The organism is Odoribacter sp. AF15-53 (assembly GCF_003479425.1).
Lineage (GTDB): Bacteria > Bacteroidota > Bacteroidia > Bacteroidales > Marinifilaceae > Butyricimonas.
Window position 1 is genome coordinate 403,700 of record NZ_QUHC01000002.1, and the last position, 57,671, is coordinate 461,370.

56 protein-coding genes and 1 pseudogene (2 of these 57 running past the window's edge) are annotated in these 57,671 nt (G+C 41.5%); 22 read left to right on the top strand and 35 right to left on the bottom strand.

Annotated elements, in window-relative coordinates:
- The 6 genes from DWW52_RS06205 to DWW52_RS06230 all read left to right on the top strand — a co-directional run.
- Window positions 1-533: the 3' portion of an AMP nucleosidase gene (locus DWW52_RS06205; protein WP_118714975.1), read on the top strand. The gene continues 238 nt to the left of window position 1, outside the view; only the last 533 of its 771 coding nucleotides appear in the window; its start codon lies beyond the left edge, outside the window; its stop codon occupies window positions 531-533.
- A 37-nt stretch (window positions 534-570) separates the two neighbouring features.
- Window positions 571-1,008, top strand: coding sequence for a DUF1573 domain-containing protein (locus DWW52_RS06210; RefSeq protein WP_118714603.1), 438 nt, complete (start codon window positions 571-573; stop codon window positions 1,006-1,008).
- A 68-nt stretch (window positions 1,009-1,076) separates the two neighbouring features.
- Window positions 1,077-1,340, top strand: a complete 264-nt coding sequence (gene yajC / locus DWW52_RS06215) for a preprotein translocase subunit YajC (protein WP_370449492.1) — start codon at window positions 1,077-1,079, stop codon at window positions 1,338-1,340.
- A gap of 89 nt (window positions 1,341-1,429) precedes the next feature.
- Window positions 1,430-2,419: a CdaR family protein gene (locus tag DWW52_RS06220; RefSeq protein ID WP_118714604.1), complete on the top strand. Its 990-nt coding sequence runs from the start codon at window positions 1,430-1,432 to the stop codon at window positions 2,417-2,419.
- Between the two features lie 4 nt (window positions 2,420-2,423).
- Window positions 2,424-3,023, top strand: a complete 600-nt coding sequence (gene coaE, locus DWW52_RS06225) for a dephospho-CoA kinase (RefSeq protein ID WP_118714605.1) — start codon at window positions 2,424-2,426, stop codon at window positions 3,021-3,023.
- 3 nt (window positions 3,024-3,026) lie between these two features.
- On the top strand, window positions 3,027-3,761 hold the full coding sequence (locus DWW52_RS06230; RefSeq protein WP_118714606.1) for a TerB family tellurite resistance protein: 735 nt from the start codon (window positions 3,027-3,029) through the stop codon (window positions 3,759-3,761).
- 95 nt (window positions 3,762-3,856) lie between these two features.
- Here the strand turns inward: DWW52_RS06230 and DWW52_RS06235 are convergent.
- From DWW52_RS06235 to DWW52_RS21220, 3 genes and pseudogenes are all read right to left on the bottom strand, one after another.
- A pseudogene (locus tag DWW52_RS06235) lies at window positions 3,857-4,098 on the bottom strand (SPASM domain-containing protein); the annotation flags it as partial.
- 162 nt (window positions 4,099-4,260) lie between these two features.
- Entirely contained in the window at window positions 4,261-4,560 is a 300-nt protein-coding gene (locus DWW52_RS21215; protein WP_233556728.1) for an RNA polymerase sigma factor, read from the bottom strand.
- Window positions 4,505-4,693, bottom strand: coding sequence for an RNA polymerase sigma factor (locus tag DWW52_RS21220; RefSeq protein WP_233556730.1), 189 nt, complete (start codon window positions 4,691-4,693; stop codon window positions 4,505-4,507). The genes DWW52_RS21215 and DWW52_RS21220 overlap by 56 nt, the downstream gene beginning before the upstream one ends.
- A gap of 299 nt (window positions 4,694-4,992) precedes the next feature.
- Here DWW52_RS21220 and DWW52_RS06245 point away from each other — a divergent pair, with 299 nt between their 5' ends.
- From DWW52_RS06245 to DWW52_RS06270, 6 genes are all read left to right on the top strand, one after another.
- Complete coding sequence (locus DWW52_RS06245) at window positions 4,993-5,418, top strand: DUF5606 domain-containing protein (RefSeq protein WP_118714977.1); 426 nt, start codon at window positions 4,993-4,995, stop codon at window positions 5,416-5,418.
- Window positions 5,419-5,471: 53 nt separating this feature from the next.
- Complete coding sequence (locus DWW52_RS06250; protein WP_118714607.1) at window positions 5,472-6,179, top strand: tRNA1(Val) (adenine(37)-N6)-methyltransferase; 708 nt, start codon at window positions 5,472-5,474, stop codon at window positions 6,177-6,179.
- A 275-nt stretch (window positions 6,180-6,454) separates the two neighbouring features.
- Window positions 6,455-7,408 (top strand): ROK family protein, encoded by a 954-nt coding sequence (locus tag DWW52_RS06255; RefSeq protein WP_118714608.1) that lies wholly within the window; start codon window positions 6,455-6,457, stop codon window positions 7,406-7,408.
- A gap of 5 nt (window positions 7,409-7,413) precedes the next feature.
- Window positions 7,414-9,624 (top strand): GH92 family glycosyl hydrolase, encoded by a 2,211-nt coding sequence (locus tag DWW52_RS06260; RefSeq protein ID WP_118714609.1) that lies wholly within the window; start codon window positions 7,414-7,416, stop codon window positions 9,622-9,624.
- 143 nt (window positions 9,625-9,767) lie between these two features.
- On the top strand, window positions 9,768-10,514 hold the full coding sequence (locus tag DWW52_RS06265; protein WP_118714610.1) for a 2-C-methyl-D-erythritol 4-phosphate cytidylyltransferase: 747 nt from the start codon (window positions 9,768-9,770) through the stop codon (window positions 10,512-10,514).
- Between the two features lie 29 nt (window positions 10,515-10,543).
- The gene (locus DWW52_RS06270; protein WP_233556732.1) at window positions 10,544-11,971 is read left to right on the top strand and encodes a capsule assembly Wzi family protein; all 1,428 of its coding nucleotides are present in this window, start codon (window positions 10,544-10,546) and stop codon (window positions 11,969-11,971) included.
- On the opposite strand, the gene DWW52_RS06275 is transcribed toward DWW52_RS06270, so the two are convergent.
- From DWW52_RS06275 to DWW52_RS06290, 4 genes are all read right to left on the bottom strand, one after another.
- Window positions 11,961-13,265: an O-antigen ligase gene (locus tag DWW52_RS06275; RefSeq protein WP_233556734.1), complete on the bottom strand. Its 1,305-nt coding sequence runs from the start codon at window positions 13,263-13,265 to the stop codon at window positions 11,961-11,963. The genes DWW52_RS06270 and DWW52_RS06275 overlap by 11 nt on opposite strands.
- 90 nt (window positions 13,266-13,355) lie before the next feature.
- On the bottom strand, window positions 13,356-14,633 hold the full coding sequence (locus DWW52_RS06280; RefSeq protein ID WP_118714612.1) for an O-antigen ligase: 1,278 nt from the start codon (window positions 14,631-14,633) through the stop codon (window positions 13,356-13,358).
- Window positions 14,634-14,667: 34 nt separating this feature from the next.
- A complete protein-coding gene (locus tag DWW52_RS06285; protein ID WP_158582505.1) occupies window positions 14,668-15,498 on the bottom strand; it encodes an SP_1767 family glycosyltransferase in 831 nt (276 codons plus the stop codon).
- 62 nt (window positions 15,499-15,560) lie between these two features.
- The gene (locus DWW52_RS06290) at window positions 15,561-16,373 is read right to left on the bottom strand and encodes a glycosyltransferase family 2 protein (protein ID WP_118714614.1); all 813 of its coding nucleotides are present in this window, start codon (window positions 16,371-16,373) and stop codon (window positions 15,561-15,563) included.
- Between the two features lie 288 nt (window positions 16,374-16,661).
- Here DWW52_RS06290 and DWW52_RS06295 point away from each other — a divergent pair, with 288 nt between their 5' ends.
- Window positions 16,662-17,753: a CDP-glycerol glycerophosphotransferase family protein gene (locus tag DWW52_RS06295; protein WP_118714615.1), complete on the top strand. Its 1,092-nt coding sequence runs from the start codon at window positions 16,662-16,664 to the stop codon at window positions 17,751-17,753.
- Between the two features lie 203 nt (window positions 17,754-17,956).
- Here DWW52_RS06295 and DWW52_RS06300 read toward each other — a convergent pair whose 3' ends face one another.
- From DWW52_RS06300 to DWW52_RS06315, 4 genes are all read right to left on the bottom strand, one after another.
- A complete protein-coding gene (locus DWW52_RS06300) occupies window positions 17,957-18,949 on the bottom strand; it encodes an iron-containing alcohol dehydrogenase (protein WP_118714616.1) in 993 nt (330 codons plus the stop codon).
- Window positions 18,949-19,368 carry an adenylyltransferase/cytidyltransferase family protein gene (locus DWW52_RS06305; protein WP_118714979.1) on the bottom strand — a complete coding sequence of 140 codons (420 nt, stop codon included), beginning with the start codon at window positions 19,366-19,368 and terminating at the stop codon, window positions 18,949-18,951. Before DWW52_RS06305 ends, DWW52_RS06300 begins: the two co-directional genes overlap by 1 nt.
- A 110-nt stretch (window positions 19,369-19,478) precedes the next feature.
- On the bottom strand, window positions 19,479-20,543 hold the full coding sequence (locus DWW52_RS06310; RefSeq protein ID WP_118714617.1) for a glycosyltransferase family 9 protein: 1,065 nt from the start codon (window positions 20,541-20,543) through the stop codon (window positions 19,479-19,481).
- A complete protein-coding gene (locus DWW52_RS06315; protein ID WP_118714618.1) occupies window positions 20,540-21,154 on the bottom strand; it encodes a DUF4254 domain-containing protein in 615 nt (204 codons plus the stop codon). The genes DWW52_RS06310 and DWW52_RS06315 overlap by 4 nt, the downstream gene beginning before the upstream one ends.
- A gap of 230 nt (window positions 21,155-21,384) precedes the next feature.
- Here DWW52_RS06315 and DWW52_RS06320 point away from each other — a divergent pair, with 230 nt between their 5' ends.
- The 4 genes from DWW52_RS06320 (at window position 21,385) to DWW52_RS06335 (ending at window position 25,130) form a co-directional block, all read left to right on the top strand.
- Window positions 21,385-21,834 carry a UDP-N-acetylglucosamine 2-epimerase gene (locus tag DWW52_RS06320; RefSeq protein WP_118714619.1) on the top strand — a complete coding sequence of 150 codons (450 nt, stop codon included), beginning with the start codon at window positions 21,385-21,387 and terminating at the stop codon, window positions 21,832-21,834.
- A gap of 301 nt (window positions 21,835-22,135) precedes the next feature.
- The gene (locus DWW52_RS06325; RefSeq protein ID WP_118714980.1) at window positions 22,136-23,185 is read left to right on the top strand and encodes a histidinol-phosphate transaminase; all 1,050 of its coding nucleotides are present in this window, start codon (window positions 22,136-22,138) and stop codon (window positions 23,183-23,185) included.
- Between the two features lie 164 nt (window positions 23,186-23,349).
- A complete protein-coding gene (locus DWW52_RS06330; RefSeq protein ID WP_118714620.1) occupies window positions 23,350-24,084 on the top strand; it encodes a sugar phosphate nucleotidyltransferase in 735 nt (244 codons plus the stop codon).
- On the top strand, window positions 24,084-25,130 hold the full coding sequence (locus tag DWW52_RS06335; RefSeq protein WP_118714621.1) for a CDP-glycerol glycerophosphotransferase family protein: 1,047 nt from the start codon (window positions 24,084-24,086) through the stop codon (window positions 25,128-25,130). Before DWW52_RS06330 ends, DWW52_RS06335 begins: the two co-directional genes overlap by 1 nt.
- A gap of 32 nt (window positions 25,131-25,162) precedes the next feature.
- On the opposite strand, the gene DWW52_RS06340 is transcribed toward DWW52_RS06335, so the two are convergent.
- The 15 genes from DWW52_RS06340 to DWW52_RS06410 form a co-directional block, all read right to left on the bottom strand.
- Window positions 25,163-25,906, bottom strand: a complete 744-nt coding sequence (locus tag DWW52_RS06340) for a Kdo domain containing protein (protein ID WP_148315338.1) — start codon at window positions 25,904-25,906, stop codon at window positions 25,163-25,165.
- On the bottom strand, window positions 25,903-26,391 hold the full coding sequence (locus DWW52_RS06345; RefSeq protein WP_118714623.1) for a dihydrofolate reductase: 489 nt from the start codon (window positions 26,389-26,391) through the stop codon (window positions 25,903-25,905). Before DWW52_RS06345 ends, DWW52_RS06340 begins: the two co-directional genes overlap by 4 nt.
- Window positions 26,392-26,562: 171 nt before the next feature.
- Complete coding sequence (locus DWW52_RS06350) at window positions 26,563-27,357, bottom strand: thymidylate synthase (protein WP_118714624.1); 795 nt, start codon at window positions 27,355-27,357, stop codon at window positions 26,563-26,565.
- Window positions 27,358-27,524: 167 nt separating this feature from the next.
- On the bottom strand, window positions 27,525-29,381 hold the full coding sequence (locus DWW52_RS06355; protein ID WP_118714625.1) for a hypothetical protein: 1,857 nt from the start codon (window positions 29,379-29,381) through the stop codon (window positions 27,525-27,527).
- Window positions 29,382-29,406: 25 nt separating this feature from the next.
- On the bottom strand, window positions 29,407-31,131 hold the full coding sequence (locus tag DWW52_RS06360) for an O-antigen ligase family protein (protein ID WP_118714626.1): 1,725 nt from the start codon (window positions 31,129-31,131) through the stop codon (window positions 29,407-29,409).
- Between the two features lie 114 nt (window positions 31,132-31,245).
- A complete protein-coding gene (locus DWW52_RS06365; protein WP_118714627.1) occupies window positions 31,246-31,794 on the bottom strand; it encodes a hypothetical protein in 549 nt (182 codons plus the stop codon).
- A gap of 11 nt (window positions 31,795-31,805) precedes the next feature.
- On the bottom strand, window positions 31,806-31,994 hold the full coding sequence (locus DWW52_RS06370) for a hypothetical protein (protein ID WP_118714628.1): 189 nt from the start codon (window positions 31,992-31,994) through the stop codon (window positions 31,806-31,808).
- Between the two features lie 54 nt (window positions 31,995-32,048).
- A complete protein-coding gene (locus DWW52_RS06375; RefSeq protein ID WP_118714629.1) occupies window positions 32,049-33,308 on the bottom strand; it encodes a hypothetical protein in 1,260 nt (419 codons plus the stop codon).
- Window positions 33,309-33,929: 621 nt separating this feature from the next.
- A complete protein-coding gene (locus tag DWW52_RS06380; protein WP_118714630.1) occupies window positions 33,930-34,571 on the bottom strand; it encodes an O-methyltransferase in 642 nt (213 codons plus the stop codon).
- A gap of 9 nt (window positions 34,572-34,580) precedes the next feature.
- Window positions 34,581-35,798: a pitrilysin family protein gene (locus tag DWW52_RS06385; protein ID WP_118714631.1), complete on the bottom strand. Its 1,218-nt coding sequence runs from the start codon at window positions 35,796-35,798 to the stop codon at window positions 34,581-34,583.
- A gap of 1 nt (window position 35,799) precedes the next feature.
- Window positions 35,800-36,840, bottom strand: a complete 1,041-nt coding sequence (locus DWW52_RS06390) for a hypothetical protein (RefSeq protein ID WP_118714632.1) — start codon at window positions 36,838-36,840, stop codon at window positions 35,800-35,802.
- Between the two features lie 49 nt (window positions 36,841-36,889).
- Window positions 36,890-37,435: a DUF4924 family protein gene (locus DWW52_RS06395; RefSeq protein ID WP_118714633.1), complete on the bottom strand. Its 546-nt coding sequence runs from the start codon at window positions 37,433-37,435 to the stop codon at window positions 36,890-36,892.
- A gap of 110 nt (window positions 37,436-37,545) precedes the next feature.
- Complete coding sequence (locus DWW52_RS06400; protein ID WP_118714634.1) at window positions 37,546-37,917, bottom strand: RNA-binding S4 domain-containing protein; 372 nt, start codon at window positions 37,915-37,917, stop codon at window positions 37,546-37,548.
- A gap of 222 nt (window positions 37,918-38,139) precedes the next feature.
- Entirely contained in the window at window positions 38,140-38,709 is a 570-nt protein-coding gene (gene pth / locus DWW52_RS06405) for an aminoacyl-tRNA hydrolase (protein WP_118714635.1), read from the bottom strand.
- Between the two features lie 20 nt (window positions 38,710-38,729).
- The gene (locus tag DWW52_RS06410; RefSeq protein WP_118714636.1) at window positions 38,730-39,299 is read right to left on the bottom strand and encodes a 50S ribosomal protein L25/general stress protein Ctc; all 570 of its coding nucleotides are present in this window, start codon (window positions 39,297-39,299) and stop codon (window positions 38,730-38,732) included.
- 371 nt (window positions 39,300-39,670) lie between these two features.
- Between DWW52_RS06410 and DWW52_RS06415 the strand changes: the two genes are divergently transcribed.
- The gene (locus DWW52_RS06415) at window positions 39,671-39,841 is read left to right on the top strand and encodes a DUF362 domain-containing protein (protein ID WP_071595998.1); all 171 of its coding nucleotides are present in this window, start codon (window positions 39,671-39,673) and stop codon (window positions 39,839-39,841) included.
- Between the two features lie 51 nt (window positions 39,842-39,892).
- Here the strand turns inward: DWW52_RS06415 and DWW52_RS06420 are convergent, their stop codons facing one another.
- Window positions 39,893-40,429 (bottom strand): 5-formyltetrahydrofolate cyclo-ligase, encoded by a 537-nt coding sequence (locus tag DWW52_RS06420; protein ID WP_118714637.1) that lies wholly within the window; start codon window positions 40,427-40,429, stop codon window positions 39,893-39,895.
- 151 nt (window positions 40,430-40,580) lie between these two features.
- Here DWW52_RS06420 and DWW52_RS06425 point away from each other — a divergent pair, with 151 nt between their 5' ends.
- Window positions 40,581-42,161: an NAD+ synthase gene (locus tag DWW52_RS06425; RefSeq protein ID WP_118714638.1), complete on the top strand. Its 1,581-nt coding sequence runs from the start codon at window positions 40,581-40,583 to the stop codon at window positions 42,159-42,161.
- A 23-nt stretch (window positions 42,162-42,184) separates the two neighbouring features.
- A complete protein-coding gene (locus DWW52_RS06430) occupies window positions 42,185-42,904 on the top strand; it encodes a Crp/Fnr family transcriptional regulator (RefSeq protein WP_118714639.1) in 720 nt (239 codons plus the stop codon).
- 2 nt (window positions 42,905-42,906) lie between these two features.
- Here DWW52_RS06430 and DWW52_RS06435 read toward each other — a convergent pair whose 3' ends face one another.
- Window positions 42,907-43,362 (bottom strand): regulatory protein RecX, encoded by a 456-nt coding sequence (locus DWW52_RS06435; RefSeq protein WP_118714640.1) that lies wholly within the window; start codon window positions 43,360-43,362, stop codon window positions 42,907-42,909.
- A 111-nt stretch (window positions 43,363-43,473) separates the two neighbouring features.
- Window positions 43,474-44,328, bottom strand: a complete 855-nt coding sequence (prmC, locus tag DWW52_RS06440; RefSeq protein ID WP_118714641.1) for a peptide chain release factor N(5)-glutamine methyltransferase — start codon at window positions 44,326-44,328, stop codon at window positions 43,474-43,476.
- A gap of 167 nt (window positions 44,329-44,495) precedes the next feature.
- Between prmC and cls the strand changes: the two genes are divergently transcribed.
- A complete protein-coding gene (gene cls, locus DWW52_RS06445) occupies window positions 44,496-45,950 on the top strand; it encodes a cardiolipin synthase (protein WP_118714642.1) in 1,455 nt (484 codons plus the stop codon).
- 41 nt (window positions 45,951-45,991) lie between these two features.
- Here cls and DWW52_RS06450 read toward each other — a convergent pair whose 3' ends face one another.
- Both DWW52_RS06450 and DWW52_RS06455 read right to left on the bottom strand, forming a co-directional pair.
- On the bottom strand, window positions 45,992-49,360 hold the full coding sequence (locus DWW52_RS06450) for a hypothetical protein (RefSeq protein WP_118714643.1): 3,369 nt from the start codon (window positions 49,358-49,360) through the stop codon (window positions 45,992-45,994).
- Between the two features lie 17 nt (window positions 49,361-49,377).
- Window positions 49,378-49,842 (bottom strand): hypothetical protein, encoded by a 465-nt coding sequence (locus DWW52_RS06455; protein ID WP_118714644.1) that lies wholly within the window; start codon window positions 49,840-49,842, stop codon window positions 49,378-49,380.
- Window positions 49,843-50,417: 575 nt separating this feature from the next.
- Between DWW52_RS06455 and DWW52_RS06460 the strand changes: the two genes are divergently transcribed.
- A complete protein-coding gene (locus DWW52_RS06460; protein ID WP_118714645.1) occupies window positions 50,418-52,850 on the top strand; it encodes a bifunctional UDP-N-acetylmuramoyl-tripeptide:D-alanyl-D-alanine ligase/alanine racemase in 2,433 nt (810 codons plus the stop codon).
- Between the two features lie 71 nt (window positions 52,851-52,921).
- Here DWW52_RS06460 and DWW52_RS06465 read toward each other — a convergent pair whose 3' ends face one another.
- The 4 genes from DWW52_RS06465 to DWW52_RS06480 all read right to left on the bottom strand — a co-directional run.
- Window positions 52,922-54,115 (bottom strand): TlpA disulfide reductase family protein, encoded by a 1,194-nt coding sequence (locus tag DWW52_RS06465; protein WP_118714646.1) that lies wholly within the window; start codon window positions 54,113-54,115, stop codon window positions 52,922-52,924.
- 122 nt (window positions 54,116-54,237) lie between these two features.
- The gene (locus DWW52_RS06470) at window positions 54,238-55,218 is read right to left on the bottom strand and encodes a hypothetical protein (protein ID WP_148315339.1); all 981 of its coding nucleotides are present in this window, start codon (window positions 55,216-55,218) and stop codon (window positions 54,238-54,240) included.
- A 12-nt stretch (window positions 55,219-55,230) separates the two neighbouring features.
- Window positions 55,231-56,742 (bottom strand): RagB/SusD family nutrient uptake outer membrane protein, encoded by a 1,512-nt coding sequence (locus DWW52_RS06475; protein WP_118714648.1) that lies wholly within the window; start codon window positions 56,740-56,742, stop codon window positions 55,231-55,233.
- Window positions 56,743-56,752: 10 nt separating this feature from the next.
- Window positions 56,753-57,671 carry the end of a SusC/RagA family TonB-linked outer membrane protein gene (locus tag DWW52_RS06480; protein ID WP_158582507.1) on the bottom strand. 2,609 nt of this gene lie beyond the right edge of the window, so the window shows 919 of its 3,528 coding nt (coding positions 2,610-3,528); the start codon falls outside the window, past its right edge; it ends in the stop codon at window positions 56,753-56,755.

Sequence of the window (57,671 nt, forward strand, 5' to 3'; positions counted from 1 at the left end):
TACTTTCCGCCATTGAACCGGAAGCCGTTCTGTTCGTCGGGAAATGTGGGGGACTAAAAGCCAAGCATCACGTGGGTGAATACATTCTTCCGATTGCCGCCATAAAAGGAGAAGGCACTTCCAACGACTATGTGCCCAAAGAAGTTCCCTCACTACCGGCTTTCAGTATCCAGAAAGCTTGTTCAAAAGCGATCACGAACAAGGGAAGGCAATATTACACGGGAGTTGTCTACACCACGAATAGGCGGGTATGGGAATTTGACGAGAATTTTAAGGAATACCTGGTAAGGACCAGGGCTCTAGCCGTTGACATGGAAACGGCCACGATCTTCACCGTGGGATTTGCCAATCGTATCCCGACAGGAGCTTTGCTGTTGATATCAGACCGCCCCATGATCTCGGACGGCATCAAGACCTCGGCCTCGGATAAGATCGTTACTCAAAATTTTGTCCGTGAACATCTTGACATTGCCATAGAGACCATGCAAGATATCACTGATAAAAATTATTCGATGCGGCATCTTATTTTTTAAATATTATGTCGTATTTTCGTTGGCTAAATAAAAAAATATGCTCAAGGGACTATTTTACATGTTTTTAGGGATCGTTTTGATCTGTTCATGCGAGAGCAAGCAAAAGAAACAAATCGAACAGCAAACACCCGCCCCGACCAGCGTGAACGACTCAAACGTTTTCGCCAAATTCGAAGCCGAGGAAAAATCTTTCAATTTCGGTGATATGCAAGAGGGTGAGATCGTTGTTCACACGTTTCATTTCAAGAACACGGGCAAGAAAAGCCTCGTGATTCTTAACGTGGAATCAAGCTGTGGCTGCACGATTCCCAAGTATGACAAGAAACCGATTCCACCCGGAGGAGAAGGAAAAATAGAGGTTGAATTTAACTCTTCGGGCAGATTTGGCAAACAATACAAAGTAATTAATATCTTTGCAAACATTCCTGAGAAGGTTGTTGAACTTAAGATAATCGCAAATATCAAGAATAAATAAAAAAGTAAATTATGAACACAATTTTCATGTTGACACTACAACAAACCGCTACACAAGGTAACGCATTCATGCAATTCTTACCCCTTATTCTTATCGTTGTCGTATTCTGGTTCTTTATGATCAGACCACAAATGAAGAGACAAAAAGAATTGAAAAAGTACCGGGAAGAATTGAAAAAAGGTGATAAGGTGATGACAACCGGAGGTATTTTCGGTAAAATTGTCGAGATCAACGATTTCACTGTTATCATCGAGGTAGAAAGTCAAGCCAGATTAAAAGTAAGCAAGGAAGCCATCGTGAAAGACATGACAGACGTTCCGGCTAGCAAATAAATTAGTTGCAGGTTACAGGTTGCAAGTTACTAGTTCGCTTATCCTGTAACTTGTAATTTGTAACCTGTAACTTGTAACATTTTTATCGTATGCGTGGTTTTATCGGCAAGATATTAGGTTATTTCGGTGCATCTCATGAATTGCACATCAAACGTAATGTGGTCACATACGGGGTATGTGTTATCATTGCAACCATATTGTGGTTTCTGAATGCTTTGAACAAAGAATACACGACCGAAATCACTTACCCGGTAAAATACACGGACTTTCCCAAGGGAAAACTACTCGTTTCTGAGCCCCCGAAAGAAATGACGCTGACAATAAAAGCCCACGGATTTGCCTTGCTTCGTTACAGTATTAGCACATCTTTTTTACCCATAGTACTCAATGTCAACTCGTTGATTGACAAAAAAGACTTATTGGAATATAACGTGATCACATCCGAATTAAAAGATCGTATCGGGGCGCAACTCAACTCGGATATCCAGTTATCAACGATTAAACCGGAAGTTATCACGTTTAAATTCTCCCGGTTCGAAAGTAAAAAAGTCCCGGTAATCCCACAGGTTGACTACACGTTGAAACGGCAATATATGTTGAAAAACGATATTTCCGTCACACCGGATAGCGTGGAAATCAGCGGTCCGGCATCTATTCTTGACACATTGAAGGCCGTGTACACCACCCCGATCAAATTAAAAGATTTATCCAAAGATGTGACTAAAACGGTTTCCTTCGAAGAAATATTCGGGACACAATTCGATGAAAGTGACGCCAAAGTTAAGATCGAAGTGGAACGATTCACAGAATCGAAGAAAACGGTACCTCTCGTCATCAAGAACTTACCGGATTCACTTTTGATCCGCTTATTCCCTCATTCCATTGATGTCACTTTTGACGTGGGATTGAGTCGTTACGAGGTAGTTTCCGATACAAGTTTTTCTTTCTCCGTGGATTATGAGCAAATCAAAGATAACCCGGCCTCTCTGAAAATCATGTTGGACAAACAACCCAGTCATATCAAGGATCTCATATTCACTCCTGAAACAGTTGAATATCTCATCGAAAAGAAAAAATAATTCCATGCTAAAAATCGGATTGACAGGGGGTATAGGAAGTGGAAAATCCACGATTGCCCAAATCATCGAAACATTGGGTTATCCCGTATACATCAGTGATTTGAGAGCCTCGGAATTGATCAACCAGCATGAAGAGATCAGAACACGATTAACCGTACTATTCGGGAATAACATTTATCTATCCAACGGATTACTCGATAAAAAACGCTTGGCAACGATCATCTTCAATGACAAAGAAGCAATCAAACAGGTAAATGGAATTGTTCACCCGATCGTGACCCGTGATTTCACGGCATGGTGCGCCGCACAACAAGCCCCGTTGGTATTCTTTGAATCCGCTATCCTGTTCGAGGCAAAACTGGAACACCTTTTTGATGCGATCATTTTGATTTCAACGAATATGGAAACCCGAATCCAAAGGGTCATGTCAAGAGATATCGTCTGTCGAGAAAAAGTGATTGAACGCATCAATAATCAAATGTCCGACGAAATAAAACAATCGAAATCGAATTTCGTAATTTACAATAACGATGATGACAAAGTGGTAAAACAAATACTTTCAATCATTCGGCAATTAAACAACACACATTCAAAACAAGTATAAAATATGGCAAAATACGGAAAATGGATAGGCGCAGGTTTAGGTTTTGTCATGGGAGGTCCCATCGGTGCCCTGTTCGGTTTTTTTATCGGTTCCACGTTCGACTCTACAACGGTTATTACATCCCAGCAAATGAACGATCCGGGATCCCGTCCCACGGGGAGAGGTGATTTCTTGCTAAGCCTCGTGGTTCTGGCCACCGCTCTCATGAAAGCCGACGGGAAAGTTACCCGCAACGAACTGGATTTCGTGAAAAAGTTCTTCCGGGATAACTTCGGACCGGAAGGCGAACGGGAAGCTTTAGCCATCGTCAAAGATTTACTGAATAAAGAAATAGAAGTGGATCAGGTGTGTAACCAGATTCGCATGAACATGAACGTGTATTCCCGTACGCAACTGTTGTACTTCTTGTTCGGACTTGCAAAAGCTGACGGCACGGTATGTAAACTCGAAATTTCCTTACTCGACCGGATTTCCAACTTGCTGGGTATCGACACGACAACTTACCAGTCTATAAAAGCCATGTATTACGACGATCTGGAATCCGCTTACAGCGTTCTGGGCATCAGTTCATCAGCAACAGATGACGAGATAAAAAAAGCCTATCGGAAAATGGCGATTGAAAACCACCCCGACAAAGTAGGTTACATGGGCGAGGACATCCGGAAAGCTGCCGAAAAGAAATTCATGGCCATCAACGAGGCTTACGAGAAAATCAAGAAACAACGGGGAATAGGATAAAAGCGTTTTGACACTCTTACCTAGTTTATAAAGTCCATAAAGTCGAGCTTGTGGCTCTTAAAGTTTATAATCTTTATAAACCTATAGACTTTCGACTAAACTATTCGGTGATAATGACACACTAGAAGCTTTCCCGATTCATCATGAAGATGCATCCCGTTATCCAAACAGTAACGGAACATGGAACACTCGCACAAACGCCCTGACGGGCCCATATCCGATCCCGAAAGAGTTTAAAACGTTCATTCCATACTTGCATAAAATCATCCCGATAGATATTCCCCTGATCGTAATTCGCCCGAATACTAGGACAACCGGAAATCGTCCCGTCCACACGAATGGAAAAATCAAGGCCACAATAACAGCAATTCGCCCGCTCCACTCGTAAAACCGATGACGACGAGAAAGCCGGGAAGAAATTTCAATCCATCCGGTATCATCCAAGTTGTATTCAAAATCGTACAACCGCTCACGAAATATCTTTTCTATCCGGTTCTCCTTATCCATATGAATACATTCTTTTAATTATCTCTTGTAATCTTTGTCGTGCCCTCGCATATTGCGAACGGGAAGTTCCTTCCGTAATATGAAGCATCTCTCCGATTTCTTTGTGAGAGAAACCCTCGATCGCGAATAGATTGAATATCGTACGAAACCCCTCCGGTAGCTGTTGAATAATCTGTAATAACTCCATACTCGTCAATTTCTCCAACACGGAAGGCGTCATATCCTCTTTCTCCACCTCAACATCCGCTACCGAAGAAAAAAAACTTGTCCTGACGAATCTTCTCCAAAGCACAATTAATAAATATCTTACGCATCCATCCTTCAAAACTTCCCACAGCCGTATATTCATCCAAACGGGTAAAAATCTTTATAAAACCATCCTGCAACAAATCCTTCGCCGCGTCCGGATTTCCGGCATAACGCACACACCCCCATCATTTTGGGTGCGAAATATTTATATAGAGCCTCTTGCGCTTTGGGATTGTTTTTCCGACACTCCCGAATTACCCACGCTCCGTCTAACATTCTCCTGTTTAAATTATCCTTTCTCTAGCAAGATGCAATTTTTATCCAAAACGTTGCATACAAAACTGAAATATTTTACTATAAAACGATATCTAAAATTTTTAAAGGATTTTCTCGTATTAAATATCCCTTTTGTTTTAGGTTTTAAAATTGATTCGTATTTTTGCCGATCAATTACAAAACACAAAAAGAAAGCAATATGTTGAAAGAAATTTTATCTATATCAGGAAAACCGGGATTGTACAAATTAATCAGCAATACGGCAAATGCCTTAATCGTAGAATCATTGCTTGATGGGAAACGTTTTCCCGCTTACTCGAATGCCAAAATTATTGCCCTCGAAGATATTTCTATTTACACGGAAGATGAAGATATGCCTTTAAAAACCGTTTTCAAACGCATTTTCGATAAAGAAGAAGGGAAACCGGCAATCAATCATAAAGAATCAGCAGCCGTTATCACGAATTATATCGAATCTGTTGTTCCCGAATATGATGCAGACCGGGTTTACGTGTCCGATATGCGAAAAATGATCCAATGGTACAATTTATTATTGGAGAAAAATCTTTTAAACTTCGACGAGCCGGAAGAAGAAAAGAAAGAAGAAACGACAGAAGAAAAATAACAACCTAGAGTGTAGCAAAAGTTTGGAAGACTTTTGCTACATCTCCTCTCTATATGGCAAACGATTATTTCCAATTCAAAAAGTTCACGATCCGACAGGATAAATGTGCTATGAAAGTCGGCACAGACGGTGTACTTTTGGGAGCATGGGCCAATTTAGATCATGCGAAACGTTTGCTTGACATTGGTACCGGTACGGGACTTATCGCGATCATGGCCGCACAACGGAACTCTGAATTACTCGCCGATGCGATAGAAATAGACCCGACCGCTTTCGGGCAAGCCTTAGAAAACGTCAATAACACCCCGTGGCAAGAACGAATTCAATTATTTCAAGGACAAGTACAGACATTTACACCTGAATATCAATACGATGTAATCGTTTGTAATCCTCCTTTCTTTATCAATTCGACCAAGACTCCGGAACGAAACCGGACATTAGCCCGACATTGCGAAACTCTTTCTCACGCGGATATACTCCAAGTCTGTGATCATTTACTCGATCCCGAAGGCAAACTTTGCGTCATATTACCCATCATTGAAGCTGATCATTTTATAGAATTGGCCTTAACAAAAAAATGGTTTATTAACAAATTAACAAACGTTTGTCCCACCCCGACGAAGCCCCCCAAACGAAAACTGATTGAACTTTCGAAAGCTGAAGACACCCATGTAGAAGATAGTATAATCATTGAAATAGAACGACATATATACCACGACACGTATATAGAACTAACGAAAGATTTCTATTTGAAACTCTAATTCCCCAAAGTTTAATTTATTTTATTTCATTTGCCGGATTTAAATCTATATACAGAAAAGATTAACGATCTATTAACTATTAAATCCTGAAAGACCCCCTATCTTTGTAATGTAGAAAACAGATAGAAGACACAGTTTTTTTTCATAAGTTTGTATGTTTAGGTTAGTAGTTAGTAATTAAATAAGAGACCGCCCCATCGGTCTCTTATTTTTTTTTATTACTTTTAACCACGCATTAGGTTGCAATTGTTTTGTTGTCAAATTTATATATTATTATGCAAACATCAGTCTCACTAGGCATTGATATTGGTGGTACCAATATCGCTTTCGGTATTATTGACAAAAATGGTAACTGTCTGGCAAGTGGGTCTTTACCCACAATAGCATACAACACTCCGCCGGACTTTGTCCGAGCTTTGCACCAAGAAGTCCAAAAGGAATTATCCAAACTTGATGTAGAGTTGGTAGGTATAGGCGTTGGTGCCCCCAATGGGAATTATTTCAACGGTACAATTGAAAATGCGGCTAACCTAGCTTGGAAAGGGACCATTCCCATGGTCGAACTTCTCGTCAAGCAATTTAACGTTCCCTCTTTTATAACCAACGATGCGAAAGCTGCCGCTATCGGTGAAATGGTTTACGGCGGTGCAAAAGGGATGAAAGATTTCGTTATCATCACGTTAGGAACCGGACTTGGAAGCGGCATCGTTGTTAACGGGAAATTAGTTTACGGCCATGATGGCCTGGCGGGAGAAGTCGGTCACACACTCGTTTGCGGTGGAGACAGGTACTGCAATTGCGGGCGCAGAGGTTGTCTGGAAACCTACGCTTCGGCTACCGGAATAAAACGGACAGCCTGCGAATTACTAGCCTTGGAAAATACACCCAGCGCATTAAGAGATATTCCTTACTCGGAAATTACAGCTAAAAAAGTATACGATGCCGCCCAGAAAGGAGATCCCATCGCGTTGGAAGCTTTCCGGATCACGGGAGAACAACTAGGCAAAGCGCTTGCCAACCTGGTTGCAATCATTAGTCCGGAAGCCATATTCCTTCAAGGGGGAGTTGCAAACGCCGGGGAATGGCTTTTCAAAACGACCCAAGAACAAATGGAAGCCAACATGCTGTACGTATTCAAACAAAAAGTAAAAATACTTCGTTCTTCTCTTCCCACGAATGCTGCCATTTACGGGGCATCCGCACTTGTATGGAATGAATTAAATAATTAGATACCATGAGAACACAACTCCTTATACTCCTGCTTTGCTTTATCGGAAGTTTGACATCTTGCCAAAGAGAAAAAGAAACCAGAGTAACGGACTTTGTTGATCCATTTATCGGTACCGGGGGGCAAGGCCATTGTTTTCCCGGTGCTGCAATCCCGTTTGGGGGGATTCAACTTAGTCCAGATAATCCAAGAAGTGGTTGGGAGTGGTGTTCCGGTTATCATTACAGCGACAGCATAATCTCCTCGTTTTCCCACTCGCACTTAAGCGGTACGGGAATCGGAGATTTACAGGATATCCGTCTGTTACCTGTCACGACTCGTCCGCAACCCGGTGAAAGGGCTATTGACTTTATCACGAAAGGGTACGCCAAGTTCTCCCACGCTAATGAATTCGCAGAACCGGGATATTATAGCGTGACTTTCGACAATGGGATAAAAACCGAACTATCAGTTACCCCACGTTGCGGGATGCATGCTTATCAATTCCCGGATAACTCGGTATACGGATTAACACTAGATCTGACAACAGCCCGCAATTGGGACCGGACAATCATGACATCAATCAAAAAGATTAATAACCGGACAATACAAGGCTATCGCAAATCCACGGGTTGGGCCAAGGAACATAATGTCTATTTCTTCATGGAATTTTCCCAGGACATAGATATTTGGGCCGGGAACGACACGTTAAGACAATTAAAAAACGGGCAGAAATTAGTTTCCAACCAAGGATATGCTTTCATTGATTTTGGAACCACGACAAATAAAGTACTGGTTAAAGTCAGCCTTTCGTCAGCAAACAGCGAAGGAGCCGCCGCGAACATAGACAAAGAGCTATCCCATTGGAGCTTTGATAAAGTACGCCGCGAAGCCAAACAACAATGGAAACGAATCTTGTCCCGTATAAAGGTTGAAGGGGCAAGCAAAGAAGAAAACCGGGTATTCTACACGGCCCTGTATCATGCTTACCTGGCTCCCTACATTTTTTCCGACATACACGGGAATTACAAAGGGCCGGACGGGGAAATTCATAGCGTGGGTAAGGAAAATCAGTACACGGTATTCTCTCTATGGGATACTTTCCGGGCTTCACATCCCCTGTTCACGATCACCCAGAAAAACAGGGTAAACGACATGATTAACTCATTTATCCGACATTACGAGACTTATGGCTTGTTACCCAACTGGGAATTAATGGGCAATGAAAGTCATTGCATGATAGGCAATCACGCAATTCCGGTCATCACAGAAGCCTATTTAAAAGGTATCCGGGGATTTGACGTGGAAAAAGCCTATGAAGCAATGAAAGAAACCTCCATGTCACGGGGACACGGCCTCGGACTTTTCAGAGATTATCACTATATCCCTTGTGATCTCGAAAAAGAATCGGTTTCCAAAACACTTGAATACGCTTACGATGATTGGTGTATCGCCCAAATGGCAAAAGCACTAAATAAAGAAGACGACTACCTGTATTTCATGGAATCCTCCAAGAACTACAAGAATCTGTTCGATCCCTCAACCGGACTCATGCGGGCCAAGCTTGTCGATGGAAGTTGGAAAACCCCGTTCTCTCCATTTGCATCAACCCATAGGGACGATGATTATACTGAAGGGAACGCATGGCAATACTCTTGGTTTGTTCCCCATGACATTGAAGGCCTAATTGCCCTCCACGGGGGAAAGAACGCTTTTCTCGACAAACTGGACAGCTTGTTCACCCTGCCATCAATTATCGAAGGTGATAACGCATCTCCCGATATCAGTGGATTAATCGGACAATACGCCCAAGGTAACGAGCCTTCGCATCACGTGGTATACTTGTTTAACTATACCGATGAACCTTACAAAACACAGTACTACGTGGATAAGATTCGCCGGGAACTCTACACGGATCGCCCAAACGGTCTTTGCGGAAATGAGGATTGCGGACAGATGTCCGCCTGGTACGTGTTCTCTGCCATGGGATTCTACCCTGTAAATCCATGTGACGGGAAATACCAATTGGGTACACCAATGTTCACAAAGGTTACGATAAAACTTGGACAGGATCGCAAATTTGTTATCAAAGCGAACCGGGAAAATGACAAATACATTTACGTACATGAGGTCCTGTTAAATGGCGACCCGCTCGACCGGACCTGGATAACCCATGACGAGATCATGAACGGAGGGGAATTAGAATTCGTGTTAAGCCCGGAACCCCAGAAAAACTAAAAGATAAAAGATAAAAACTAAAAGTTGAATTCAGTTTAGAGTAAACAAAGCCTCGGTCGGAGTGTGGGGAATTAACCTATAACTCGCCAAAGGCGATTCATGGTGTGCTGAAATCTAAAATCATAAATCAAGAAATTAATCGGATGAATAAACCTGTAACCTGTAACTCGCAAACCTGTAACTCGCCGAAGGCGAAAAAAAACATCGGTGTTATTCTGGCCGGCGGCTCCGGACGCCGATTAGGAGGAGAACTCCCGAAACAATTCATCGTCATTGCGGGAAAAACAGTATTGGCTCACACGCTTAGTACATTCGAAAATCACGAACATATTGATGAAATCGTCATCGTGGTGCACAAGGATTATATCCACGAAACGGAACAAATCGTACAACTCGAAGGATTTCAAAAAGTAAAACATATCGTACCCGGAGGTAAAGAACGTTACGATTCGACTCTCGCCGCGTTAAACATCTATCAAGATGAAAAATGCAATCTTATTATCCATGATGCAGTTCGCTTGTTAGTTACCACCCAGATCATCGACGGCGTAATTAAAGCTCTTCAGGATTACCAAGCCTGCACGACAGCAATACCCTCGACCGACACGATTCTGCAAAGCGACCCGTCCCGCCAATTCGTAAATCATATTCCCGACCGCTCCACGCTCTTTCAAGTCCAGACCCCGCAAGGCTTTCATTCCGATATCTTGGCAGAAGCCTACAGGAGAGCGTTGACCGATCCCATTTTTTTCAGCACGGACGACTGTGGTGTTGTAAAACGCTACATGCCGGAGATAATCATTAAAATAACACAAGGTTTGCCATTTAACATTAAATTGACGTATAAAGAGGATATTTCTATCATAGAAAAGCTACTTTTGTCCAAGTAAAGAAGTAAGGACGTGCGTAAATTGGCAAAATGAAAGGTGCAATTTTATTTATTTTTGCATCCCTAGTATTTCATTATACTCAGGGACAAGAACGGAGTATAGATTATAAAACTTCACTCACGGGATTCGTTGCCTATCAGAATACATTACCATTCTGGACAACAAGTAATAAACACGGCTTAATACCTAATGGAAACGGAACCCTTCTTGAGATAGGAGCTTTTTCCGATTTCACGAATCGCCACAAAATTCAATTCGCATACGGGGTTTCCGCTGCAGGATTTCTATCACGCCCCGAAAATAAGGTTATACTGGATGAGCTATATGCAAGTGCACGTTGGCGTAATCTTCGATTGGACCTTGGAATGATTCATCCGGCAGAAAAATTCAATGGAGTTTCTTCCACGAACGGGGATTTCGTACGCTCTGGTAATTCTCGCACGTTTCCCGGCTACAATTTAAACAGTGATTTCATGAAAATTCCTTGTACAAAAGGCATTGTATCCATTAAATTCAATTGGGCCGACTACATGATGATTGACGACTGCTACGTGGAAGACACCCGCTTACATAACAAATCGGCTTACCTGAAAATCCAACCGCTTCAACGTTTGGAAATCATTGTCGGACTGGAACATTGGGCTCAATGGGCGGGGACTTCTCCTTCCGGGGAGAAACAACCCTCTTCTTTCAACGACTATATCCGCATCGTCTGTGCTGAAGCCGGAGGCTCCGGATCAACGGTTAGCGATTCGCTCAATGCCCTCGGAAATCACTTGGGAAGAGAACACTTAACGATCAGTTACTTGGCTGATAACTACACGTTATCATTCTATCATGATATTCCCTTTGAAGATGGTTCCGGTACAGATTTCCGTTCCTTCCCGGACGGCACCTATTGCCTCTACTATGGTTCTAAAAAAAGAGATCTATGGATCACGGATGTTATCTACGAGTTTTATTACACGAAATATCAATCCGGTTCTCGCCACGATCGTCCCGCCACACCGGAAGAAATAGCAAAACAAGACCCGAACAGTCATTTCTATGGCAGAAAAGTACTTGGCGGATGCGACAATTACTTTAATAATGGAGAATATGCCAGCGGTTGGACGCTATACGAGAGAACAATCGGTAGCCCGTTCATGACGGCCGGCCTTTCCGGAGGTATCATCAGAATAATCAATAACCGAGTAGTCGCCCATCATATCGGAATGAAAGGTATGGCTTGGCAAACAACGCCTTATAAACTCATGCTATCATATTCCAAGAACTATGGAACATACGGGAATCCCATGAAAAAAGATCAGTTTTCGGGAGCGTTAGAAGTCACCTTACCATTCCGTAAATTACCCTTTTCAGTGGAAACAGGCATTTATTGCGATCTTGGAGATTTGTTCAAAGACAACTTCGGATTCACGATAAAATTAAGCCGCAAGGGAAAACTTATAAAGTAGTTGATTTATCGGGAAAGCATTCCAGCTTGGCAAACATCTCGCCATAAAAATAAAACATAGCGAGAAACAACAATATTAATAAGCGGGAATTCGCCCAGGATAGAGTGACACATGTATTACTCACCACGAAAAATACAATTAGTATCACGAAAATCAAAACGGAAAAGTTTCTTTTCCGGATCATCCGATAAACCGGAGCACCAAACAAAAAAAGTACCAGGCCAAGCCCGAATATTCCCCCAGTAATCCAGTATTGCAGGAAAGCATTATTTACATTATTATAAATTGCAATATTCATCTCCGAAGCTTCGTACCAAGCTTTAATCCGGTGTTTGGTACAAACCCCTAATCCCCACAAAGAGAACTCGTCCACATGCCGGAAACTTTCCCGGATAAACGCAACACGAGGAACGATTGTTGCACCCTTGTATTCCCCGCTCCGAACACTTTGAATCTCTTCTTCAATTTCTTGAATCCGCTTTTCATACATAGCTATATCCGTCAACAAAGTGAAAGCACATGCACACACTAATAATCCGGCAATAAATCCAAACCTCATTTGAAGGGTAAATTTCCGAAACAAATACACGTTCAAAATCAAGAATCCAAGTAAAAAACCAATAATCGAAGACTTCGTAACCGTAAACGAAAGAAAGATCAGCAAAAGAAAAAACATCATGAAACAAACCATTTTCATCACCGGACGTCTCTCCTTTATGGCCAACAAATAAGAGGCTAAAGATGCCATTGCAAGAATCATGGCTTGAACTTCCAACCAAAATTTACTTCCCAACACCACCCGATTCTCCCCGAAACGCACATTATAAATCCCGTTCAACGTATCCAACGGGGCAGAAAACAAATTCGTCCCCGTTAACGAAAAAAAGATATATACATTCAACAATAAACACCCCAGACAGAAATAAAAAAGAAATTGTTTTAATAATTCAGGAGTAAGCCAATTTCTAAAAGTAGATACATATATCGGCACAAGAATGAAATTCAATATTAAAACTTCAAAAGTTCCGTAACTTGGAGGGGCAATAGGATCACCTTTCAAAAGCACGATCAATGTATGCAACGAAAAGTAAATTAAAAAGGCAACATTCACTAAAATATATACCCGCTCTTGCCGTATATTCCGCATTACTTCTTTCCGGTTAACTCCTAACAATACCAGCACGAAGACAAGCAATAAAAAATTGAAAACGTTACCGTACAAAGGTGCCAGGCTCCCCAATAAGAAAGCAACCAAGAGGAAGAAATACCTTTGAAACTTTACCATCCGATTCATAACATTCATTTACAATACAAATATATATGATTTGCTTTGCATATCGCACCCAAGTACATAAAAAACGTATGAATTATTATTTCAATAAAATTAAATTGATTCCTCTAAATGCTCGAAAATATCTCCATAAAAATAAAACATGGAGAGTAATAACACGATGATTAATCTCGAATTATTCAGATCTAACAAGATACTCGTGTTACTTGTAACAAAAATCACAAGAATAAGGGAAGCCTCGAAATAAGAAAATCTTTTTCTTTTTACCATATTATAAAATGGAGCTCCCAAAAGGAACAAAACAACCCCTAAACCGAAAATTCCACCTTGTATCCAATAATGTAAAAATGTATTGTGTACGTTTGTAAATACACCTAACCCAGCATCAGAATTCCGTAGCCAATCCTTTACTCTATCTTTAGCATAAACCCCCATTCCCCAAACGGCAAATTCATTAAAATGCACGTAAGCTTCCCGCACAAAACCGATCCTAGGAGCTATCGTACCCCCGGTATATATTCCTTGTTTCACGCTCTCTAACTCAACAATCATCTCATCTGTTCTTTCTTTGTACTTCTCGCTAAAATTAGCCAACACAAATATTCCAAAAATAAACATAGAGATCCAAATTAATAATGCCAAACGTATTCGCCTAAGATTTTGCCTGAAAACATAAATATTCATAAATACAAAACCTGTCAAAAATGCCAACACCCCGGCCTTCGTCACGGTAAACGACAGGAAACACAGAAGCAAAAGAAATATCACACCATACAAGACTTTCATCCTCCACCGGGAATTAATAAAAATCATTACGTACGAAATCAGTGCAGCCAATGCAAGATGAAAAGCCTGTGGCTCCAACAGCAAACTCCCCCCTAAAAGAGATGTCTTATTCTCCCCGAAACGACTTGCATATAAATCTTCTATTGTTGTATGCACATCAACAAAAGTTCTTTCTGTCACAAGGTCAAACACGATATAAGTATTCAGTAATACACATCCGATACAAAACAAAAAAAGAAACCGTTTCAATAACTGGGAAGTTAACCACCCTTTCAAAGTTACAACATAGACCGGAACCAATATAAAATTAAGCAATATATCCTCAAATATCCCGTAATGAGCCTTATCACCAATTCTAGAATCCAAGAATACTGTTTGTAGACATATATACAACAAATAGGCAACAAAGCATAACAAATAATTCTTCCCTGCATTCAATTTCTTCACAAACAAATTCCAATTTGTCAATGCATAAAATAAAACCATTAAAAGAAGAAAATAATGAAACGTCTTTCCATACAGGATTCCAACACTTCCCAGCAAGAAACCTACCCATAGAAAGAAATTTTCTTGTACTTTTTCCATAATTCATCCTTATAGCTAGTTTCTATGTGACAAACTAAATACGCACTATGATTGATCGCTCATAATTTTCATTTTGAATCTCTACCGCAAAAGATGTATTATCTTTAGCCTCATTAACATATTTTCCTTCTATCTGAATTTTATCCTTCGCTCCCCGCAAAAACCATTCGTATTCAACATCAACATGCCCGATATCAATCGCCCAATAACCAGCTTTTGCCAAATCATAGCTTAATACAGTTGCAGTTTGTCCTAAAGCAACAAGAATCAATTTATCTTGCCCATACTTTACGGCTGCATTAAAAATATCATCATATTTTTCATAGGCGTTTTTTGCAGGACACAATACCCGTTGTAGTGAACATACATCACGAAAAAGATCATTATTTACCCCTAAACGGCTATATTCGCCCTCAATTAAAAGGACATTCCTCCCGCCCCATATACCCTTGATCTTCTTCAAATAACCCTTACACACGTTTTTATTTTTATATGCAAAATAAAAACGCGTAAATGATGCATCATAATATACCCACTCCGGTTTTATATAGCGGGCAAAAACATCATACGCTTTCGTAAAATAGGCCATCCAAAAAACTTTTGTCCGCAAATTCAAGTTCTCTTGTGAAACAAGAGCTTGAGGCAAACAGACAATATGATTGGGAAGTTTTGAAATCAACACTTCTTGCAATCTTTCCGATAACGAAGAATTATAATGACAGAAACCATTTCCTTTTTTTCGAATAAGATTAAGCTCCCCATCACCATATCGACTTACCGAACAATGCTCCAGAAGTATTTTATCCAAAGTTTCATCTGTTGACTTTATATCAGGGATAAAACCTAATGCTCGTTGCTTTTTCAAAAAACGCCGCCGATACTTTAAGAAACGAAATCTTAACTCCAAATAATAAAAAACATTTTTCATCACAATTCTTCCGGCATACGATCTTTTAAATATTGATCAATTCCACGCTCGCACCAAATGGCTTTTTCTGCCACCTTCTCGTGATAATAGTTAAAATTCTTTTCCCTATTTTGCATATATCTATCTTCATGCCACAAATGAAATCCTATTGCTGCAAATTTTATCGCCAATTTTTTACACCCCAAATTCAACAAACGTACACTCAAATCGTAATCTTCCCCTCCCCAGCCAACATAGTATTCATCATATCCGTTTATTTTCAACAGGTCTTCTCTCCAAAAAGACGTATTACACCCTAATCCCGGACGGGTACTCCGATGTGGAGCGAGATATCTTGCAAGCGGCAGGCAACGAATGGCATTCTCTCTCCTAGTCAATCCTAAAGTAAAAAAACTCAACGGTCTGTATATTCCATTTCTACACAACCTTTCTGTTTGAGATTTTGTAGTATTTACTCGTCCTCCTTTTATATAACATCCTTTGCGGGCGAACAGGAGATGATCTGTAACAAAATACGGATGCAAAACCATATCACCATCTATTTGTATAACATATTCATATCTAGCTTTTACGATACATTTATTTCGAATTTTTGCAACACGAAATCCCTTATCTTCTTGCCACACGTGAAACAGGGGTACTGGAAAATCTTTTTGATAGCTGGCAATTAAAGATCTTGTATCATCATTTGACCCATCATCACCAATAATAACTTCATCCGGAAGCTGTATTAACCTTTTGACACTTTCCAAGCACAACTTAAGAGCACAAGGTCTATTATAAGTAGAGATTATAAGTGAAGTTTTAATCATTAATTATCGCTTAAATTAGTAACAACTATGCCCTTTACGGCTATTCATGCATCTTCAATAAACGTTCATTCATTGATATTAATATTAAATATTTTCATTTTTTTTGCAAAACGCACAAACAACTGATTATTAGAAAGAAAAAAATACTCGCATTCTATTTGTACTACACAAAAATTTTGTATATTTGACAATCAATAAACGAACGTTTATTGATATTGCATACAATTTCATTAAGCACTAAATATCAAATAACTATATTCCGTTTTAAGGCGTTTCTAAACATTACACATGAAAAATTACACGATCGGTTTTTATCTCGAAAAACTATATTATTCCCCTCAATTCGAACCAGTCATTAGAGAAATAATCAAGCGTAACATCTCGTATGTAGTCATCATCCCGAAAAATCTGGATCGAGACGAGTTAAATCAACGGGAGGAATCCATCAAATATTGTAAAGAAGAAAATTTTACTTATTGCCTTGAAGAGGATGATTGTGCATGCAACGTGATGGTCTTCGGGAATACCCCCCATCCAACTCATACCCGATTCAAAAAATCGGCTCTCATCATGCACGGAGTATGGGGAGGTAAAACGGTAAACGCGGCCCCTTCTCTTAACAATGTCGACCTACGTTTCTTAGACGGGAAGTTTTTAGAAAACAGCCTGAGTGAACTTTTCCCGGAAAAAAAATCCATATATTACGTGTCCGGCTACTCGAAACTGGATAGCTATTTCAAACTGACCGACGAGGATCGGATTAAATTCCTACAACACTGTAATCTGGACGTCAACAAGAAAACGATTCTGTACGCACCCACGTTCTACCCCTCATCCGTGCTGAACATGGGAAAGAAATTCCCTGAAGACCTTGCGGAGTATAACATCATACTTAAACCTCACTCGCACTTGTTTTTGCGGAAAAAATACCGGAAAGATTTACATCGCCTGGAATCGTGGACCAAATACCCGAACGTCTATCTCGCCAAATTCAACGAGACAAACATTCTTCCTTTTTTACATGCCGCCGATCTGATGATCTCCGACATGTCAAGTGCCGTGTTCGAATTTTCGGGCGTGGGGAAACCAGCCATTGTCAACATGTTCCTGAGATATCGTTTGCTCCATCGCATATTCCCGCACAAAGTAACCAAACGACTGGATACGGCCAATTTTTACCTTTGGGAAGTAGGCGATACACCGAAAAACTACCAAGAGATGCTGCAAAATGCGAAAGAAAATCTAAGCAACCCGGATAAAAACAAAACGAAACGAGAGGAAATGAGTCGCCTCGTCGTAGGAATTGTTGACGGAAAAGTTTCTGAAAGAATCGTGAACAAACTATTAGAACTGAATGACAGTATCAGGGCAAACGCGTGAAAACGCTTTTAGCCCTTTGAGTCAAAAGTTTATAAAGTCTATAAAGTTCATAAAGTCCGTGGACCCTGCGGGTGTTTTGTCCACGGCAGCCAAGCTGCCGGTAAGCCTCGTCCGAAAGACACCCGTGACGTTATAAACTTTAGGAACTTTAAAAGCTGGAAGCTCAACTTTATGAACTGGGCAAACGCGTGAAACCACCACGCCTAAACCTTGGATAATATCGTGTACCTGTCTCGGATCGTTTTGGCCCGGAGAATGATTTGCTCAACTTCTTCTTTTGAAAAAGTAATATCCCGTTCTATCTCATCCAACATCTTCATTCGCTCAAAAAAGACAAGCAATTTCTCGTAATCACTCTCCGGTTGACGGAACTCCCGTTCTACCAACAAATGCCCCCAAGCCACTTGCAAACCGTGCAAAGTAGCCCGCTCCGGGAAAAGATCATCAATAGCATGACTAATCAAATGTTCGGCTCCACTGGCCGGGCGAGAACTATTAGCAAGCACCATCGCCAAACCGGAAATTACCAAACCATTCGCCAGATCACCGATAAAACGAGGCGTTCGGATATCATCAATCGTATAAGGGATCACCGAATTCCCGCTCAACGAAGCCAGCGCCAATGCAAAATTGTTGATACTCTCGCCTCTATCCGCATGCGCCAGCAGCCAGTCTTTCACAGCACTCGCGTTCGAAACAAGGTCTCCCACCCCGGCAAGTATCAACTTCTTGGGTGATCCTTTAATAATATTCACGTCGGCAATAATACCCAACGGGGCCTTTACTCCGAAACTCTGCTTTTTCCCATCTTTCACCAAACGGGCTATCGGAGAATAAATTGCGTCATTCGACAAAGTTGAGGGGACTGTTATATACGTCAAGTCCAACGTGTTCGCCACCAACTTAACTGCATCAATAATACTCCCCCCCCCGAAAGCCACGAAAAGGGCATCTCTGTTCGTGATCGACTTCATCACTTCTTGCGCCTCCTCGTAAGAACCACCTTTAATAAAAATAATATCATCGAACGACAACTTATCCACGCTCGTCTTGTACAAATCTTTCAATTCCAAAGAAGTAATCAATATTTTCTCCTTGAAATAAATATGGTTCTTCTTCAAAATATCATCCAAATGGACAAAAATATTCTCCCCGATTTCCAGAACGATAGGAATATTGATCGTCTTGTAATACATTATTTCGATGCTTTTATTTTTTCGACTAATTCCGAGGTACTAATTCCTTTCGTGTAGGGCAAGTATACCATCGAAACCTGGTGCTCTTCCAAAAATTCAGGAGTCACACGAATCTGCTTTAGATAGCCCTCACCATCCCAATCATCCCCATGCACGATTACATTAATATTGTATTTTTTGATATACTCCTTGTTATCATACCCGTGAATAACAAAAGCCTCATCCACGTAGCGACAGGCTTTCACCACCTCTAAGCGATCCCGCTCGGACAAAAAAGGTCTGCGTTTATACGAGGCCACCATCTCATCTCCATTAATTGCCACGATCAAGCGATCGCCTAACTCTTTGGCACGTCTCAACAACTCCACGTGCCCGAAATGAAAAAGATCAAAAACTCCTATAACATATACATTTTTCATACTTTCCAATTTATTCGTCACATCCGTTTCATTCTCATCCGCACCTGTACCCACACCGGAAACACGCCTCCAAAGGTAGTAAATATAGTTTAAAGTTCAGAGTTTAAGATTCAAAGTTTAGTTTTTCGGATAAAGACCTCATCCAGCATAGGTTCCAACCGTTCCCACACGTGTTCCACTGTAAGTTTATCAAACAATTCGTTTTCTGGCAATGCTTCATTTTCCAATTCGGGAAACAAGTCACGAGGAGTTATTCCCTGGTAACGGGGATCTCTTGAAGGCAACCACCTGCGCATATTCACCCGCGGCGGGTAAATAGCCAGACTCGGTACCCGACACGATTGGGCTATATGTCGCGGTCCCCCCTCGTTCCCGAAAAAGAAATCCGATAATTCAAGCATGGAGACCAATTTCCGTAACGAATCGGCTTCCACGTTAATAAAAACGTGTTCATCATTTCCCATCTCGTCAAACAACGCCAACGCTTCCGCTTTTTCCTCTTTCGAGTAATTAAAAATCAACTGGGCGTCATATCGTTGGATCATCCTAAACAACACCTGCTTCATTTTCTCCCGATCCCATGCCTTTCCCTTTACTCGCGTGAAAGGGGTACACACCACGATAACACGGGAAAAATCAATCCCTCTCCGTCCCATGTAATTTCTAAACTCCGCGGTCTCTTGCTTTGTCACGTAAAGCCGAAAAGTTGTATCCCAAAGAAGTTCTCCTTCCGATTTTAAAGGCAGCAACAACATCAAAGCACCCTCGACCTCGTTCCACTCGTCGTTGGCGTAATTGTTAATTCGATAATTATGAACAAGATGACTATAATATTTCGTTGTCCCGATCCTATATTTTGTTCTTAACGAAAACAAACTGAACCATAATGTTTTCAACGTCGAGCGGGAATCTATAATCACGTCATAGCGTTCGGTTTTCATCAATTGCCTGACTTTCCGCACATACTTGAAAAAATGACTATTCTCGTCATTCGAAAACGTGATTACCCGATCTATATCCGGATGATTTTCAAACAAGGGAGCAATCGACTCGTTAAGCACGTAATGAATCTCCGCTTCCGGGAAACTCTTGCGAATAGTACTGCAGATCACGACAGACACCACCGCATCTCCTATTCTCCGAAAACGGATCACCAGAACTTTCTTCACGCTCATAAGCCTTGTCCTTTTCTATACAACACGGGATTCAACTCCGGGTCATTATACATCTTCATCTGCTTATAAACCTTCATGTATTTACGTCCCGCCTCGATATCCGCTAAAAGCTGATCTATCGCGAGAATCAAATCACGTTTCTGTTCCAACAAAATACTTAATTTATCATCGCACTCCTTCACGTGAATCTGAACCACCTCCCGGCGTTGCACCTCTTGTTCCATATGATATATTTTCAGACACAAGATCGACAACCGGTCAATTGCCCAAGCCGGACTTTCCGTGTTCACGGTTGCCCTAGCCTGAAGTTTCACGTTCTTATATTTATCCCAGAAATAACCGTCCAACAACTCAACCAAGTCCGTTCTTTTCTGGTTCAACTGATCTATACGACGCTTAACCCTTAAAGCCTCCACGGGTTCTATGTCCGGATCCCGAATCACATCCTCCAAATGCCACTGAACCGCATCCACCCAATTCTTTAAAAATAAATAATACTCGATAGATTTATACTCGTACGGGTTATCCATTTCAGCATCCACGTCATCCCGCAAATGATAGCATGACGTACTCTCCTCAAAGATCTGATAACATAATTCCGCAAATAACATAGTACCCATTTTACAAGTCCAACTTATTTTCTAAGTAAGCAAAAAGTATTCCAAAAGTAACATTTTTTCAACATAAAATCCAACCTAAGATATTATATATCCACACGTTACCCGTAATACTCTATCTTACAATTAACAACAAATCACACTCTTCCCGGCTATACAGCCATACAGAAATAACATTCCCAGGCAGTTTGTCCCTGATATTTTTTATCCTTGTCACAAAATAAATCGGCTGTCATGAAAATGTCGAATTGTTACAAAAAGCCAACGTGCTTTTATATGACAGCTCCTCCATCATCATCGAATTCCTATTCTTTGACAAACCCGTTGTTACCTACCAAAACACCACTCCGGGAGATTACCTTATTGACGTGAATTCGTCCGAATTAATCGGTCCCGCAATAGAGAAAGTATTGAATCGTCCACAAGAACTCATGGATAATATTCGAAAATTCTCTGATAATCATCAACATTACAGAGATGGCAAGTCTTTCGCCCGCATATTGGATGCCGTCGATGATTTCATAGCAAATTACAAGGGAAAAATTAAGAGAAAACCGCTGAATCTTTTCCGAAAATTACAGACCCGTTGGCAAATCAAATACTTTCCTTTTGGCCCCCACTATACAGCCGGAAAGCGAACAAATACAATTCACAAATATCTATTCAACAAATAGATAAGATCATATTTTAAAGTTTTTAGTCAACAGACTCTCGTTATAAATTGGAGAAAATTTTTACCTTTAAGAAGGTAATTACTAATAATTGTATTACATCTTATCAACCCAAGATACAATCATCTTGTTAATATCAATAAACGATCGTTTAATAATATTTAAACAAAGCGACGTTTGTACGTATTTCTCATAGGATTGGAAATTAAAGATAATTGATTATGAGAATATAATAGATATCGTCTATTCAAAATATAAAATTTATTATATACTTTTGCTCATCGAATTAAATGATCAATTTATGATAGAGAAGAAGATTGCATACCTTGACCGTAATGAATATAACTATGGTCCCGCTCCCGAAATCGGGGAAGTTTTAAGAAATTTCGATCCGGATAAATTATGTTTTTACACCCGGATTTACGACGAAGGTAAAAAAAGTATTTTATCCGACTATATTGCTGAATTATACAATATTCCGGAGAAACAAGTTATATTAGGTTACGGTGGGGAAGATATATTAAAACAAGTAGTTCATCACTTCCTAGCCGGAGGAGAAAAACAAAAAACCTTGTTAATCCCGAAATTTTCATGGTGGTATTACAAATCTATCGCTGACGAGGTAAACGGAAGAACAATATTCTACCCGTTATATGAAGAAGGCAACACCTTCAAATATGACATCAACAGTATCCGGGAAGCCGTTGAACGGGAAAAACCGGAGATCGTCCTGATGGCATCACCTAATAACCCGACAGGCAACTCCCTGACGAAGGACGAATTACACGAAATACTTTCATTCATCCCGAAAGAAACCGTTATCGTGATTGACGAAGCTTACGCCTCTTTTGCCAACAAAGACACATCCTATATAAAACCGCTTATTGAAGAGTTCCCGAATCTGTTAATCATTCGCACGCTTTCCAAGTTTTACGGCCTTCCCGGCCTGCGCCTTGGCTTCGCGTTCATGGGAGCCAATCTATCTTCCTTCCTGAATTATAGCACGAAATACTTGGGTTATAACCGGATCACCGAAGAGATTGGAATTGCCGTGTTTAAAGCGAATGCTTACTACCAGAACATCGCCGATCTGATGGCCCAAGATCGTGAAACTTACATGAAAGAACTTGGACAACTAGAAGGATTTAAAGTTTATAAATCCGATGCCAACTTCATTCTGGTAAAATACCCGATTGTTCTGAAAGCAAAATTACAGGAAGCTCTCAAAGCAAAAGGCTTGATCGTCAAATTTATGAACGAGGAAGATATCAACACTCACATGCGTATCACCCTCGGAACTCAGAAACAGAATCGTCTGGTGATTGACACGATCAAGGAAGTGGTTCTAAAATAACAATTAAACAATTTTTCACTCCCTAGAAAGTGGAACAAGAGTCATTATGAAAAAACACTACCCCCTCCATCTCCCTCTTACACAGGGGGAGAGTTGATTACCAAACGATTTTCCCTCCTGTGTAAGGAGGGGCTAGGGGTGGTAGTACAAACCCTACACATAGTATGAAAGCCATCATCCTCGCGGCGGGAATTGCATCCCGATTACGTCCGCTCACGAACGATCGCCCGAAATGTCTACTCGAAATCGGTAATCGCTCCTTACTGGAAAGAGCCATTGACGCCCTAAAAGCCAACAACATCCACGAGATCATTATCGTCACGGGATACCTGCATGACATGTTGAAATCTTTCGTGCAAACCCGATACCCGAATCTCTCCGTGAAATTCATCTATAACGAACTCTACGCCTCCACGAATAACATCTACTCGTTGTGGCTAGCCAAAAGTGAAGTACTAAATGAAAAGGAGATCATTCTGCTCGACAGTGACATCCTGTTTGATCCTCAAATGCTCAAAGCGTTACAAGAATCATCTCATGCCAATTGCCTAGCCCTCGACAGCCACAAATTGGGAGAAGAGGAAATAAAGGTCATCGTGGATGAAAACAAGCGGATCATCGAGATCAGCAAGACTTGTTCCATTCAAAAAGCAATCGGGGAATCCATCGGTATCGAAAAAATATCCAACTCCTATCTCACGGCATTATACAAAGAACTGGATCAAATGATCGTGAACGAGCAACTCGACAATGTTTTTTACGAACTGGCATTTGAACGCCTGATCAAGCAAGGACACTATTTCTACCCAGTCGATACAAGTGATTTTTTCTCCATGGAACTTGACACGGTTGAAGATTTCCATGACGCGATAAACCGAATCCCTAAACATTTACAATAATGAAAATCGTTCTATTCTGCGAGCAAAAATACGCGATTAACATCCTGCAACCCCTTGAAGTGGAAGCCGTCAAAGAAGGCGGGCATAACGTGTTGTGGTACGTGCAATCCAAGAACATTCCCGACTTCCCGCTGAAAGACGAGGTAAAATGGACCGACAGCATACAGGAAATCTATGATTTCTCCCCGGAAGTCATTTTCGTACCCTGCAACATTGTACCATACTATCTGCCCGGCGTGAAAATTCAAATCTTTCACGGCTACGCAGCCGAGAAAAAAGATCACTGGGTCATCCGTCGTTATTTCGACACCTACTTCACACAAGGCCCCTTTTTCACACGAGGATTCAACGCTCTCGCCAAGAAATACAAAGACTTCGAGGTCGTGGAAACGGGATGGCCCCGGCAGGATTGGATATACGCCAACCTGCATACATTCGACCCGGAGAAAGAGGCCCTGCTCCAAAAACACGGTAAAAGCAAGCTAGCACTGTATGCCCCGACTTTTTCCCCTTCCCTGACCTCACTCCCTTTTATCAAAGAAGGACTGATCAAGCTGGTTGAGGAAAAGGATGTTCTACTGATCTTGAAATTCCACCCGTTGACCCGCATCGAATGGATGAACGAGTACAAGGAACTGGCAGAAAAACACGAGCACATCCTTTGGGTAGAAGATCACAACATCACCAAATATCAAATCATGGCCGACGTGATGATCAGCGATACTTCTTCCACCGTGTACGAATTCCTGTTACTGGATAAACCGGTTATCACGTACAAAACCATTGCCAAGGATATCTATTGGCTGGATATACAACAACCGGAAGAACTACCCGAAGCGTTTGACCGGGTATTACATGATGAAGCGTATATATCCAAACGGAAATGGATCATCGACAACTATGATCCTTATCTTGACGGCCAAGTATGCCACCGGATGCTGGATGCCGCTAGAGACTATATCGCCCGTCACGGTGTCCCCCAAAAACGAAAACTAAATCTTTGGAGAAAATACACCAGTATCAAGAAATTCGGGAAGATAAAATAGAAAAAACTGCAAAGTCATAAGATTCATGAATCTTATGACTTTGCAGTTTTTTTCGCTTTCCGCCTGCGCACTTGTTCGTCATGAGCGTGAGTCCACTCTTTCAGTAAACGGGTCATTTCCACCGCATCCGAATGCGTCAACCGGGCATACTCATCCGCGATAACATCAATCATATCATCCGTGGCATTCAGGCGATAGAAATTCTTTAACCCTACAAACGGTGAAATATTCATAAATTTTATCCGGTTCAAATCAACCAACATAAATTTCACACCTTCATCCTCCCTACGTATCAACGTGTTCCCCGGAGAATGATCAATAAAATAGATTGATTGTGAATGAAAATGATAGGTAAATTTTGTAAATTCCCGCAAGATAAATTCCAGATCCGCGGGACGTTCTATCCGAAGATCACGAAAAGTATAATCATACTCCTCCTGCCGGGAAATATAAAAACTCCGGGTTACCCCCCAGATATTACGATACACGATATAAGCTACCGGCTCCGGAGTATCAACACCCCGTTCCAACAACATATTCGCGTATTCAAACGAGCGCACAGCCTTTCCTTTCCGAAGATAAGCGTATGCGAATTGATTAACAATATTAGGCTTCTTGAAAGACTTCACGTTAAAACGCTGCCCTTCAACCTCCAGAATTTTAATCACGTTCCGATTATTTTCAATCACCTCCCCTTCCTCGTCAAAACGACGGGGAATATCCAGAATAACCTTCTCCAGTGATTTATATTTCGGATTAATACGGCAATCCATCATTTCACCCGCTCGTAATTTATAAACGTGTAATCACATTCGTTTTTCTCGTCCGCCTGACAAGCTTCACGAGAAACTTCCTTCCACACTTCCGGGTCAACCGATGGGATCACCGTATCCCCTTCACACACCTGATGCACCACGGTCAGGTACAAACGATCGGCTTTATCCCATAATTTCTTGTAAATCATCCCACCCCCGGTCACAAATACCTCATCTTCATCCTTCGTCAATTCCAACGCTTCCTCCACGCTATGAACCACCTCACACCCCACGGCTTGAAACTCCGGATTTCGCGAAATCACGATATTTCTCCTGTTTGGCAAAGCCCGACCTATCGACTCGAAAGTCTTTCGTCCCATTAATATCGTATGCCCTGTCGTCAATGACTTGAAACGCTTCAAATCAGCCGACAACCTCCATATCAACCCGTTATCTCTCCCGATAACATTATTCTCTGCCGTCGCTACTATTATTGATAAAACCATGTACTAATTTTAAATTTAATGATTTTAGATTTTAGATTCGACCAATTCCGTGATTTCAAGATTTCAAATTAAGTGATTCCTACTCTCAGTTCTCACACCTTTTTTATAATCACCCAATCATTGAAACAACAATCTCTGAATCTATTCATCTTTTATTTTTTAGCTTTTAACTTACACGGATATCGCCCCCTTTATATGCGGATGGGGGGTATAATCACACAAGGTGAAATCTTCATACTTGAAATCGAAAATACTCTTCACCTCCGGGTTAATCTCCATCCGGGGTAGAGGACGAGGTTCTCGTGATAATTGCAACTTCACCTGTTCCATGTGATTCAAATAAATATGCGTATCCCCCAACGTGTGTACAAACTCTCCGGGTTTCAACCCGCACACTTGGGCCATCATCAGGGTCAACAAGGCATACGAGGCGATATTAAACGGAACCCCCAAGAAAGTATCGGCACTACGCTGGTAAAGCTGGCAAGACAACTTCCCGTTTGCCACATAAAATTGAAATAACGCGTGGCATGGAGGCAAAGCCATGTTTTCAATATCTCCGGCATTCCACGCACTCACGATCAATCGACGGGAATTCGGACTATGCTTGATATCATGCTCGACCTGTGAAATCTGATCCAGAAACGTCCCGTCCGCCTTGGGCCATGAACGCCACTGATAACCATAGATATGTCCCAGATCACCTGCCTCATCCGCCCACTCGTTCCAGATACTCACGCCATGATCCTGCAAATATTTCACGTTCGTATCCCCGTTCAGGAACCACAACAATTCATATATAATTGATTTCAAATGCAATTTCTTCGTGGTCAACAAGGGAAATCCCTCTTCCAGATTAAACCGCATCTGATGCCCGAACACGCTAATCGTGCCCGTCCCCGTGCGATCCTCTTTCACGGTTCCCTCTTTCATTATCCTATCCAGTAAATCCAAATATTGCCTCATAACAATTGAAAATTGAAAATTGAAAATTGAAAATGATTCAACGCTCAATTTGTTTATAGGACAAAGATACCGTTTTAATTTTAGATTTTAGAAGCTGTTTTGAATTCATTCCATGATTTTTTTAAGCATAATTGGGCTTCAAGGAAATCATTTCAAGATTTCCTCGATTACCAAAATTTCTGTACACCATTTTGATAAGTGAATATCCGTTCTTCAACACCTGTCGTCCAATTTCTAAGCCAGTATAATGCATTAGACGAAACATTATCATATTCCAGGTAAAAATCATTAGACATTTTCATCCCCAATGATTTCCAGCCATCCAGATCAAAGTAAAATAATTCATAAGTATTATCCGGGTAAATTCCATTACCATCAGACCTGGGCAAACAAACTAACTTAGACAACTTTACGGGATGCCCAAAGTTTATAACCAAAGGGTTAAATTCATTAAGAACGGTAAAAGTTAACGGATCATCATCAAGCAACATGCTATATTGTTCATCGACCTTAGCTTGTAGTAGGTTTCCGTTTTCATCATAGAAATAAATCTCGGCAATATGACTTTGTTCCGGAGAATATATTTTATACCATTGATATGTTTTATCTTTTAGATTGTTGACCGAAATAATCTCTTGCAAAGGTGTTTGTGCAAATTGAAAAACAGTATCGGCATCATTAAACGCTTGGGTAGAAGAGCCTTTAACAAAACATTTTTTCAACCTCTTGAAATAGAAAACCACGCTATTATAATTCTGAGGGTTCTTTCTAAACAAACGTATTTTTTGTATTTTCCCGGTATCCGGAATCAAATATTCTTTTTCTCCTTTAAAATTTAGAATAAACGGGTAATTATATGCCTGTATGTTATCTTTAGTCCTGTAATAAATTGGCAAATACACCGTATTGCGTGTCATTTTTGGGAAACACGCATTTTCATTCTTAACTTCTCCTATAGCTATGGATTTCCATGATAGATTGTTGAATACGCTTAAATAAACATGCACAGGAGAATCACGAATCATTTTGTTTGCCTCCACTTCTAAATCCACGGTCGGGCAGTACAAATCAGTAACATCTTTTTTAAAAGGATCGCAAAAGAATTCAGGAATATACTCATCGCCCTTGGGCTTGATAATCTTATTTTTTAAAAATGTTTTCCGATATATTTTACCAGGTTTTCGATCAAAAACAAGTTCTAAATGATTTTTATTGAATAGAACAGATGGTTCATTACACCAATAATGATAACCATTCCTGTTCGCATAACATGGGATGTAATCGATCATGGCAGGAATACCTAACGACCGTTGTTCAAACAAATTATTTTGCGCATTCAAATAGCAATCACCAAGAGAATTGATATCCAATAAAGTACGTCTTATTTGGAGATTCATTTGTGTCGACTCTTTCAACTTGAATTTAGCTATCAATCCGGATAAAGAATTGGTAAAATAGTCTCCTACCTTTTCCGATGGCATGTTAGAAGCGTAAACGTGCAGGGAATCTCGCCAAAGATCCAGTCGTTCATTCTCAAAACGGTATGGCAAAACATACTCCAAGAATTCATCAAAAGCGATCATGTCGAGCCACGAATATTTATATAGTAACTCGAATGACAAATCTATATGACGGATTAGAAAATCCGACGTGATATAGCGTAAATCTTCTTGAATCTGGGAATCTTCACCCGAAGATACAAAATGAGATAAACTAATATCCAATATTTTTTTATAGTAATAAGAACTGATAGAATCTTTATCAATTATTTCTCGATAATGATCTATAGTTTTACCTCTTAACGTGTAATGTCCCGGCATATTCTCGATAAGGAATTCCGCGGCTTTCAATTTTAAACTATCATCACATGCTGAATAGTGCTTTAGTACTTTTTCCAGTTCACACCTGTTCTCCCCGCTCAACACAAGAGCTTCTTCCAATTTGGATGGGGTAAATGTACAACAATTCATTATCGTGATAAGTATATAACAAAAGAGAATTTCATGCAAATAATATCGTTTCATAGCTCTCGTTTTTCAAAACTTGTTATTATTGTTTTTGTATATATTCTCGTGCTTCCTTTCTAGCTTTTAGAACCACGTTATTGACAACACGCACGGGCATAGAAATAATCTCTTTGCTCAATCTTGTACATTCTTCCCTATTTCCTTCTGCTTTATTCACGAGCAACAACCCGTACGTTGGAGATATATGATTAGGAGTCATTTTTTTAGCATACAAAAAACAATCACGAGCCGAATCAAGCTCTTGCTTGTACAGGTAAATCATTCCTAAATCACATAAAAGAGAAGAAGTCGGGGCAATATTTAATAACAATTTTTTAGCTTGCAGGGATGCGTTTATTTGATCGTGTTTTAAATATTGCTCACTTAATAGATAAAGAAAGTTTTTGTTATGCCTCATAAATGAATAATCTTTCGAGTTATCCCGGATATAATCACCATTTTTTAAAGAGTTGTATGCATGATTATACATCTGGTAAGATTTTACATTAAAAAAAATCCCGAAACCGACTACTCCCAGTAATAAAATCGTTGTCGACTTTTTCAAGATGAATTCAATGAATGGTTTTCTATCTTTTCCTAAAATGCCTATAAACACCGGAAAACATACTTTTATTGGAAAAATGGAGGATGGATAAGAAAACAGAGCGAATACGAATAAAGTGATCAAGCCTAGGCGGGCCACAAGCCCGTGTTTTATATTGTCCGTACCACGAAACGCATAAATGAGCAATCCGCTAAACAAAAGTAAACCGACAAGACCTTGTTCACAACTAACATGAATGAATTCGTTAAATGCAAGCATGTTATTATCCGCAATTAACGCCTCATTTCCCCCAACATGCTCATCTAAATAACATGCTTGACAAGGCATATAATTAGCGGCAAAACTCCCTATTCCATGCCCGAACACCGGGGCATCTTTTATCATGAACAGGCTCGAATTCCACGTTAATACCCGTACATCGGCTGATGCTTTTTTATAATAATATAAAGAGATCATCATAACGATGATTAAGATGCAAAACGATAATTTAATGTACCAATGTCGATAAAAAGGGCGATTGAAATAATTATTTGCGAATAAAAGACAAATCGGTACGATTACTGCTAACCAGGCCGCTCTTGAATCAGACAAGAGTAGAGCAACAATTTGAATGAATAGAATACATGGAAAGAATATATTTCCTTTAGTGATAGAATATTGTTTTGCTCTCCACATGAAAAGCCCTACAACAATAGATAAAGCGAGGAAACCACCGTAATGCCCCGGGTTTGAAAAACTTCCCGTTATTTTAAAGATTACATGATTTGACTCCAGTAAATTGACATATTGAAGCACTCCAATAACAGCCTGTATCGTCCCTCCCAACAACAAGGACACATATAGCACCCGTAGAAATTTATATTCAAGTAACCTAACCAAAACATATATAATAACCAACCCGAACCACTCACATACAATCACCGGGTTAAATATTACGTCCGAAACCATCATCCTTAAAACTCCATAACATATATATAAAGCAAAACAGACATCCACGATATTTATCTTCAACTTGGTATTTTTAAAACCTTTGTAGCACAACCAGTATATAAATATCGTAGAACATATTAAACTGGTCAAGAATATCGGTATCACCCCGTCCAAATCACTAAAGTTGCTAGAAATAACCGGCAGGAATGCCAACATACACCCGAGTACAACAGAGAGCGTGTAATTCAAATAATTATGGGGGATATTTTCCATCTAAAAAGGAATTTAGAAGTATCAATGGTATTCCGTGGATGAGTATATTTTTTATTCAATTTCATATTTATATCTACCACGAGCAACATTACTCGTGATAGATATTTTCCTATATCACTTTAAATCTTTCATAAAAGTAATGACAACCATAAATTTGAGATTTTTAATCTTGCGATCGGATTCGGATATATTCAATTTTAATATCTTCTTAAACTTAGTTTCCAGTTGAAACAACCTGTCAGGGGCAAATTTTGATAAAACAGGATTATCTTTGCGAAACACGAAATCCAATTCTAGGGCATTACCTGCTTTATCTACTAGCACGTTTACACTCAATGATCCCCGTACAGTTTTTAATTGATTCAACTCCTGCAACGTTAAAGCATCCTTAAATGCTTGTACAAATTCACTATACTCGTAATTACGAGTGCTTCCCAACCATCTATCCAACGGAACCATGCTACCATCTTCAAAATACATGTTCGAGAGCGTGTCCTTGTTTTGAATATTTCTCACTCTAATTATACGATTAGGCATAACATCCATGCAATAATAACTGGCGTTTTTTCCTTTAGTTGTATCACCTGGATGATACAACTCTTGCGCATCTAATCTTACAATCGCCAACATCGACAATAATAATAATAACAATAATGATTTCATAATTCTCTAATTTAATTTTTGCAATCTTCGGATAGTTTGTTAGCTGTACCAAATGTTCTTGCTGAAGATGATTCCGGATAATCTTTAGCATTATAGGTGGAGTTCTTTCTCATCTCATCAATCACATAATCATATGTAACATCGAGTCCGCTTTCTTTAGGAATATAACGAATGTCTAATTCTTCATTCAATACCATCATAGCCATCGTTATTGAATTACTAGGTAATTCTATTCTATTTGTCCTTAAAGCATATCAATATGTAATTAAATGAGCCTCTATCTCCAAATTTAATTTTCCTTGGGGATTAGGGGTTTGTTGAGTATGAAATAATTCATGTAATATGGTTACTTCTAGCATATTAATATCGCCAAAACTCTTTACCCTAAATTGTTTTGTATCATGATCTAATCGTCCGAGAGATTTCAAACTACTATCATAAATTAGTTGAATATTGTTACCGTTTAAAGCTCCAACAAGTCTTCCACCCATACAATCATGGTTGATACTATCTAACATTTTTTCAACTTTCTCCCATTGCTCTTTTGTCAAGTTTGATTTATTAGAGAAAATTCTCTTGGAGAGAGCTCCCCTATAATCACTTGATGGTGCACTTCCTCCACCAGTTCCAGTTTGGCAATTCCCCGGGCAAACGGAACTACCGCATTTCGGGCAATACCATTGTACAGGAGGAATAACAGGAGGCGGAGTAACACTATGACCACGACATTGATCTATGGGCAAATGACATTTGGGGCAATAAGTAACCGTTACCTCCGGAATATCTCCCGGGGGAACAGGAGTCCATCCTCCAGCTTCTCCCGATCTCGTGTAAATTCCCGCACTGTTCGCGTCCATCAGGGTGAACGTGCTTGAAACGCTTGCCGGATCAATATCTTTTTCCTCCATTCCCGATGCCCTTGCCAGTGCGACACGTTGTTGCCTGCCTTCCGTGAATTGGAAAGCATCAAGGCAATTCCCCTCAAGATCGGAAACGATCATCAAACCGGAGAACTCTTTTGGACTCAAAAAGCTACATGTCTGCGAAGATTGCGCGTGCATGATTTCGTATCTTCTATCTGTAATGATAGTCACCACAAAACTACGCATTTCTTCCAATTCATCATGTTTTTGGATGATTAATTTCGTCTCCACATTCGAAAGCCCCCCTTGACGCACCCCATCTTGGACACGAGAATAATAACTTTTCACGTACACGTCCCCGGTTAACGGAACTTCCAGCGAAGAAATAGCTCCACGCCTAACACATTGTCCCTCTTCCCAATTTGGAGTGATTACACGAGAGGACAACGCCATACTCCTTGCTAAGCCCTCCTTCTGTTTCCCAACACGGACTGTTTGAATGTCCGTTGCATTTTGTTCGAAAAATAGTCTCGCTTCTTTCGTGAAAACTCCCAGATCATCCACCATGTCAAGAATATCTTGAGAGCAACGGACAAAAGAGAATAACATGAAAACAGCAAAACTAAAACATAGCAATAATCTTTTTTTCATAATATTTGTTATTTAAGCAATACACAAAAATAACATAATCAAGGAATACATCCACAAAAAATATCTAAAATTTCATTCCACTTTCAACGTATATAGCCATATTTTCATACAACTCACCAACATTGATATATAACTATTTATTATTTCCTCATAATTCACGTATATTCTAATTATAAAACAAGCATTTTGAATTTTCTTAAAACTTGATTATATCAAAATTTCATTTTATCCGTTTCAATCTACTCAATTTATTTATCAAGTGATTTCAAGTTCAAGCCTTGGCCTCGATTCAACAATTATTCTTTAAAAAAACACAAGCTATTAAATGATTGTAGCATACCATATCACTCCTAACGCCTGCCTTAAAATATCCCGTTGTATCCGGGAGACCACCCGACAAGCTCACAATTTTCATACAAAATCTAAAATTCGACAGCGTTAAAAAAGAATAAAGCCCGTTAATATGGCGGTTAGGTGGCGGCTAAGTGGCGGCTAGGTGTAGGCGAACCCGCCTAATAGTGTGGCAACAACAGGGCAATAGTCTGTTGGAAAGATTGTTTTGCCAGAGAGAGAGCATGGCTCTCGTACAGGCATCAGTGAATGATACCAAAAACTTTGTTTTTATTTTTTCCGCACGATCATCAAACCGTGTCGAACGGGAAGTAATAAATTTGTTACCCGTTGATCGGCCTGCACCATATCATTGAAATCCAGGATTCCTTTGGTTTGAGCGTCCAACTTCACTTGCGGATCTGCCACCTTGCCATCCCACAACACGTCATCCGCGATAATAATCCCACCAGAACGTACCTTATCAAATACCAGACGATAATATTCGGAATATTCCCGTTTATCCGCATCAATAAAGACCAGATCAAACATTTCGTCCAGACGGGGTATAATCTCGCAAGCATCCCCCACGTGAAAAACGATTCGCTCCTGCAAACCACTCTTCCCGATATAACGCCGGGTAAAATCTTCCAGTTCGTCATTTACATCTATCGTGTGCAGAACACCGTCTTCCCCCATGCCGGAGGCCATAGCGATCGCGGCGTATCCGGTATACGTCCCGATCTCCAACACTCGCCGGGTCCCGATCATCTGACAAATCATCCGGAGAAATTGTCCCTGCAAATTCCCGGACAACATCCGCGGGCGCAACACGTTCAGATGCGTTTCCCGCGACAACTCGACCAACACGTCACTCTCCGGTTCGCTATGAGCCTCGATATATCGTTCCAACTCAGGATTCAATTCCAGCATACCCAACGTTTATTTATAAAGTAATACAGACTGTTTTTCCAGGTCAAATACCTCCTTGGCCACCTTGACTAGCAGTTCCGGGGTAATCTCCTCGACCTGCGTGTATATGTCCTCCAAACTATCCACCTTGTCATAAATCAAGAAACTTTTCCCGATCGACAACATCAAATTCTCATAGTTCTCGGACGAAATCGCCAACTGCCCCACCATTTGCGCCTTCGCTCGCTTCAATTGCACCGGGCCCAACTTCTCCTCGTAGAGGGCGCGCATCTCCTTTTTACACAGGTTCAGGCACCACTCGACATTCTCCGGGTCACAACCGAAATAAATCATCGACACCCCCGTGTCCGAGTAAGGCGTGTAGGATGCCTCGATATTATAAGCCAACCCGTATTTTTCGCGGATGTTCAGGTTTAACCGGGAATTCATGCCCGTCCCCCCGAGTAAATTCATCAGCAACGACAAGGCCAAACGGTTGTCCTCCGTGTAATCATAAGCGATATTCCCGATAATACAATGACTCTGGTGGGTCTCCCTGTCCAACTCCACGAAACGGGGAGTGTAAATCTCCGGTTTGATCCGGGTTCGCAAGGGGGTTCCGCTTGCATAAGGCGAAAAATATTTCTCGACCAAACGCACCAATTTCTCAAACGGGATATCACCCACCGAGCTGATCACCATGCGATTCGGGAAATAATTCCGTCTCACGAAATCCAGCACCATATCTCGTGAAATCCGTTCCACGGAAGGCTCATCGCCGAGGATATTCCGACCGATCGGGTAACCCGAATAAATCAATTCCTCGAAATCGTCAAATATCAACTCGCCCGGATTATCCTTGTACGAGTTGATCTCGTCCAGCACGACATCCTTCTCCTTCTCGATCTCCTTTTCCGGGAAAACAGAATGAAAAACAATATCAGCAAATAACTCCAACGCCCGCTCGTAATCTTTCGCCATGAATGTCGCGTACACGCAGGTATCCTCTTTCGTGGTGTAAGCATTCAACTCTCCCCCGACATCCTCCAAACGGCTTAATATATGATAGGCTTTACGCTTCTCGGTACCTTTAAAAATGACGTGTTCGATAAAATGAGCCATTCCCAGCTCATCTTCTCGCTCATCCCGACTCCCCACGTTTATAATCAAACCGCAATAAGCGGCTTTATTCGGAACATAATTATGGATTAGTCTTAACCCATTAGCAAATATGTGTGTTTGATACATTTTATTGAATAAAAAGACTCCCTCCCGACAAATTCAAATTCACTTTTCCCGCGTATTTTTTATCCCCGATAAACCCGGTCTCCAACACGGTATTCTTATCCGTAGTCGGCTTACTCTCCAAGGTTACTCCCTGGGGTAATTCAACTTTCAGATTCTTATTACGAGCGATTTCCAGCGTGTAACCGCATCCCTCCATGAAGGTCAACCCGACTTTCGTTGAAGAACCTTTCACGTCAACCGAAGAAAACGAGAAATTAATGTTACGCACGTTCAATTCACCCCAGCGCATATCCATCCGGATCGACCCACCGACATCCTGCACGTCGTATTTCGTGTAAAAAGAATTCCCGTCCAAGTTCTCGATCAAACCCAGGTAACAAGTCCCCCCGGAAGTTTTCAAGGAAAGATTGTCGGCCTCCATTAATTGCAATGTCGTCGAGGTACAATCCAGCTTCATGTCTGTCCCCTCCCCGATTTTCACCTTGCAAGACTTGAACTCGGCGTTCATTTTTTCCACTTTTTCCACCTCGAATTCCCCTTTATTCTGCTTTACCGAGAATTCGCCCCCGGTCACGGAATTCGCCTTGAAGTTACCGGACACGATCTCCACGCTCAAATCTCCCGTGAAATCCGAAGTCGAGACCCCGCCATCAGTACTTACCAAACGAACCTTTTTCCCTCTAGGCACTTTAATATGATAATCTATACTAACTGTCACCCCGGCAAACATTTGACGCAGGCTCATATCTTTCCGGAATAGCGTCTCCACGTTCAGAACGCCCCCCTGTTCCTTGGCTGTAATTGAGATATATTCCAGAATCTCGTCAACTTTGGCTTTTGTTTTAGCCTCTACCCACACGGAAGCCGTTATCGCAAACTCGTCCCCTTCTTGCCGGACATCTATGTTCCCGTAACGATTCGTGACCGTCAACTCGTTGAACGAGGCTGCCGGGAAACTCTTCTTGAACTCCTTCGATCCTTCTTCCGCCCACACGTTCACTCCTAATAAAACAGCTATTGCCAAAAATAAAATACTTTTCATCTTTATCGATTTAATCCATCCTAAACCCGTTTCCTCTCTCAATCGCCAATTATCCGATCTCTTCGTTTTCCTCCACTTCTTTGTACCGGACCGCGAGATAAGCGATCATCCGGCTAAATGTTTCCATCGCCATTGTCGTTTGCGAATTTATCTCTTTTTTCTGTAATCGCAACATTAAATGCCCATAAAGAGCATGAAAGGCTAATTCCACGTCGGAAACATCTTCCGGCAGGTTAGCTTTCCGGCGATAATCCAGCAAATTGTTAGCGGCCATAAAGAACAACTGCTTGTATTTCATATCCTGCACGTTATGCAGCAAATGGAAATGCAACTCCGTCAACTCATTCACCATATTCTTGACAACCTGCACGTGCCCGCTCTTCACCACTTCTTCTTTCCGCATCATCTCGATCAGGTTGTCATACCAATCACTGATCTCTTTCCGGGTATCGTCCTCCACCTGAAACTGGCTTACCACGTTCTGATTCACCAATTGAATATCCATCCGCATCGCTCTCAACATATCCTCTACTTGCCACATATACAGGATATATTCGGCCACATTGCTCTTTCTCTTTTCACGCGCGATCAACATATTTATGATTTTAGATTTATGATTTCAGATCAAGTGATTTCCTCACACAATTCTCATGCTCTTTTATAATCACCGAATTATTCAATCGGCAATCACAAAATCGACTTGTTCTAGATTTCTTTAAGTTTATCAATCAACCTCCGGTCTCGCTTGGTCGGTCTTCCCGTGCCTCGATCCCGACTTTCGAACTGCATGAAAGTTCCCCGAAGGATATCCAGTTTCTCTTGCGGGGTAACCTCTTCCACGAAATCCACGGCCAATTGTGCAGACATCCGTTTATCGGTGATCTGCTTCACAACATATTCTCGTTCTATCGGCGGGACCCGGACTTTCACGATATCACCGACTTTTACTTCACGAGAGGCTTTCACGTGTACATCCCCGATAGACACATGACCTTTTCCGCAAGCCTCTGCTGCTAACGACCGAGTTTTAAAAATCCGGACAGCCCATAACCATTTATCTACCCTAACTTTTTCCACCGTCTATTTTTTTACTATTATGATTTCAAAGCTAATACTTATTCCTTAAACAACAAAACAGAAACGCTGCACTTTAGTCTATAAAGTCCATAAGGTCCATAAAGTTGAGCCTTTGGCTCTTAAAGTTCATAAAGTCCATGGACCCCTGCGGGCGCTTTGTCAACGGCAGCTTTGCTGCCGAATCACTTCATCGGAAATCATTAATCAAGAAATCAATAACATCTAAAATCGTAAATTATTACACAGGCTCATCGTCTTATCGACCCCGATAAACACGAAATTCTCGATCACCTCGCCACAATGTTTCAACATGGCGGGAAAACGCTCTTCTTCATCAGGTCCCCATTCTCCCAGCACGTAATCCACCTGCTTCCCCTTGGGAAATTCATTCCCGATGCCGAAACGTAAACGGGTATAATCCTGTGTTCCCAACAACTGGTTGATACTTTTCAAACCGTTATGTCCGCCGTCACTCCCTTTGCTTCTCAAACGTATCGTTCCGAAAGGCAACGCCAGGTCATCCACCACGACAAAAAGATTGGACAACTCGATCTTTTCTTTCTGCATCCAGTAGCTGACGGCTTTACCGCTAAGATTCATATACGTGTTCGGCTTCAACAAAATTAAAGTACGACCTTTCAGTTTCACGGTAGCCACTGCCCCGTAACGCATATCTTCAAAAACAGTATTGGACGCCTTTGCGAAGGCGTCCAATACTTTAAATCCGATGTTATGTCGTGTATTCTGGTATTCGGGACCTATATTGCCCAATCCCACAATAAGATATTTCATCTGTCTATTTTTTCAATCTACTATTGAGCGTTTTGTGCAGCTCTGGCAGCTCTAGTCAATTTAACCTGAGCAACCACAACGCTCTTGGCATTCAACAACTCAACACCTTCCACGTGAACATCCTGTACTTTGATAGCCTTACCAACACCCAAAGAAGTAACATCAACAACTATTTCATCCGGCATGTCTTTCGGAAGAGCTTTTACTTTCAGTTTACGGGTAATAAGAGCCAATTTACCTCCGGCTTGAACTCCGGCAGCAAAACCGGTAACCCGAACAGGAATTTCCATGGCAACAGGTTTATCCTCTGAAGTCTGGTAAAAATCAATATGTAACGCTCTGTCTGTTACCGGGTGAAATTGAATATCTCTCATCACGGCGCTATAAGCGTTACTGTCAAGATTCAAATTTACCAAGTAAACATTAGGAGTATAAAGAAGTTTCTTCAAATCTCTTTCAAGAACAGCAAAATGAACATTTGCTTCTCCACCATAAAGAACACACGGAACTTTTTCTTCACGTCTTACAGCCTTAGTTGCTTTTTTGCCCAAGTCGTTTCTTACTTCTCCTTTTAATTCAAATACTTGCATAATACTTAAATTGCTTGTGTTACTCAAATCCAGACTGATGCCCCGGGGTTTTAAGCCACGTCTGTATTCCCATCACACGGTTTTAATTTTATATCCCCGTACTAAAATGAGCCGCAAAGGTAAAAACAAATTACCAGAATCACAATACTTTTCTCCTTTTCTCAAGTTTACAATCAATATAAATAAGCATTTACACGTCGAAGTACAACACTCAAAACAACAGCCTGAAAATCAACACCTAAATCTCGAATATCGCTTTATTTCAATGACCTATTTTCACAGCTGACAACCCTTTTTATTTCGAAAAAGTTTTTTGTTTCAATTATAGGTCTTATTTTTGCGTCATTATTAACAAACAAATTTTATTAGAAATGGCTTACGTAATATCTGATGATTGTATTTCTTGTGGAGCATGTGAATCAGAGTGCCCGGTAGGAGCAATCTCTATGGGTGATGATCACTACCAAATTAATGCTGATGAATGTATCTCATGCGGGGCTTGCGCTGGTGTATGTCCTGTTGGAGCTCCGAAAGAAGCTTAATCATCATAAAAAAGAAAAATAAAGAGACTGTTCAACCGACAGTCTCTTTTTTTATTTCCCGGAAATCACGAGATCCATCCGGACATCCAGTTCATCCACCGGGACCTCCTCCACGAGTTGAAACCCGAAACAGATTCCCACCTTTCGGGCAACACGAGTTTCTTTCAGGATCTTGTCATAATATCCCCGGCCCCGGCCTAAGCGATTTCCCCGGTGATCAAAGGCCACACCCGGCACCACGATCAAATCAATAGCATCGTAATCCGTGTATAGTTCCCCGACAGGCTCCAATATACCGAAAGCCTCCCCCGGTTGTAGGGATTCCATCCCGGTGAACACCCGCAATTCCAACACGTCACCTTTCACGCAAGGCAACAGAACCGTCTTCTCCCCTGCCCATTTACACACGTAATCATGCGTGAATACCTCGTCATCCATAGACCAGTAAAGCAACACGGTACGGGCATCCTGAAAGATCGCTTTCCGCTCAAGCTCCTCCCACAACGGGCGGGACATTTCTATTTTCTGTTCCAGCGAATACTGGTTTTTCAAAGCCTTAATCTGTTTCCGTAATTCTTTTTTATCCATAATCTATAAACTTCCCTGAATATTTATTCATTATTTTCTGCAAAATTCGTACTTTTGCGCCAATAAACAAAGCAAGCTGCCAAAGAGTTATCAATTATATTTTGCAGCTTGCAATCAACCATTCCCGACAGGGGAAACAACGTGCAGGATTATGAAAATAGCGATACCTCAAATCAACTATCACATCGGTGACATTTCCGGAAACAAGGATCTCATTATAGCCGCCATTAAAAAGGCCAAAGCCATGAAAGCGGAACTTGTTCTATTCCCGGAACACGCGATCTGCGGGGCTTATCCCCAAGACCTTTTCGACAAAGAATATTTCATAAACGAGTGTCGCATGAGCATCGAGCAAATAGCCGAACAATGTCACAACATATCGGCTCTAATCGGTTGCCCGAACCTGGATCTGGAAGACGGGATATTAATGAACGCCATGTTTTTCATCTACGACGGGGAAGTCCGGGGCGGTGTCAACAAGACCATTTTAAGCGATTACGACATTTTCGACGAGAGTCGGTACTTTATTCCGGGAGCATCAAATACTCCCTTACGCTACAGGAACCAGAACATCCGTGTCATTTTTGATGAATACGAATCCAACATGATCGAGAAGACAGACTCTTTTATCGTTCACGTCGGCTCCACGCCTTTCACCACGGAAAGTTACGCGTACCGGAAAGAAAGCTTATCATACATTGCCCACAAGCAAAAATGTCCTCTCATCTCGATTAATCACGTGGGTGCGAACACCTCCTTGATTTTTGACGGAAATTCCATGGTATTTAACGGGAAAGGGATTTTAACGCATAAGTTGGCCGCCTTCAAGGAAGATTTTATCCTGATTGACACGGACAGGTTAATGAATGCCCCTGCAGTGAAAGAGAATAAACCGGAAACCATCGCTCTCATACACGAGGCCTTGATTTTAGGGATAAAAGACTTTTTCCGTAAAAACGGGTTCACGAAAGCCGTACTCGGACTTTCCGGCGGTATCGACTCGGCTCTTGTTGCCGCTCTGGCAACCGAGGCTCTGGGTAAAGAAAACGTGCTCGGCATCCTGATGCCTTCGCATTTTTCAACAGATCATTCCGTGACCGATGCCGTTGACCTGGCCAAAAACCTAGGGATCGCTTACGAGACATTGCCTATAAAAGAAGTATATGATGCCTATATCAACACCCTGCACCCGGTCTTCAAAGACGCCCCGTTCAACGTGGCCGAAGAGAACCTACAAGCCCGTATCCGCGGAGGTTTGGTCATGGCGATTTCCAATAAATTCGGGCATATTCTGTTAAACACCTCCAACAAAAGCGAGGCCTCCGTGGGTTACGGAACCCTTTACGGGGACTTGTGCGGCTCCCTGTCCGTGCTGGGTGACGTGTATAAAACCGACGTGTATAAATTATCCCGCTACATCAACCGGGAACGGGAAATTATCCCGGAGAACACGATCACGAAAGCTCCCTCGGCAGAACTTCGCCCCGGTCAAAAAGATCAGGATTCTCTACCGGATTACGACACGCTGGATGCCATATTGAAACTGTATCTTGAAGAAAATCAATCCCAACGAGAAATTATCGGGAAAGGATACGCCCCTGAAGTCGTGGAGAAAACACTTCGACTGGTGAATCGGAACGAATACAAACGGGCGCAATGCCCACCCATACTCAAAATCAGTAAAAAGGCTTTCGGCAGCGGACGCCGGATGCCCCTTACTGCTAAATTATAATCAACGGATAAGAGAAAGAGCTTATGAGAACGATAAAAGACAAAGAGTTACACGAAAAATATTGTAACATCTGTATTGATAGTCCCAACTCCCTCTTCGCCACGCTCGACGAAAGTAGTAAAAGTATTATTCGCCAAACCAGCATCTGCAAGATGTACCGGAAAGGCGACCTGATCTACGAAGAGGGAAACAAACCTTTCGGGTTGATTTGTCTGATTACCGGGAAAGCCAAAATTGCCAAAAAAGGAATTGCCGGAAGAGAACAAATCGTCCGTATGGCAAAACCCGTCGGCTTCATCGGTTACCGGGCATTCTTCGCCGAGGAAATCCATATCGCTTCAGCCGAAGCCCTCGAAGATTCTATCGTTTGTATCATGAAGACCGAATTGATTTTCGGTATCGTGCGCAGTAACTCGGATGTCGCCATGAACGTGATCCGTGCCCTCGCTACCGACCTCGGTTTTTCGAACCGCCGAACGGTTACGCTCACGCAGAAACATATTCGCGGTCGCCTGGCCGAAGCCCTGCTTGTACTAAAAGACACGTACGGTTTCGAGGACGATAACATGACGTTGAAAATATGCCTTCCCCGGGAAGATATTGCCAATCTCTCGAACATGACAACCTCCAACGCTATCCGTACCTTATCCAACTTTGCCTCGGAGGGAATTCTTGAACTTTCGGGCAAACAGATCAAGATCACGAACATGGAAGCGCTGGAAAAAGTCAGTGACATGGGATAAATTCATCCCAACAACTGACGAACGCATCGACTAATGGTCTCGTAATCAAACCCACGACTCAAAGCAAAGCGGAAAAGCTTTGCTTTTCGCTTGTAAAGATCATCCTCTTTCAAGCTTTTATTCTTTTGCTGCAATAAAGACAGACAGATCGTATCGCTCTGCTCCTCCGGCAAAGTAGCCAAAGCCTCGTCGATAATAGTATCAGCAATATGCTTCTGCCGTAACATCAGCCCTATCTTCAATTTTCCCCAACGATTAAAACGATGTTTATCCCGGGCATACGCTTCCGCAAAGCGAAGATCATCCACGAAACGATTCTTCACCAGAAACTCCATGATCGCGGCAATATCTTTCTCCGCTAACTCCCAACGTGCCAATTTGGTCATCACGTCAAAACTGCAATACTCCTTCTTGCTACATTGTCCCGCTATAATATTCAAAGCTTTCTTCGCATCCACTATATAAAAAATTTAGAATTTAGAATGAATTGATTCCGAGAGTCGACAGCACAAACTGTCGTAAACAAAGCGCCAGGCCGGGATCCACAGACTTTATAGACTTTAAGGACTTTATGAACCCTTTTTAGCTTTAACCATTCTTTCCCTTTCATTAATATCCCTTCGTAATTCCACCTCCCGGTATCCCATATCCCGGAGTAATTGAACGGTTTCTTTTCCAAATGCCTCGTTGATCTCGAAAAACAACAACCCTTCCGGCTTCAGATAACGCAGCCCGAATGCGGCAATCTTTCGATAAAACAGCAACGGATCGTCATCCGAGACAAACAGAGCCCGACCGGGTTCGTAATTCAATACCCGGTCATGCATCAAAGCTTTTTCGGATTCCCTCACGTAAGGCGGATTACTCACGATCACGTCAAAACGAGCCCACTCCCACTCCTCGTAATGCATAATATCACGTACCCCAAATTCCACTTCCACTCCATTTTGCCGAGCGTTATCACTCGCTTGCCGCACGGCTTCCGGTGAAATATCCACCCCGTACAACTGCAATCCCTTCACCAATTTTCCCAGCGACACGATAATACACCCGCTTCCCGTACCAACATCCAGCACCTTCATCCCTGACTCCAAACCCGATTCCGTCATCCACATCACTAACTCTTCCGTTTCCGGACGAGGGATCAACGTATCGCTATTTAATTGGAAATCAACGCCAGCAAACTCCGTCTCTCCCAATATATACTGAATAGGTTTATCCGTTTTCAACTCAGCCACGATCCCGCAAAATTTATCAATAAAGCTTTTTGCTAAAAATTCGTGTTTTTTAAGATGTATTTCTATATTTGTATAATGCAACATCTTACAAAAGATGAGCGTGCATAAACTTTTTATTTCATGCTCATTATAGGTATCTTTTAGCTCCTGTAATGCGTATCGTTGTAAATCAAACATCGTATTCATAAAACAAAGATACGGTTTAATTGAAAATTGACAACGCGGAAGTGAATATGAAAAGTATAATTGTTTAATCAAAATTATGAAAGAATATTGGTTCGTAGGATGAAATTTAACTTGTAACTTGCGAACCTGTAACTTGTAACTCGCCCAAGGCGAACTAAATTTATTGCGTGAACTGGAAAGGTATTGCGATTGACTTTGGAGGATTGTTGTATATTCTCACGATCTCGGCGATCATATACACGATCATACTGGAAAATAGAAATCCGGTACGTACACTCGCGTGGATACTCGTACTCGTGCTACTCCCCGGTATCGGCTTGCTCTTCTACATCTATTTCGGGATGAATTACCGGAAGATCAAAATGTTCTCCATGAAAGGACTGGGTGACTTCAAGTGGTTGCAATACATGAGCGAAGACCAGAAACAACGTATCAAAAAGGCCGAATTGCTGAAAAAAGAAGATATGGAAGCCGTCAAACCCTTGATGACCCTACTCCTGAACAACAGCAAAGCCCTGCTTTCCCGTAATAATACCATAGAAATACTAAACAACGGGGAAGAAACTTTCGGTTCCATTTTCAAGGCTATCGCGAAAGCAAAAAAATACATTCACCTCGAATATTACATTATCGACAAAGGGGAACTCGGGGGGAAATTGAAAGAATTACTCGTGGCCAAAGCCAAGGAAGGCGTGGAAGTCCGGGTGATATATGACGACGTGGGTTCATGGAAATTACCCAAATCCTATATTCGAGAAATGCAAGCGGCCGGGATACAAATCTACCCGTTCCTTCCCGTGCGTTTTCCCCTCTTCACGAACAAAGTAAATTACCGGAATCACCGGAAAATCGTGGTCGTTGACGGGGATACCGGGTTCATCGGGGGATTGAACTTTGCCGACCGATACCTGCATGGCTTGCCCGGTATCGGAATTTGGCGGGATACCCACCTAAAAGTGAAAGGAGAGGCCGTAACCTCTCTACAAGTCGTTTTCCTATTCGACTGGTACTTCGTCCGTCAGGAACTTCTGCTAAATAAAGCGGAATACCTCCCCAACAAAAAAGTGGACGGGAATGTCGTGGTGCAAACCGTCGCTTCCGGTCCCGATAGCGACTGGACCTCCATACAACAGGCTTACTTCACGCTAATCAACATGGCCAAGAAGTACGTCTTCATCTCCACGCCCTATTTTATGCCGGGAGAAACCACCATCAATTCGCTGAAAACCGCCGCCATGAGTGGCGTCGATGTCCGCATCATGATTCCTTACAAATCAGACTCTTTATTGACATACTGGTGTACCCGTTCCTACATTGAAGAACTACTGGAAGCCGGCGTACGGGTATTCCAATATCGTAAAGGATTCAATCACAGCAAAGTCATCGTCATGGATGGCTTTGTTTCCTCCGTGGGAACTGCCAACATGGACATTCGTAGTTTCGAACAAAACTTCGAAGTCAACCTCATCATCTACGATCGCAACGTCAGCCGTCAACTCGGCGCCGACTTTCTCAACGACCTGAAAGAAAGTTCCGAGGTCAGCCTCCACCAATGGAAATTCCGCCCGAAACGGGATAAAATCCGGGAATCTCTAGCCCGGCTCTTCGCCCCGTTACTCTAATTTTTCAAATACCCCCCCACGACATCCGCCAGGATTCCCTGTCATTCATCTCTTGTTACCCTGGATACTTTCACGGCATCAGCACATATAAAGTGCCATTTCTCCCCACGATCATCAAGAATCACCTTCGTTTCTCCCTTATCCAAATGATACACCCCCAACGAAACCCATCCTCTTTGCCTCATTCCTAAATCCAGAACAACCTCTTGCCGCTCTTCTCCTCGAAGTATCGTGTAAAAATATTGAAGTTCCTTTGCCTCCGATGGTTCATAATTCAAAAATTCATGAATCAACGTGAACACCTCATACTCTCCCGGTTCTTCTATCGGGACGGTCCATTCCGCCCGACATTCCCCGTGTCCTCCCATTTTATAATACATGCTACGGATTGTATCTCCCCAATATACCCCCGAATAGGATTTCGTCCATTTCGACACCCCAGCCTTGGGCCCCCCGGATGAACGGGCAACTACATCCGCTTTATTCGGAAATATTTTCTGTAACCACTTTTCCGGTAAAGACACCAGTTGAAAATCCGCAGACTCGTTATCAACAACAATCTCCCCTTCCGCAGGAGCAAAAGCAGATTTTTCCGCATCAAAAATACCGTAACACGTATCGTTCGTCTGTTGAACAAAATATCGCCCATCGTTCAAAACATCCATTTCAACATGAACAAACCCCGGAATATTTTGCGATATTCCCAAATCAATCACAAAATAACCCGCTGATCCTAAAAACAGTCTTACCTGTTTACATTCTCCCCCATCCAAGTGAAAAAGACGCCGTTCTTCCCTTCCCCTGTCTTCCGAAGCAAAAATAACAGATACCACACCTTTCCCCGGCCCCTTGTTCCATATCTTAAATTTCCCGACTGTCGCCCGCTTCCCCTCATTCAAAATACATTCAATCGACGCGTCTTCTACCTGATACACGACATCTGGACAAGATTCATTATACCACCCCGGAAGGATCGTCATAATATCCACATTCAAAGAATCTCTTAATTCCGATACAAATTGTTTTAGCTCCACCTCTCCCCTGTTATGTCCACGAAACTGATTCAAGAAAAGCCATAATTGCTCCCGGGAAGTGTAAGTTTCTAACACGCCCAAAAGTTGGCGGGATTTCATATCCAAAATCCGTTCCCAGACATCCGGGGGTAAGGTAGCATCACTCAAAGCATCTTTTAAACTATGAGATTGTAAATACTCGTAAACATATTGATCTTCCTTGTTCGCAAAAAGAGAATATCCCACTCTTTTCTCGTCACGTCCCTCCCTGAGCCATTTTTTATAGAGTATATCCACAACCGGATAATGTTCCGATTTGATATATAAATCCGGCTCTTGCAACAAAGACAAAGCGTTAAGCAAACCCTCTGTTTTTTCCCCCGGACGACTATCAATTCCTGTAAACCTGTAAAGAAAGGGATTCCGCAAAGATTGTCCTTTTGTAGAGGCAAAATTGAGTATCATATCAGTGAACATACTCTCTTCCACACATTTCTCATTTCCTTCACATCTTTTTCCTTTTCCCATCGCAAATCTTTTATACTGCCGGGGAGCTTCCACGTATTTTCCCCGAATCGCCCGTTCCGGAAAAAAGATCATTCCCGGTTGAACCAAGGCACTCTTATCCCTTATCGGATCACCGTACGAAGTTATTGATAAAGGAACTTCCGCTAAAATCAAATTACTTTCAGGTGAAGAACACCAATCATGACGCAATAGCACATCGGCAATCTTCCCATTTCCATTCAAGTTACCCACATGCAAATTACCATAACGATTTTCCACGATATTCCTTACATCCTTTTCATTCAAGCGGGTAAAAAAAAGCGGGACAAAATCCTTCTCCCTAAAACAATATAACTTTATCACAAACCCACTGGTCTGTACCTGCCTGCACACGTAATCTCCCCCACAAAGGCTTATCCCTTCCAATGGATTTGGATTCACAAACCGTAATGTATCTCCCTTCCGTTTCCGTACCCCCTGAGACAACACGACCGGATGCTCCGGCTCGATTACCGTCAAGCGGTAACGAGTATAATTTCTTCTCACAATCTTTCGATTCACGGGACTATCCATCAAAGCAACCGGATACCAGCCACACTCCGGAGGCAACCAGGTAAACCGGTGATCCACCATACAGTAACGATTCCCGAACTGAAAGAATGGATCCTCTCTTGTTCTATCATAATAGTGATCGTCCGGCACGGACAGGTAACAATATCTTTCATCAATCTCTCCGGTATACTCAAGATGTAACCTCACGGAATCCACTCCCACCATTTTCCGATCTATAACAATAACCTGATGATCCCGAAAAAACTTTAATTGTTTCTCATTCTCACTTACCGATGTCACCTTTAAACCCGGATTCAAAAACAAAATAACCCGTGGCACTTCTTTCATTTCGGAATTACAGAGCAACATATCACTTTTCAACGACAGGCACTTTCCCGTCTGTCGATAAATAATATCATGCTCCACCACCCGACAAGTTCCTCCCTGCCAGTAATCAGTATAAGTATTGCGAAATATTTCTCGCATCACACCTGTCCGGTAGTAAGAATATGTTCTTATCACACCGCACATTACTCCCAGCCCAACCAACAAATACCCCGTTCGCCTCCAACGAGAAATTTCCGTTAACGAATTGGGCAATCGTTTCAACTTACAAACACTCATACAAACACATCCTATACCTACAAATAGAAAAGCAAACCGATGTAACAAATAAAAACACAAATCCACGTGCCCCGTTATCGCGGAAAAGAAATTAGGTATCTTGCTTCCCATACTATCTAAAGAACCATGAATGACATCCGGAAACACCACTACCGTTAGCCCCAACAAGACTAATAAAAGAACCTGTCCCCACACTTTATTACCCCGAAGAATAAATGAAATCCATCCACTTAACCCGACCCAAAAAACTAAAGAGGGGATCGTCAAGGTAAAAAAATAAAACACATACACCAAAGGATTCCATGGTGCTTCACTCGCAACCAAATTCAAAAATGAACAACACAAGATTATCAAGATATTCAAGCCCAGCAACACGCCTATCGTACCCAAAAACTTTCCTAACAAGTAATGTCCGTTACTTACAGGACGGGCATGAATACATTCCAAAGCTCCCCGTCTAGATTCCCTAACAGGATAATCCGATACCAGAAAAATAACAAGAAATGCTTGCATTATATTAAAAAAGTAAGCGTTTACAAGCGACATGGAGGAGGCCATCGCTACCATCGTCCAATTATATGCCATACCGTTTCCTTGCATAAATACTTGTATCAAAACAATAACAAGCAATATTACACATGCAAGGACACGAAATACAACACTCCTCGCCGTCGCCAGCCCCTCGTATTTTGCAACAGTCATAATATCACGCATATCCTTGTATTAATGATTTAGCTAACCGAAAAAATCCATTTTTCAGGCAACACGCAAGCTAACAATTTACAAAAAATAAAAAAATCATTTTCTTTTTCTTGTTCATTCCAAACGAGTATTGTTCCACGCAAACTGGTTAGTAACACCATAGTTGGCAGAACCACAACTTCTCCTCTACGTTCCTCCGACACTGTTATATTAATACGCTGAGCCAAACACCCGATCGCACTTATTTCAAAAATATACTCACCTGCATCTAAAAATTCAAATTGTAAACGCCCTTCTTCTTCCCACACGTAATATTGACTTCCTTCTTCAAAGACCTCTATAAGTTTACAAATTGGCGTAATTCTCCTCCCGTCATCCGCTAAAACTTCCATGCTTACCAAATCATCACGATATACATGATAACCAAATACCTGCATCACTGCACCTATAAGCAAAACTAATAAAAACACTTTTTTAATAATAATTCCTTTCATAACTTTCTATTTTTAATTAGTAATGTAATGAAAATAATCACCCTCCTTAGTGCAGTGTAAATTACAAAAAATAAATCAAAAAACGATATGTTTATTTGCATTTTTTTCAATTATATAAAATTCAAAACTATGAATAATAATATACATCAAAAATCAGCAATATTTATTTTTCAAATCAAACCCAATATGAGGAGTGATAAGTGAGAAATAAGCTCTCACAACCCCGTCTCCGACATTCGTTCTACAGCCCAAACACAGTCCCCAAACGGCTATAAACTGTAGGCAAAACGTCTGTCATACGCTTGTGGTGCCTTATCTCTCCCTTAACACCCCCCAAACTCTATTAGACCTCCCCTAAATCCGCCACAATAATAAAAACATCCATATTTATCATCGTAACGGTAACCCCATGCCAATTCAAGCCAATACACGCCAATTAATCCTCGCTGGAAATTTTCTTCATTCCCCGTGTAAATCTAACCCCTAAAATCCGTAGCTTTGTTTCTGTAAAAACAACACTATTGAAAATTGTAAATCTTTCATTTTCAATTTTCAATTTTCAATTTTCAATCATTATGAAAGAGATTGCCGAAATCATTAACGGTACTTTACATGCCGGAACACCCGTGGAAATTACAGAATACAGCATTGACAGCCGTTCTGTTGTTGATCCGGCTCACACCTTGTTCTTTGCCTTAAAAGGGAATAACCACAACGCTCATGACTATATACACACGCTTTACGCTGACGGGGTTCGGGCTTTCGTGATCAGCGAATTCCGGGACTCGTTCCGTCAATTAGCGGAAGCGAATTTCATTATCGTGCCCGATGTTCTGGCCGCCCTGCAACTACTGGCAGCCTACCATCGCCAACAAGTACAAGCCGAAGTCATCGGGATCACCGGGAGTAACGGGAAAACCGTCGTGAAAGAATGGCTCTACCAACTATTGGCCAACGACTATTTCGTCTACCGGAGTCCCCGCAGTTATAACTCCCAGGTGGGAGTACCCCTATCTCTATTGGGAATAGCCCCGAAAGCCGACATAGCCATCATCGAAGCCGGTATCTCCCAAAGAGGAGAAATGCAGCGCTTGCAACAAATGATTCGCCCAAACATGGGAATCTTCACTCACCTCGGAGACGCTCACGCGGAGAATTTCTCCTCCCAACAAGAGAAACTAGCCGAAAAAGCATTATTATTTTCTTCCTGCAAATGGATTATCGGGCAAGATGGTGAAGCCCTTGACTTCATCAAAACTCAAGTGCCGCCAACCACTTCGTTCCTAACCTGGGGAGAAAACCACACGGCCAATGTCCAAGTGAAAACACTAAACGTGAATTCGATTCACCGGGAAGTTGAGGTTACCTATCAATACAAAACATTCGTACTCGAAATTCCGTTTGCCGATATTGCTTCTTTCGAAAACTGCATGAACGCTGTATGCGTGTTATTATTGAAACAACAGGAACCGTCAAAGATCACGGAAAAGGTGGCTCGTCTTTCAGCCATTGCCATGCGATTGGAGATCAAAGAAGGCATAAACAATTGCACGTTGGTCAACGACTATTACAATTCTGATCCCTCCTCTTTCCAGTTGGCATTGAACACGCTGGCAACACAAGACGCTTCCAAAGAACGGGTTGTCATCCTGTCGGACTTCATGGATACCGGAAAAGAAGGTAGCAATTTGTATCCCGCTATCGCCGAAATGCTCCGTCAAGCAAATATCTCCTTGTTTATCGGTATCGGCCAACACCTTAGCGAACATCGCCACTATTTCCCGAATAACTCCCGGTTTTACGAGGACACGGAACAATTCCTCCGTCAGGAAGAAAGGGAAAACTTTAAAGAACAAGTTATCCTGATCAAAGGAGCCCGCGTATTCCAGTTCGAATATATCGCCGGATTCTTGCAAAAACAATCACACGGCACCATACTCGAAGTTGATCTGGATGCCATGGTACACAACCTGAACCATTTCCGCTCCCTCACGGACGCCCACATCGCCGTCATGGTAAAAGCGTTCTCGTACGGAAGCGGTTCTCGGGAAATCGCCTCCCTATTACAATATCACCGGGTGGATTATCTCATGGTCGCTTTTGCCGACGAGGGTATCGAATTACGCGCGGCAGGGATTACCATTCCCATCGCAGTCATGAACCCGGAAAGAGAGGCCTTCGACAACATGATCATGTTCAATTTGGAACCTGAAATCTACGCCCTTGATATTCTCGAAGATTTCAACCAAGCATTGAACAAGCACGGAATCAAACGTTTCCCCGTACACGTGAAATTAAATACCGGGATGAACCGATCCGGTTTTGATGAACAAGATATCCCGCGATTGCTCGATTTTTTCCGATCGGAACGTTCCGTGTACATCCGCTCCTTGTTCTCGCATCTTGCCGGGAGTGACGAATCCGTCCACGACGAATTCACGCTGGGGCAAATCCATCTGTTCGAGCGCATGACCGAGCGTATCCAAGCCCGATTTGACTATAAAATATGGCGCCATATCTTGAACTCCGCCGGGATAGAACGCTTCCCGCAATACCATTTCGACATGGTTCGTCTCGGGATCGGGCTACATGGCATTAGTGCCGCTCACGCAAACTTACAACCCGTGAGCAGTTTTAAAACCTACATATCATCCATCCGGGATGTACCCGAAGGTCAATCCATCGGCTACGGCCGCAGGAGTTATACCACTCGTCCTTCACGCATCGCCGTGATTCCAGTGGGATATGCCGACGGTCTGAATCGCCACCTTAGCAACCGGATCGGGGAAGTATACGTGAAAGATCAACGAGTCCCGATCATCGGCAATATCTGCATGGACACCTGCATGATCGATGTCACGGACACGAACGCCACGATAGGAGATGAAGTCGAGATTTTCGGGAAGCATATTCCCGTTACAGAGTTATCCGATAAACTCGGCACGATCCCTTACGAAATTCTCACGGGGATCTCGTTCCGAGTAAAACGGATATATTACAAAGAATAAAAACAAACTCCTCCCCGATTTCAACAGAAACAGGGAGGAGTTTTTCACTGTATAATAATCTACGAGAAGCTTTATTCTTTAAATTTATCTCCCAAACGATCAATCAAGATAACATCCAGTTCCGATCCTCTTACTTCACGGGCTATTACTTTTCCTTCGCCATCAAGTAGCAAACTAAAAGGAACTCCCATGACCTTGTATTTCGAAACAACTTCACCCTGCCATCCCTTCATATCACATAATTGAGTCCAATTCATTTTCTCCTCTTTCAACGCGGCCTTCCAATCCTTGTCTTTATTATCTATCGAGACACTGATCATGTTCAAACCATCCTTGCCATACGCTTCGTACACGTGACGTAGATGGGGAATCTCGTATCGACATGGCCCGCACCAAGAAGCCCAGAATTCGACCATGTTATATTGTCCCGGTTTCACGTAATCGGCCAGTCGCACCGTTTTCCCAGTTTCATCAATCAACTCGATATCAAGATATTTCTCCCCGATTGCCACGGGTAAAAGATTTCCCGTTGATTCTTTCAATTGCTTGTACGCCGGGGCCTTCCATAATGATGTATCAATACTTTGAAGAAGTTGATCCATCTCTTTTTTAGTCATTTGCTTGCCATAAACCAAGCCCAGGGCAACCTCTATCGCAACCGGAGATTGGGGATTAGCTTTAATGAAATCCTGCTGAATTTGTTCTATCTGTTTTTGTACCGCATCCATTTGCCGTACTAACGCAATCCCCTCCCGGGTATTAAAAGTTCCTTCTCCCGCGGGGATATGGTAGGTCTTCAAATACTTATCCCACGCCTCACTTTTCTTCATATTACTTGACTTTACCGCATTCCGGTATTTCATGTACAAGTCATGCGTCGGCGATCCCGAGACAGTCACTTTCCCGGCAACCTTTCTCTGAAAATTAAAGCGAGAAGGCAGAGAATCTATTGATGCACAGGTATACTGAATATCTGAATTATCAACAAAAATATCCGATCCCCGCAAATCTTTCTGGTAATCCACATTCACATCTGGGGTTAAATCAATGAACACCCCGTAAAGTGCGGGTACCTCCACCTTACCCTGCAATAAAAACTTACCGTCTTTCGTCAGCGCAGAATCCACAGGTGTATTCTGATCAAACAAATACACTTTCATTCCATCCGGGGTACCGGGCACTGATCCGTTAATCCGGTAGCCAACCTCTTGCTGGCACGCCATCAACGAACCACAACAAATTAATCCATACAGTAATCTCTTCATTCGACTTTATTTTAAAGATTTATTTCTCAAACTTATCACCTAAAAGCTCCATCAAAACGTTATCCCGTTCTGTCCCCATGCAATACCGCACTGGAACAGGGAATACATACACCTTTCATTTGTTATTCAACCTCCAGATTTAACCAGAACTTACTAAAAGCTTCCAAATCCAATTGGAGATTATTCTTATAATATTTAAGAGTAAGTTCATACTTACTTTTTACTAACGGATAAGCATCCAGAATCTCTTGTCGCTCTTCAAGAGGATTGCAAGCAATCCAGGTTGCATACGTTGCCATATCTTCATTTTGATAACTTTTAGTCGAAGCCATCATAAAAGGATAAGCATGTACAAAACCTAAATTCATCAAAAGATCTACGTTTAACTCGTAAGTTTCCCAATCCATCAGATTATCCATCGCATCAATTTGTTCATCTACAGTCATTTCGTTCAAATATTTTCCAGCAGAAACTTGTGAAAACTCCGTGAGAAGAGGTAAATCTTTGTAAAAATAGAGTGAAGTTCTCGTCCTGAAAAAACTAAGGCAGATACTATATTTCCAAACGTCCGGTTGTACCCCAATCTCATCATTCATATCTCCCCAATAGATAATTCCTTGTTGCGCCTCATCGGTAAATCCTATCGCATAATATTCCGGTATCCAAAATCCATAGTAATTTGTTAATTCATCATTCCAAAGATTTGCTTTTACTAGTACCTGTCTCTTTAAATTGGAAGTCTTAACGATCTCTTCCGGCAAATAAGCATAAAATGTTTTCAATAACTTCAAAAAAGATTCTGATGTCAATTCATCTCCCGGTTCTAAAGGAAATGTATCCTCCGGAAGATAATAAAACATATTTATTTGAGTTGTTCCGACATTTGTACGCAAAGCATCATCACCACTCAACGTATAATACACGTGATAATCATATTTTTTGTATAAATCATAACAGATTTTTTGAGCATTCGAAGGCCCGTCAGCAATGGCCGGAATTGGACCATTATACTCAAATTCCGGGGATAAATTTTCGTCATCGCTACATGCATATCCAATGACCATCCACCCGATTAATATTAATATACCATATATAGTTTTCATACCAAATCGATTTTATCTAGGGTTAGCACCAATTTCAGGATTCACGTTCAATTCTTTTTGAGGAATTTGCAACACGTAACGAGGATCATCTTTTTCTAAAACAGCCGGATCCTTGACCAAACCATAATGTGTCATTGCAGGGCGTGTTGTACGACGAAGATCAAACCAACGTTGTTCTTCAAAACAGAATTCCCTTCTTCTTTCATTCCAGATTGTCTCTAGCAAAGTTTCTTGCGTGAAGTTTTCCGGATGCAATCTCCCGGATGTTTCAAAATCTTTCGTTCTAAACTTCGTTTCGCGCAACGTATTCAAATATCCCACAGCCGTTCCAATCCCATCAGATTTATGAGCATAAGCTTCTGCCAGGATCAAATACATTTCTTCTGTACGAATGACACGAGTGTACCCATACTCGGAACTCAATTGTACAACAAAATTAAGGTAACTCAATTGATAATACCGATTCTTCATATAACGAATCCGATTCCTAGTGTTACGTCTCATAAAATAGTATCTCCGCACATCACCCGTCTCATAAGAACTATACAAAGTTTCACTCGGATAAAAAACAGATTGGGCCGTATTACCACCTAATATCATGTAGAGCTCATTAATACCATTCACGAAGAGAACATTTGTATTTTCTTCACTTAAATAACCGATTCCCGGAATACTCTCTTCCGTCCATTCTGTCAACCGGGATTCCGTATATATCACGGGATTTTCTCCAGCCGCACGCAAATCGAACAAAGCTGGATTAGTCGTAATCACATCTTTCGCAAGTTCTATGGCAAGATCCCATTCCTGCATATAAAGATACACTCTAGCTAATAAAGCCTTAGCTGCAATCGCAGAAAATCTGGATTTCGCTAAATCCATCGAATTTTCTTCCATTAAAGAAATTGCTTTTTTCAAATCATCCACAATCTGCTCGTAAACTTTTTGTAAAGACTCACGTCGATAAGATTTATCATCTGCCGTCGTTTCTAGATTAATCGGAATACCAGGAGTAACCGCACATGTTGCCGGATCATAAGGAGCCGCATAAATATTCACCAAGTAGAAATATCTAAATGCACGTAACGCATAAGCCTCTCCCTTTATATGATTGCGAGTTTTCCGGACAACTTGCTCATCTAGCACGGAACCAATAGCATCGTCAATATTATCTATAACAACATTCGCATTATAAGCACTATTATAAAAGGTCCCAAAAGTTTCATCGCCATTCGTTAATGTAGATTCAATTTTATCATCCCACATAAATGCCCCCAAATAACTATCCGCAACATTCCCAAACCTGGGATCTCGATCTGCTGCAATGTAGTCCATATCATCGGTTAAAACATCAATATAAGGAAGGACCGCTTTTGTTAAATAAGCATTATTCAACAATTGATCATAATCATCCGTGGTAGATAGTTTTTGTTTATTCTGTGGTATTTCTTCCAGATACCCATTACAAGACAAAAGGAAAGAACTAACACTCACTAGCAGTAATTTATATAAATATCGCTTTTCCATAATTTCTCAATTAAAAGTTGACATTTAACCCAAAAGTAAAAGTCGGGGCTAATGGTAATGAGCCATAAGAAGTTGTAGTGTAATTAATTGTTTCCGGATCGTATCCTTTCAATCGCTTATCTGCAATCACAAATATATTCTGCGCCTGGAACTTCAGAGTCACATTACCCAATTTGCGTCCACCGACAACAACTTTTTCCATCCAACGTGCAGGCAACTGATATTCTAACATCAAATTGCGGAATCTCAGGTAATCACCAGGTACAACAGTTTGATCAGACAAATTATACCAATCTGTAGCATAAAAATTCCCATCCGCAGTCATAATATAACCTGTTCCTTCAGACAAGGCTGGAATCGTTTTCCCCGTGTTATCTCGTCCCGGACGCCAACGGTCTTTAATACTACTATTCGCATTCTCATCCGCAGACGGACTTGTGACATAAGCCCTAGCTGGTAAACGGACCACGTTCTTCAATCCAAAAGCAAATAACATGGATAAAGACAAATTTTTATAAACTATCCTGGTATTTATCCCCCCGGAAAACATCGGATCACGAGTTCCCTCGTATTTCAAATTAGCAAGATCATACGGAAAGTTCACAATTTCATCATCTGAAACCCCCACGACCTTACCCTCTTTATTATAAAATTGAGGCATTCCTTGATCATCCAAACTTGCAAACCGATACGAGAACATACCATTTACAGGTTTTCCTTTATACACTTCACCCGGAGTATAAACACTCTGTACCAAGTATTTCGTTTGAGCCGTACTCGTGGATTTAGTCACTTTATTTTTTACATACCCCATATTGAAAGCAACTGTCCATCGCCAATTTTTCATCTTAATAATCGTTCCATTCAATCCGATATCTATCCCCTCGTTACGTACATCCGCATAATTCACATACTTACCCGAAAAACCA

What these genes read in the sequence shown, in the direction of transcription:
- DWW52_RS06275 (WP_233556734.1), bottom strand. Translation starts at nt 13,265, where the DNA reads ATGAATCGGATGGTAAAGTTTCAAAGGTATTTCTTCCTCTTGGTTGCT.
- DWW52_RS06255 (WP_118714608.1), top strand. Translation starts at nt 6,455, where the DNA reads ATGCAAACATCAGTCTCACTAGGCATTGATATTGGTGGTACCAATATC.
- DWW52_RS06380 (WP_118714630.1), bottom strand. Translation starts at nt 34,571, where the DNA reads ATGCTGGAATTGAATCCTGAGTTGGAACGATATATCGAGGCTCATAGC.
- DWW52_RS06450 (WP_118714643.1), bottom strand. Translation starts at nt 49,360, where the DNA reads ATGCGTGATATTATGACTGTTGCAAAATACGAGGGGCTGGCGACGGCG.
- DWW52_RS06420 (WP_118714637.1), bottom strand. Translation starts at nt 40,429, where the DNA reads ATGGATAAAAAAGAATTACGGAAACAGATTAAGGCTTTGAAAAACCAG.
- DWW52_RS06365 (WP_118714627.1), bottom strand. Translation starts at nt 31,794, where the DNA reads ATGAAATCATTATTGTTATTATTATTATTGTCGATGTTGGCGATTGTA.
- DWW52_RS06415 (WP_071595998.1), top strand. Translation starts at nt 39,671, where the DNA reads ATGGCTTACGTAATATCTGATGATTGTATTTCTTGTGGAGCATGTGAA.
- DWW52_RS06290 (WP_118714614.1), bottom strand. Translation starts at nt 16,373, where the DNA reads ATGATTAAAACTTCACTTATAATCTCTACTTATAATAGACCTTGTGCT.
- DWW52_RS06375 (WP_118714629.1), bottom strand. Translation starts at nt 33,308, where the DNA reads ATGAAAAAAAGATTATTGCTATGTTTTAGTTTTGCTGTTTTCATGTTA.
- DWW52_RS06305 (WP_118714979.1), bottom strand. Translation starts at nt 19,368, where the DNA reads ATGAAAAATGTATATGTTATAGGAGTTTTTGATCTTTTTCATTTCGGG.
- DWW52_RS06395 (WP_118714633.1), bottom strand. Translation starts at nt 37,435, where the DNA reads ATGTTGATCGCGCGTGAAAAGAGAAAGAGCAATGTGGCCGAATATATC.
- DWW52_RS06340 (WP_148315338.1), bottom strand. Translation starts at nt 25,906, where the DNA reads ATGATGGATTGCCGTATTAATCCGAAATATAAATCACTGGAGAAGGTT.
- DWW52_RS06310 (WP_118714617.1), bottom strand. Translation starts at nt 20,543, where the DNA reads ATGAGCGTGAAGAAAGTTCTGGTGATCCGTTTTCGGAGAATAGGAGAT.
- DWW52_RS06210 (WP_118714603.1), top strand. Translation starts at nt 571, where the DNA reads ATGCTCAAGGGACTATTTTACATGTTTTTAGGGATCGTTTTGATCTGT.
- DWW52_RS06465 (WP_118714646.1), bottom strand. Translation starts at nt 54,115, where the DNA reads ATGAAGAGATTACTGTATGGATTAATTTGTTGTGGTTCGTTGATGGCG.
- DWW52_RS06460 (WP_118714645.1), top strand. Translation starts at nt 50,418, where the DNA reads ATGAAAGAGATTGCCGAAATCATTAACGGTACTTTACATGCCGGAACA.
- DWW52_RS06385 (WP_118714631.1), bottom strand. Translation starts at nt 35,798, where the DNA reads ATGTATCAAACACACATATTTGCTAATGGGTTAAGACTAATCCATAAT.
- DWW52_RS06345 (WP_118714623.1), bottom strand. Translation starts at nt 26,391, where the DNA reads ATGGTTTTATCAATAATAGTAGCGACGGCAGAGAATAATGTTATCGGG.
- DWW52_RS06410 (WP_118714636.1), bottom strand. Translation starts at nt 39,299, where the DNA reads ATGCAAGTATTTGAATTAAAAGGAGAAGTAAGAAACGACTTGGGCAAA.
- DWW52_RS06470 (WP_148315339.1), bottom strand. Translation starts at nt 55,218, where the DNA reads ATGAAAACTATATATGGTATATTAATATTAATCGGGTGGATGGTCATT.
- DWW52_RS06335 (WP_118714621.1), top strand. Translation starts at nt 24,084, where the DNA reads ATGAAAATCGTTCTATTCTGCGAGCAAAAATACGCGATTAACATCCTG.
- DWW52_RS06270 (WP_233556732.1), top strand. Translation starts at nt 10,544, where the DNA reads ATGAAAGGTGCAATTTTATTTATTTTTGCATCCCTAGTATTTCATTAT.
- DWW52_RS06315 (WP_118714618.1), bottom strand. Translation starts at nt 21,154, where the DNA reads ATGTTATTTGCGGAATTATGTTATCAGATCTTTGAGGAGAGTACGTCA.
- DWW52_RS06430 (WP_118714639.1), top strand. Translation starts at nt 42,185, where the DNA reads ATGAGAACGATAAAAGACAAAGAGTTACACGAAAAATATTGTAACATC.
- DWW52_RS06360 (WP_118714626.1), bottom strand. Translation starts at nt 31,131, where the DNA reads ATGGAAAATATCCCCCATAATTATTTGAATTACACGCTCTCTGTTGTA.
- DWW52_RS06230 (WP_118714606.1), top strand. Translation starts at nt 3,027, where the DNA reads ATGGCAAAATACGGAAAATGGATAGGCGCAGGTTTAGGTTTTGTCATG.
- DWW52_RS06280 (WP_118714612.1), bottom strand. Translation starts at nt 14,633, where the DNA reads ATGGAAAAAGTACAAGAAAATTTCTTTCTATGGGTAGGTTTCTTGCTG.
- DWW52_RS06355 (WP_118714625.1), bottom strand. Translation starts at nt 29,381, where the DNA reads ATGAAACGATATTATTTGCATGAAATTCTCTTTTGTTATATACTTATC.
- pth (WP_118714635.1), bottom strand. Translation starts at nt 38,709, where the DNA reads ATGAAATATCTTATTGTGGGATTGGGCAATATAGGTCCCGAATACCAG.
- yajC (WP_370449492.1), top strand. Translation starts at nt 1,077, where the DNA reads ATGCAATTCTTACCCCTTATTCTTATCGTTGTCGTATTCTGGTTCTTT.
- DWW52_RS06220 (WP_118714604.1), top strand. Translation starts at nt 1,430, where the DNA reads ATGCGTGGTTTTATCGGCAAGATATTAGGTTATTTCGGTGCATCTCAT.
- DWW52_RS06455 (WP_118714644.1), bottom strand. Translation starts at nt 49,842, where the DNA reads ATGAAAGGAATTATTATTAAAAAAGTGTTTTTATTAGTTTTGCTTATA.
- prmC (WP_118714641.1), bottom strand. Translation starts at nt 44,328, where the DNA reads ATGAATACGATGTTTGATTTACAACGATACGCATTACAGGAGCTAAAA.
- DWW52_RS06260 (WP_118714609.1), top strand. Translation starts at nt 7,414, where the DNA reads ATGAGAACACAACTCCTTATACTCCTGCTTTGCTTTATCGGAAGTTTG.
- DWW52_RS06300 (WP_118714616.1), bottom strand. Translation starts at nt 18,949, where the DNA reads ATGTATTACAAGACGATCAATATTCCTATCGTTCTGGAAATCGGGGAG.
- DWW52_RS06330 (WP_118714620.1), top strand. Translation starts at nt 23,350, where the DNA reads ATGAAAGCCATCATCCTCGCGGCGGGAATTGCATCCCGATTACGTCCG.
- DWW52_RS06425 (WP_118714638.1), top strand. Translation starts at nt 40,581, where the DNA reads ATGAAAATAGCGATACCTCAAATCAACTATCACATCGGTGACATTTCC.
- DWW52_RS06370 (WP_118714628.1), bottom strand. Translation starts at nt 31,994, where the DNA reads ATGATGGTATTGAATGAAGAATTAGACATTCGTTATATTCCTAAAGAA.
- DWW52_RS06350 (WP_118714624.1), bottom strand. Translation starts at nt 27,357, where the DNA reads ATGAGGCAATATTTGGATTTACTGGATAGGATAATGAAAGAGGGAACC.
- DWW52_RS06390 (WP_118714632.1), bottom strand. Translation starts at nt 36,840, where the DNA reads ATGAAAAGTATTTTATTTTTGGCAATAGCTGTTTTATTAGGAGTGAAC.
- DWW52_RS06295 (WP_118714615.1), top strand. Translation starts at nt 16,662, where the DNA reads ATGAAAAATTACACGATCGGTTTTTATCTCGAAAAACTATATTATTCC.
- coaE (WP_118714605.1), top strand. Translation starts at nt 2,424, where the DNA reads ATGCTAAAAATCGGATTGACAGGGGGTATAGGAAGTGGAAAATCCACG.
- DWW52_RS06245 (WP_118714977.1), top strand. Translation starts at nt 4,993, where the DNA reads ATGTTGAAAGAAATTTTATCTATATCAGGAAAACCGGGATTGTACAAA.
- DWW52_RS06265 (WP_118714610.1), top strand. Translation starts at nt 9,768, where the DNA reads ATGAATAAACCTGTAACCTGTAACTCGCAAACCTGTAACTCGCCGAAG.
- DWW52_RS06250 (WP_118714607.1), top strand. Translation starts at nt 5,472, where the DNA reads ATGGCAAACGATTATTTCCAATTCAAAAAGTTCACGATCCGACAGGAT.
- DWW52_RS06475 (WP_118714648.1), bottom strand. Translation starts at nt 56,742, where the DNA reads ATGGAAAAGCGATATTTATATAAATTACTGCTAGTGAGTGTTAGTTCT.